Raw genomic sequence first — 57,671 nt, 5'->3', positions numbered from 1 at the left:
AGGTTGTCGGTTACCGGAACTGGTTGGGCCTCAATCGCGGTGATCTGTCCGAGGAGATCAAGAAGGGCGCCAAGTCCTTCACTCGTACGCTCAACGGCGACCGTAAGTACACCGCCGTCGACGGCAGCGAACTCAGCCTGCACGGTCGTTCGCTCCTGTTCGTCCGCAACGTCGGTCACCTCATGACCAACCCCGCGATCCTCGATGCCGACGGCAACGAGGTCCCCGAGGGCATTCTCGACGCTTTGATCACCAGCACCTGTGCAGTGCACGGCCTCTCGATCAGTGACGCCAACGGCCCGCTCGACAACAGCCGCACCGGCTCGATCTACATCGTCAAGCCCAAGCAGCACGGTCCCGAGGAAGTTGCCTTCACCACCGAACTGTTCGGCCGCGTCGAGCAGGTCCTCGGGCTTCCCGAGAACACGCTCAAGGTCGGCATCATGGACGAGGAGCGTCGCACGACAGTCAACCTCGCTGCCTGCATCAAGGAAGCAGTCGACCGCGTCGTGTTCATCAACACCGGCTTCCTCGACCGCACCGGCGACGAGATCCACACCTCCATGGAAGCCGGCGCGATGGTGCGCAAGGCCGAGATGAAGAAGCAGAAGTGGATCGGTGCGTACGAGGACTGGAACGTCGACACCGGACTGGCCTGCGGCCTGCAGGGCAAGGCGCAGATCGGCAAGGGCATGTGGGCCATGACCGAGCTGATGGCAGACATGCTCGAGCAGAAGATCGGCCACCCCAAGGCCGGCGCCAACACCGCGTGGGTTCCTTCGCCGACCGGCGCAACGCTGCACGCGACGCACTACCACCGCGTCGACGTGTTCGCTGTTCAGGACAGCCTGAAGGGCAAGCCGCGTGCGAGCGTCGACGACATCCTGACCATCCCGCTCGCTCCCAGCACCGACTGGACGGACGCGGAGAAGAAGGAAGAGCTCGACAACAACTGCCAGTCCATCCTCGGCTACGTCGTCCGCTGGATCGACGCGGGTGTCGGCTGCTCCAAGGTTCCCGACATCCACGATGTCGCGCTCATGGAGGACCGCGCCACCCTGCGCATCTCGAGCCAGCTGCTCGCCAACTGGCTGCGTCACGGCATCGTCAGCGAGAGCGACGTTGTCAGTGCACTCGAGCGCATGGCCCCGGTTGTCGACCGTCAGAACGAGGGCGACGCCGAGTACCGCAACATGGCACCTGATTTCGATTCCAACATCGCGTTCCAGGCTGCCAAGGAACTCATCCTCGAAGGCGCGAAGCAGCCCAGCGGATACACGGAGCCGATCCTGCATCGCCGCCGCCGCGAGTACAAGGCTGCCAACGCCTGATTTCACCTTCTTCGAACTCGAAGCTGAACCCGAACAGCCTCGGCACCGCTACCGGTGTCGAGGCTGTTCGCGTAGGCCCCGAAGATTCGTCACTAGACTGGCCGAGGACACAGTCCGTTCAGCAGACATTCTTCGAGTGACCAAGGTAGGGCAAGGTACGTGGGCGAACATCGCGGCGGGTCAGGCGCCAGAGGTATCAGCAAGGGGCCGATTCTCGTCGTCGTGCTGATCGTCTTGATCGTTGCAGGCCTCTTCGGGTGGAAGGCCCTCAGCAACCGGATCGACGATCAGGGCCAGCAGGCAGCAGGTACGTGCGTCGAAGGCAACAAGACACTCGACGTCACCGCGGATCCGTCCATCGCCCCACAGATCGAGGAACTGGCCAAGCGGTACACCCAGACCTCTCCGGTCGTGCGCGATCACTGCATCACCGTCGTGGTGCACGGTGCGCCGTCCGCGTCGGTCTCGACGGCACTCGAAGCCGGTCCGGCGGCATCCTGGGACGACGCAGCATTGGGACCGCGTCCCTCCCTGTGGATCCCGACGAGCTCGTTCGAACTCGCGCCGCTGGCGGGCAAGGCCGTGATCAACGGTGATCCTCGCTCGCTCGCGAGTTCCCCGATCGTTCTGGCAACCGGCCCCGAGACCGCGGCAGCATTGGCCGGCGCAGCATCGAGTTGGAAGTCATTGCCTTCCGATCTGACGGTCGCCCTGCCGGTCGGAAGTACCGAAACCTCGATGGCCGCACAGGCAATCGCTGCCGACGTCGCCGATGCGGGTGCCGGTCCGGTCACGACGGATCAGGCGAAGTCCGCGCAGGTCAACGCTGCGCTCAGTGCGCGGGCATTGCAGTTCCAATCCTTGCCGACTCCCCCGACGTCCACCGCCGAAGCCCTCGGAGCACTGAGCGCCGGAACACCGGATTCGGTGAAAGCCGTTCCGGCCACGGAACAGTCGATAGCGCAGAGCGCGAACGCGGCGATGACGACGTACTCCCCCGCCGGCGCAACGCCAGTCGCGGACTATCCGGCGGTCATCGTCTCGGGCAGCGGGATCGACGAAACCGCCTCGCGCGCAGCGGCGCAGTTTGCCGATTTCATGCGTGAGCCGAATCAGTCACAGTTGTTCGTCGGCGCCGGTTTCCGGGTCGAGGGTCAAGATCTTCCCGATCTCGGTGCGGTGTCTCCGGCCAAGATCTCGTCCACGTTGAAACCGGCTTCGGCCGAAACCGCAGCTGCGCTCGGTGACATCGTCGCCAATCCGGTCTCTCCGCGTAGTGCCACCATCCTGATGGACACGTCGGCGTCGATGGGTACCGACGACGGTGGCACTACCCGCTTGGCGAACGTTGCCGCGGCAGTGAACACGCAATTGGGTCGCAGCCCTGACGCTTCGGACATCGGCCTTCGCGAGTTCAGCACGGGCACCGACGGAAAACCGTCCGAGCGCATCCTGGTTCCGGGCGGTTCACTGTCCGAGCCGAATCGGCGTGCCACCATCACCGATTTCCTCAACGGGCTTCGAGCCGGCGGAAAGACCTCCAAGTATCCGGCGCTTGCCAGTTCGTACAAAGCCGCGGTTGACGGTTTCGACGCGGGACGAGTCAACTCGGTGCTGCTGATCACCTCGAGTACACCTGACGAATCCACCACGACGCGAGCCGAACTGCTCAGCGCGATCGCCGCTGCGGGCAATCCGTCGCGTCCGGTACAGGTCGACGTGATCGTCGTCGGTGCGGGCGACGACGTCTCCACACTCCAAGACGTCTCGGATCGGACCGGCGGAACCTTGGTTCGCGTCGATTCGACGTCCGACCCCGCTCTCGCGGCCACAGTGACCAAGATGCTGTCCTGATGGGGCGCGTCGCGGTTTTTGCAGTCCTTCTCGCCCTTCTGACCTGGTTCCTGCACCGCCGACTCGTTCGCGCCACCGGCATCCCGAGGCGATGGGCTCGTCTTGCCGACACTGCGCTTGTCGTCTTGGCGGTCTCGACGCTCATCGGGGTCGGCAGCGGCGAAATCTTTCCGACGTCCTGGGCGCGACCGATCGGATTTCTCGGATGGGTCTGGCTGGCTTCGTGGCTGTACCTGATTCCCGGACTGCTCGTGATCGGCCTGTTTGCCGGGATCAGTCGACTACGTGCACGCCGCACGGATACCACGACCGAAGTCGACCCGGCCAAGCGTCGTACGTTGCAGTTGGCTACAGCAGCAGTCACTCTCGCGGCGATCGGCACCGCCGGCTACGGCGTCTACGAGGCGTCGGGCCCCAAGATTTCACGCGTCCGCGTGCCGCTCGCTCGCCTGCCCGAGGGCTTCAACGGATACCGGATCGCCTTGATCACCGACCTGCACGTGGGACCGGCCCGCGGGGTCGACTTCACCCGCAAGGTGGTCGAAATCGTCAACGCGCAGAATGTCGATCTGATCGCGATCGGCGGCGATCTCGTGGACGGCACCGTCGCAAAAGTTGCTCCCGATCTTGCTCCGCTCGCCGATCTTCAGGCGCCGGACGGAATCTTCGGAGTCAGCGGAAACCACGAGTTCTACGCGGACGACGGTGGCAAATGGCTCGACGTGTGGGAAACATTGGGGATCACCACACTTCGCAACAGTCGCGCCTCGATCCAGCATGACGGCGACACCATCGACATCGTGGGCATCCACGACTACACGTCGCCGGCCCCGTACGAGCCGAACCTTACTGCCGCGCTCGCAAGTCGCGATCCGAATACTTTCGCCTTGCTTCTCGCGCACGAACCGCGTCAGGCGATCGAGGCGTCCGAGATGGGTATCGATCTGCAGCTGTCCGGGCACACTCACGGCGGTCAGATGTGGCCGCTGAGGTATCTCGTTCCGCTGCAGCAGCCTTCGGTGCAAGGCTTGGACAAGGTCGGAAACACAGTGCTGTACACGACGCGTGGCGCCGGGGCTTGGGGCCCGCCGGTACGCGTCGGCGCACCGCCGGAGATCACCGTTCTCGAACTCGTACGCGAGAGGTGATGATCTCCGGCGGGCACACGCCTTAGTTGCCTGCGAACGCTTCGATCGGCGGGCACGAGCAGACCAGGTTGCGGTCGCCATGTGCACCGTCGATACGACGCACGGACGGCCACACCTTCGGGCGAGCCTTGCCTCGCGGGAAGACGGCGATCTCACGCGAGTACGGGTGATCCCACTGCGCTGCAATGCTTCCGGCAGTGTGGGGAGCACCGCGTAGCGGGTTGTCCTCCACCGTCCACTCGCCGGCGCCGACGCGATCGATTTCGCCGCGAATAGCGATCATCGCCTCGCAGAACTCGTCGATCTCTTCGAGGTTTTCGCTCTCGGTGGGCTCGACCATCAGTGTGCCGACCACGGGGAAGCTCATGGTCGGCGCATGGAAACCGTAGTCGGCCAGACGCTTTGCCACGTCGTCGACGGTGACGCCAGTGTCCTTGGTCAACCCACGGAGGTCGAGGATGCACTCGTGCGCGACCATGCCGTTCTCGCCGGTGTAGAGAACCGGGAAGTACTCGTCGAGTCGACGCGCGATGTAGTTGGCCGACGCGATGGCAGTCAGGCTGGCGCGGCGCAGGCCCTGAGCACCCATCATCCGGATGTAGGTCCAGGTGATGGGCAGGATGGACGCACTGCCGTACGGTGCTGCCGAGATCGTGCCTCTACCACCGAGTTCGGGGGCCATCGGGTGTCCGGGCAAGAACGGCGTCAGGTGCGAGCGCACACCGATCGGGCCGACGCCGGGTCCGCCGCCGCCGTGCGGGATGCAGAAGGTCTTGTGCAGATTCAGGTGGCTGACGTCGCCGCCGAATCGGCCCGGACGAGCAAGGCCGACAAGCGCATTGAGGTTGGCGCCGTCGACGTACACCTGGCCACCGGCGTCGTGTACCGCTGCGCAGATGTCGGAGATCTCGTGCTCGTAGACACCGTGGGTGGACGGGTAGGTGATCATGATCGCGGCGAGACGCTCGGCATGATCGGCGATCTTCGCGCGCAGATCGTCCACGTCGACGTCACCGTTGGGGCGGCACGCAACAACCTCGACGCGCATCCCGGCCATGACGGCAGACGCCGCGTTGGTGCCGTGAGCGCTCGACGGGATGAGGCAGGTGTCGCGGTGGTCGTCGCCCCGGCTGAGGTGGTAGTTGCGGATTGCGAGCAGGCCTGCGTACTCCCCCTGGCTGCCGGCGTTGGGCTGGAGGCTGACGTTGTCATAGCCGGTGACCGCGACCAGCCAGTCTTCGAGATGCTTGATGATCTTCAGCAGACCGGGTGCATCCGACGTGGGCGCGAACGGATGGATCGCGTTGAACGCCGGCCAGGTGATGGATTCCATCTCGGCGGTCGCATTGAGCTTCATGGTGCACGAGCCCAGCGGGATCATGCTGCGATCGAGGGCGATGTCCTTGTCGGAGAGCGCGCGCAGGTAGCGAAGCATTGCCGTTTCCGTACGGTAACGGGTGAAGGCTTCGTGCTGCAGGTAGTCGGACGTGCGCTCCTGAGCAGCCGGAACCGAGTTGCCCTCGGCTTCGATGGCGACAACAGCATCCTCGATACCGAACGCGTCGAGCACGGCAAGGACGTGGTCGGCGGTGGTGGCCTCGTCGCAGGAGATACCGACATGATCGGCATCGACCAAACGCAGGTTGATCCCGGATTCCTTGGCCGCAGCGACGACGTCGGCTGCCTTGCCCGGAACCTGAGCCAGGACGGTGTCGAAGAACGAATCGTGGACTACGGTCACGCCGCCCTCGCGCAGGCCGTTTGCCAACGCGTGTGCGCGGGCAGCGACGCGCAACGCAATCGCCTTGAGCCCCTCGGCGCCGTGGTAACTCGCGTACATCGCAGCGAGGATCGCGAGGAGCACCTGCGCGGTACAGATGTTGGATGTCGCCTTCTCACGGCGAATGTGCTGCTCACGTGTCTGCAGCGCGAGGCGGTATGCCTTGTCTCCGTCGGCGTCGATGGAGACGCCGACCAAACGGCCGGGCAGCTGACGCGCGTGCTTGGAGTGCACGGCCAGGTAACCGGCGTGCGGTCCGCCGTACCCCATGGGAACACCGAAGCGCTGGGTGGTGCCGAAGCACGCGTCCGCACCGAGTTCACCCGGCGAGGTGATGAGCGTCATCGCAAGAAGGTCGGCGCCGACGGCAACTAGCGCGCCGCGCTCGTGAGCTTCCGCGATGATCGAGGTGTAGTCCACGACGCGTCCCGAAGCGCCCGGGATCTGGGCGATGACACCGAAGAAATCGCCCTCGGGCAGTCCGGCAGTGAGATCTGCGGAGACGATCTCGATGCCGAGCGGCTCGGCGCGTGTCTCGATGACGGCGAGGGTCTGCGGATACAGGTCCGCGTCGACGACAAAGCGTGGGGACTTGCTGCGGTTCGCGCGGCGCAGGAGCGTCATGGCTTCGGCAGCGGCGGTGGCCTCGTCGAGCATCGACGAGTTGGCCAGTTCCATGCCGGAGAGATCGGCGACCATGGTCTGGAAGTTGAGGAGGGCTTCGAGGCGGCCCTGGCTGATCTCCGGCTGATACGGGGTGTACGCGGTGTACCAGGCCGGGTTCTCGATGATGTTGCGCAACAACACCGGCGGCGTCAACGTGTCGAAGTAGCCGAGGCCGATCATCGACGTCGCGACAGTGTTCTGGGCTGCGAGTGCAGTCAGTTCGGCAAGTGCCTCGTGCTCTCCAACCGGAAGCGGCAGAGCGTCGAGTCCGGCCGCGATGCCGTTCGGGGCAGCGTCGAGGATGACGGAGGGAACGGCCTTGGTTGCCAGTTCGTCGAGTGAATCGACACCGACGAGTTCGAGGATGCGCGCGATTTCCGCGGCGTTCGGACCGACATGGCGGTCGGCAAATATACGGCTTGCAGCGTCGATCACGACAACTCCCAGACAGATCGGAGGATCAGGACACACACCGAACTGCGGTGCGTTCCTCCCCCTCTGTCGCATGCTCGATTCCCGAGCGCCTGAGAGATTCGGTAGTGATCCGCCGATAGACGGAAGCCACAGCCTTTCCCCGTCGGCGGGTGGGTTGTCCCACCGCTTTCCAGAGGCGTCGGAGCCCGTACGGTCCTTGGTGCCTGAGAGATTGACGGGGAGGTATTGCTCCTTCGGCGCCCTGATCCCGCTCACGACTGGCCTTTGAGACAAAGACTGAAACAAAGACAAGTTCGGTGAATCGGTATCCGAGGCTCTCCCGTACGCCGGCGACGCAGGCCCAGTCTAGTTGACCGAAACGCCTACCTGCACCGTGGCATCCTCCAAAGAGATGTGACGTGCGTTATCCGGTTTTGCGGCTGGCGCGATTCTTGCGTCGCGAAGCCAACTCGTCTTCCGGGTTGGGATCGCTTTCGCCGCCGTCAGCCCGCTCGGCTGGGAAGTCGGCGATCGTTCCGGTGAGTTCACGCATCGCTCCACTGACGGCGATGCCGAATACGCCCTGACCACCCTGGAGGAGGTCGACGACCTCTTCGGGAGACGTGCATTCGTACACGGTGGTGCCGTCGGAGAACAGGGTGATGTTGGCAAGATCGCGGACGCCGCGCTTACGGAGGTGATCGACGGCAACGCGAATGTTCTGCAGTGAGATGCCGGTGTCGAGCAGACGCTTCACGATCTTCAGAACGAGGATGTCCTTGAAGGAGTACAGACGTTGGCTACCGGATCCGGCAGCGCCGCGGATTGACGGAACAACCAACGACGTCCGTGCCCAGTAGTCGAGTTGGCGGTACGTGATCCCGGCGATCTGGCACGCACTGGGTACTCGATATCCGACGAGGTCGTCGGGGATGGAATCGTCCGGGAACAGGCCTGGCTGCAGCTCTTCGGAAGACATTTCTGCAGTCGGCTCGGCACTATCGGCTATGCCCGTTCCGCGCTCATTCGACTGTTCTTCCACTGCCGTCTCCCTCTCGCTTCGCCATCATGTAACCAACCTGTGCTATCAGCAGTCACGAGAATCCCGTGCCGACCGAACTTTCAGATGTGAATCCAAGGCAGGTAATTCCATGAGTGGACTTACCCAGAGTACGCCTCGATCGACAAGGCGAGAAGATCTCCACCGCACGCAACGGTAAGACCACGAGGGTGCTCGGTCAACGCAACACGCCGACCGAGACTCAACCTCTACTTGAGAGTTGAAGACTAAAGCCTGATTACGGACAAACAGGACTAACCGTCAGTGGCTTTGAAGTCGTCCGGCGAGATGGTGTCAAGGAATTCCTTGAACTTCTCGACCTCGTCTTCACGCTCGTCGGGAATGACCAGACCGGCCTCGGCGAGAACAGCCTCCGACGCGAAGATCGGAACGCCGATGCGCAGGGCCAATGCAATCGAGTCCGACGGACGTGCCGAGACGGTGGTCTGCTCGTCGAAGACGAGATCCGCGTAGAAGGTGCCCTCTTGCAGGTCCACGATCCGCACTTCCTTGAGGCTCCGACCGAATGATTCGATCAAGATCTTGATCAGGTCGTGAGTCAGCGGTCGCGCCGGCTCGACTCCCTGTTGTTCGAGAACAATCGCGGTAGCTTCGGTTTGCCCGATCCAGATCGGCAGGTACCGATCGCCGTCGGACTCTCGCAGCAACAGGACCGGCTGATTCTGAGGCTGCTCGACACGAACTCCGATCACACGCATTTCGCCCATCGAGCTTGCCTCCAACCTGACGTGATCCAGCCGACCGACTCCGATGCGGTCGTACTGAAATTCTATTCGAGTGTGCCCCGCTGATCGAGGAACTCAGCGATCGAGACTTCCCCGAACCGCCGACTTGACCAGACATGTGTGCAATGTCAGCGACAGCGCAGCCAGTTCCCGGACCATTTCCTCGGCACGATCACGTGCTCCGGCGTCACGACCCTTGGCAACCGGTCCGGCGATCTGGGTCACGAGTCCCGCTTCACGATCAGCAGCCAACTTGAACGCCCGCAGATGACGAACCTCCAAGCCGTACTCGGACATCGCCTTCGCGGTGCGCGCCAGCGTCACGGCGTCCTCGTCGAAGAAGCCCGCTGCGCCGGGAACGACCAAACCGGTACGGATCAGATCGGTCAGAAACCGATCGTCGATGTCGGCGCGAGCGAGAAGGTCCTGACGACCGACTCGAACTTCGCGATCGACCCGGAAAGCCTCGGGTGAGACATCGCCCGTAGCGATCGACAGGACGCGAGCACGACGAGGCGCAGGAACTTCTGCACTCACCGTCGCTGCGCCGCTGTCGATCGCTTCGAGTTGTTCTTTGATCACTTTGAGCGGCAGGTACTGATCGCGTTGAGCGGTCAGCACGAAGCGAAGACGCTCGCAGTCCTCGACAGAGAATCTGCGGTATCCCGACGGTGTCCGTTGTGGGCTGATCAAGCCCTCGGACTCGAGGAAACGGATCTTCGAAATCGTCACGTCGGGAAAATCTGGACGCAACCGATCCAGCACGGAACCAATCGACATTCCGGGCTGGCTCTGCTGCCGCACTGCCGTCATTAGCTACCCGCACCTGCTGACGACTCGCCGACCTGCGAACCGCCGGCGCGAGGGCCGGTGAGGAACACCAGACGGAACTTGCCGATCTGAACCTCGTCACCGTTCGCGAGAACTGCCGAATCGACAGGCTCACGGTTGACGTAGGTGCCGTTGAGGCTTCCGACGTCGACGACGTGGAAATCTGCATCTTCCTGACGGAACTCGGCGTGACGACGGCTGACGGTCACGTCGTCGAGGAAGATGTCGCTGTCCGGGTGCCGACCTGCCGACGTCGTCGGCTGATCGAGCAAAAAGCGGGATCCTGCATTCGGTCCCCGCTTGACCACCAGAAGGGCGGCTCCGGCGGGAAGGCCTTCCACGCCCGAAACCGGCTGCTCGGCGGCCGGTGCTGCAGAGGAGGTGTTGTCGAGCTCATTGAGGAAGTCCGCACGGAAAACCGAAGTGGTCTCCGCCGGCGACTCCCCATAGCCCGCGTCGTTACCGTTCTCGCTCACTGTTTCTCCTCCTGGGTCAATCATCCAGATCATGAATCACTGGACTACGCAGTGCACTTTCTTCACGAGCATCTTTCACAGTCACGTTCGATACGGCCCTGCGCCCCGACTCGGCACATGCGTACCTAACGACCGTACCCTGCGCAGACCGCCGCGTGCAGCGAGACAGGCCGCGACACAACACGAGTTGGCCGGTCCACGCGCAGGTTTTCTACTCGGACGTGAGTCCCTTGTATGCCTCCGCGTCCAGCGTTGCCGCGAGTGCGGCGTCGAGTGTGGCCTCGTCGGCGACCTCGAGCTCGACCAACCAACCCGTGTTGTACGGATCGGTGTTGACGAGGTCAGGCTGTCCGTCCAATTCACCGTTGGCTGCAAGAACTTTCGCAGTGAACGGAGCAAAGATGTCGGAGACGCTCTTGGTCGACTCGACCTCACCGAGCGATTCACCGGCGGTCACGTCTTCGTCGACAGCAGGAAGCTGGACGAACACGACGTCACCGAGCTGCGACTGAGCAAAGTCGGTGATACCGACTCGAACTGAGGTCGGGCCGGTCCGCTTCACCCACTCGTGCTCCGCGGTGTAGCGCAGATCGGTAGGTGTATCGAGCTCACTCACAGTGGCTTCCTTTCACAGGCCGTCCGAAAGTCGGACGCAAAAGATCAATTTCCGGGTTGAGCGTATTGGCGCGGATTCAATTGTCGCAAGACGGAGATCGTGACCTGCTGCGATTGGTCGACTGAGGAAGTTCCGCCGTTGCGTGCGACGTTGTCGAAAACGCCTCCGGGAATGTTCAACGCTGCTGCCAACGTCGGTGGATCCCCGATCGCGGTCACAGTGTACGGCTGCTCGATCCGGGTACCGTCCAATTCGATCTCGCCGCCGCGCCCGCTCACCCACGAGTTCACGCCGATACGAATGGGTTCGCCGTTCGCACCTGCGATCGAGATGGCTTCGGCACCGGCAGCGCGTAGTTCCTGGATGAGATCGAGAATCACTTCGGAGCCGACGCCCCCTGCTGGATCCGTCAGGGTCATCGTCACACCCGGTCCGGTAGCAGGAGCGGTCCCCACCTGAATGGAAAGCGAGGTCAGCCGCGCCCGCGCCTCGTCGAGCGCTGCTCCCGTGTTGCCGCCGGCTTCCAAAGTGGCAAGCGATTCCTGAAGATTCGCGACTTCCTGCCTCAGCGCGGCTTCACGCCGATTCAAGTTGTCGAGAACCACCAGGAGGTCGGCAGGGCGCGCGGCGTCGAGTGAATCTCCGGCCACGGTGCTGCGTACCTGTGTGGCAATCGCGACACCGAGCACACCCAGGAGCACGGCGGCGAGGATCGCGAACACGACGTTCGTGCGATGTTTCGACGGCGAACGCAACTCGTGACGACCTTCACCCGTAGTCGTCACCGGTGGTTCTTCGGGGTCAGTCGTGGCGTGGTCGGACATGGCTCACGCTCCGAACAGTCGTCGTCGCAATGCCGCTGCGTTGCCGAAGATCCGGATACCCAACACGACGACGATTGCCGTCGAGAGTTGAGTACCCACACCCAACTGATCGCCGAGCCAGACGATCAACGACGCGACGAGCACGTTGAAGACGAAGGAGACCACGAACACCTTTGCGTCGAAGATCTCGTCCAGATACGCGCGTAGTCCGCCGAAGACGGCGTCGAGTGCCGCAACGACAGCGATCGGAAGATAGGGCTGGATGACGTCGGGGACCTGCGGGCTGAAAACGACGCCCAAGACGATGCCGACGACCAGTGCTGCGAGTCCGTACAGGGCGGAACCGGCCTTCATCGAACTCCTTCTGTCACTTGGGTTCTGTGGGTTCTGTTGCCACCCGGACCGCACGAGGCGTCGCGGGCGGCAGTGTCAACGAGTCGTCCTCGGCCACTGCGAAACCGACTCCGTACAGTTGCGAGACGCTCGACATTCTCACGTAGGCGTCGCTCACGACGAACTCTCGCTGCAGCGCGCGCGTGTCGCCGATCGCCTCGACGCGGTACGGCGAGAAGACAGGTTGGTTGTCGACGAGCATCGCGCCGCCGGCCTGACGGATGGTCACCGTCGGCCCGATTCGCACGCCGCCGACGGCGATTGCCTCCGCTCCGCCAGCCCACAGGGCGTTGACGACGGTCTGCAGATCGCGATCGAGGACAACTGTCTTACCGCCGACGCTGCGCTGGGACGCATCCGAGAGGTTCGGGCGCCCGGCCGGGTCAGTCAACGTCACCACCAGCCCCTCCCCGTGAACAGCTTCGGCTCCTGCGCCGGATTCGACCGCTCGCAATTGATCGAGGACCGCGCTGCCTCTGGCATCGCCTTCGAGCGCCAAGCCACGGGCGGCGTCGACGTCGCCGCCGAGTGAATCGCGGGACGCGGCCAGCGAATCGATTCGATCCTCCGCGTCACGGACCTTGGCGACCAACTCGCTTCGAACCTCCTCGGTGCCGGTCACCTGCTTGGTGGCCTGAACTGCAGAGACCGTGACGATGAACCCGATCAACAGTGCACCGAGGGCCAGCCACGGCCCCGTCTTCGAGGATCTGTTCGTCGTGTGCTCGTGTTGGCGTTCGAATGCCGTCGCTTCGTAGCCCGGATCGAGATGTTCGGTCATGAGCGACCGAAGCAGCGACGGTACCGGGTTACGACGGACGTCCTCCCCGGTCGACTTCATCGGCGCACGACCTCGTGCGTTCGCGCAACGTCAACGGCCTTGAGCACGTAGATCGCGGCAGTCCACACGTACAGGACGGTTCCCCAGATCAGGAAAGCGAAACCGAAGGCATGGGTGAACGGTCCGATGGCCCAGTCTCCGTGTCCGGCAAGAATCAAGGGCAGAGCGAACATCAGCAGGAAGATCGCGGCCTTGCCGAGGTAGATGACCTCGGGCGGCGGCAGTCCACGCCGGCGGTAGATCGGCAACGTCAACGCGAGTAGAAGATCACGGCCGATCAAAATCGCCGCGACCCACCAGGGAATGAAATCGCGGGCAACGAAGGTGACCAGTGTCGTCACGACGTACAGGCGGTCGACCAACGGGTCGAGAAGCGCTCCCAGACGCGAGGTCTGCCCGAGCACCCTGGCCAACTTGCCGTCGAGCCAGTCGGTGAACCCGCTGAGCATCAGCAGCGCCAATGCCCAGCCGTCCGAGTGCGTGACGAGCAGCAGGTAGGCGAACAGCGGCAGAGCGAGTAGACGCACGATACTGAGCACGTTGGGAACAGTGAGAATCCGATCCGTGGGGACCAGTTCTTGTTCGCCAGAGTTCACTGCACACACCTCGCGTCTTTCGATTGCCGTGCGGCCAGCTTTCCACAGCACGACGGACTATTCGCCGAGGCGCCGTAGCCCGAACTGTCCCGAGCGTGTCGAGCTGACCTTATCGCCAGGCGAACACCGGCTGCTCGAGGTTGTCGATGCGCGTATTCCGTCCGTTCAGCACTTCGCGGAACTGATAGATGACGGCTCCGGTCGGCGCATGGATCAGGCTCGTTCGGAAAGGCCATTGGATAACCGGGTTCGGTGATTCCTCGATGGTGACGAATCGCGAGTCCACGTCGAGTTCCTCCGACGTCACGGCATACACCTGGGCCACCTCGTCGGGATTGGGTACCAGTCCACCGATGTCCTCACCGGACCAGACGACGAACGGTCGGATCACAAACCCCGAACGGGTGACGTAGTCGTCGAGCCGGCCGATGATGTTCGACTCAGGGACGTCGACGCCCAACTCTTCGGACAGCTCCCGAACCGCTGCTTGTTCGGAAGACTCACCCGGGTCGACGCTTCCGCCTGGCAACGCGAACTGACCGGGGTGAGCGCGCATCTTGCTCGGCCGCTTCGTCACCGGGAACACGGGTGTTCCGTCCGCAGTCCGCATGACCACGATGACCACCGACGCCGAGCGCCTTCCGTCCAATTCGACCGACCGAGGTTCGAAAGCGGCAAGTGAGGCGACCAGGTGGTCCCGATTCAGTAAATCTCCGTTCACCATGGCTCGACAGTAGCGCCACGAGACTGAGACCCCCAGCCAGTCTCGTCCATTTTGACCGCTTCGCCTGATTATCGGTCTGTATTCCTGTCATGCTGAACAGGCAGAATCCACCGTGCGGCATGGCGAGAAGAGAACCTCGATGGCTGAGCAGTCCCAGACCCCCACCCCGCAGACCGACCAGAGCGCGCCAGGCGCGCCGAATCGGGCCTCTCGCTTTGCCTCCGACGCGCTGAGCGTCCTGCGGCGCGTGCCGTTCACCTCGATCGTCGTGCTCACCATCACCGTCGTCGGGATCGCGACCGGCGCCTTGTGGAATCACGTCCGTACCTACTCGTGGTTCGACGACATCGCCTACGGAGTCCCTGCCTTGCAGGAAGGTAAGTGGTGGACTCTCGTCACGGGTTGGTTCTTCGGATTGACGCCGGGTCAGTATGTTTCGATCATCGTCGTTTTTGCCTTTGCGGTCGGCTGGTGCGAGTGGCGCCTGGGAACCAAGAACGCGGCCATCGTCACGATCAGCGGTCAGTTGGCGGGCGAACTGGGTGCATCGCTCCTCCTCTGGGCGGGCAGCCACACCGATTGGGATTGGGCTCGCAACCTCGCCACCCACCGCGACGTCGGCGTCACCACCGCAATCATCGCCGCACTCGCCGCGACCACCGCAACTCTGCGCTCGCCCTGGCGAATGCGAGTGCGCGCCATCCTGTGCGCGTACATCGCGATCGCCTTTCTCTTCGAAGGTCGCCTCGCCGACGTACAGCACCTCATCGCGGTCGCGATCTTCCTCCCGGTCGGCGAAAAGTTCTTCGGTGACGGAGAGCGCGGCTTCATCCCCCGAACCCGACGCGAGATCCGTCTGCTCGGATTCATCGGCCTGCTCCTGATCGGAGTGGTCGAGATCGCCGTGTGGTTGTTCCCCGGCAGTGGACCCTTCGGGCCGACGGAAGCCGAAACCGGTTCGGGCTGGACCGCGTTAGTCGACGTGATCATCGTTGCACTGATCGCGGATCAGTTGCGACGAGGTCGCCGCTGGGCCTGGTGGGTTGCCGTGGTGTTCGGCTCTCTGACGGTCTTGGCCACCGCCCTCGTCCTCGGTTCGGTCATCTTCTTCGACTACGAAAGCGCCGGAGCCGTCACGGTCGGTACCGCGCTGCTCTGGCTTCTCGAACTCATCTTGCTGATCAAGGGCCGTCACGCTTTTCACGTGCCGATGCGGCGCAAGATTCGAGGCGGACCGCTGTCCGGGAACGATCCTCGCGCCACTGCTCGGGAACTGCTCAAACAGCACGGCGGCGGAACCATGTCGTGGATGACGACGTGGGACGGCAACAGTTACTACTTCGGTGAGTCGGGAGAGAGCGTCGTTGCATTCCAACGGCATGTCGGTGTCGTCGTGGTGCTGGCCGATCCGATAGCGAGCCCCGAGCGACTTGCCGCGGCGGTCGACGAGTTCACGACGATGTCCGAAGCCAACGGCCTCACTCCCTGCTTGTTCTCCGTAGGAAAGGAAACAGCCGATGCCGCCACACGGCGGGGGTGGCGCACCGTTCAGGTCGCCGAGGACACGATCGTCGACCTGCCGGAATTGCAGTTCACCGGAAAGTCCTGGCAGGACATCCGTTCGGCACTCAACAAGGCCAAGAAGGACGACATCACCTTCCGGATGACAACACTGGCAGACGAGCCGTTCTCCGTGTTGGCTCAGGTGCGCGCTATATCCGAGGAATGGGTGGGCGACAAGGGACTACCCGAGATGGGGTTCACCCTCGGCAGCGTCGAGGAGGCGCTCGATCGCGACGTCCGGGTCGGCTTGGCCGTCGACCCGACGGGAAGTATTCACGGCGTCACCTCGTGGTTGCCGGTGTACGGCGAAGGCGGCGTGGTCCGGGGTTGGACGCTCGACGTCATGCGTCGACGCCCGGACGGCTTCCGGCCGGTGGTCGAGTTCCTCATCGCATCGTCGGCCCTCGAATTCAAAGAACAAGGTGCCCAATTCGTCTCACTGTCCGGCGCGCCACTGGCCCGCAGCGACGACGGCGCCGACGCCGCATCGATGGACCGCCTCCTCGACATGCTAGGAGCCGCGATGGAACCGCTCTACGGCTTCCGGTCTCTTCACGCATTCAAGAAGAAGTTCAAGCCGAGATACGAACCCGTTTTCCTGTGTTTCCGCGACGAGGCCGACCTGCCTCGAATCGGAATCGCGCTCACGCGTGCTTACCTTCCGGACGCGACAGCTCCTCAGCTGATCAAGCTCGCCACCAGCAAGAGCTGACGCCGTGCGGTCCTGGTTCGAGCACACGGTCGTCGACACCGGCAGACTCCCACTGTTCTTCCTTCTGCTCGCCTTTGTCCTGACGTTCCTGTTCATTCGGTTCAGCGTTCGAATGATCCGAGCTGAGGTCTCGTGGTGGCCAGGAAATGTCACGCCCGGTGGAATGCACATCCACCACATGGTTTTCGGTTTGATGATGATGCTCGTGTCCGGCTTTGCCTTCATCGCTCTGGCCGACTATCACACCCCGATCGCCAACTGTGTTCTCGCGTCGGTGTTCGGTATCGGCAGCGCGCTGGTCCTCGACGAGTACGCACTCGTGCTACATCTGCGCGATGTCTACTGGGCCGAGGAGGGTCGCTCGTCCATCGACGCGGTTTTCGTTGCCATCGCGATATCGTTCCTTTTCCTTCTCGGAGTCCACCCGATCGGGTTCGCGGGAGAGTTCGACCCGTATGAGCAGGACCGTAGCCTGGCGACGTTGATCGGCGTTGTCGTCGCGATCGTGATCCAACTCGGACTCGCCGTGATCACGTTGATGAAGGGCAAACTCTGGACCGGCTTGATCGGACTGTTCTTCACCCCGCTTCTGTTGGTCGGAGCAATTCGGTTGAGTCGCCCGGGTGCGCCGTGGGCGCGTTCGCGTTACCGCGACAAGCCCGCCAAGATGAGCCGGGCGGTCGCCCGTGAGCAGCGGTATCGCGAGCCGATGATCCACGCGAAGATCTACGTTCAGGAAACGGTGTCGGGAAGTTTCGGTTCCACTCCCCCGACCCCACCACCGCTCCCAGTCGTCGACACCACGACGCCTACGACGAAAGTCGGATTATCAGGGCGGCTTTCGGACAGAATTCGCTGGCGCCGAACTCGCCGACGATTACGAACAGTCCCGGTCTGGCGCCTCCCCGTGATCCTCGTCGTGCTGTCCGTCGTCACCGCGAACATCCTCGTCGGAATCGACGGAGACCTGGTGAGCGACGGCGACGTCGGTACCATTTCCGAGGGCGTGGACGCCGGGGCCACCGCAACGCTGCTCAGCGTCATCGCCGGCGGGATGATCACTCTCACCGGTCTGGTGTTCACCGCCATCACCCTCGCAATGCAGTTCGGCGCATCGCAGATTTCGGTGCGGGTGGTCCCGATGCTTGCGCAACAGCGAGTCATGCGGTGGTCGATCGGCATGTTTCTGGCCACGTTCGTCTTCTCCTTGATCATTGCGCTCGATCTGGCGCTCGATTCGGAGAATTCCTCACCGACCATCTCCACGGCGATCGCACTGCTTCTGGCATTGGCCAGTGCGATCCTGTTCATCGCGTTGGTGGCGAAGGTCGGGTCGATTCTCAATTCCAGTCGGTTGCTGCGTTGGATAGCGGCCCAGGGTCGCAGCGCGACGATTCGTGCCTATCCGCTGTACGAGGACTTACCTTCCGGCGCACCGAAACCCAGTCAGCCGCTCCCACTCCCCCAACCGCGCGAGTCCGAAACCTCCGAGAGCGCCGACGCACTGGTGATTCGCCTGCGCCACCTCTCACCCGACGGCCGGATTCTGCTGGCGATCGATCTCGCACGACTGCAGCGGTTGGCGAGCCGCTGGGACGTCTCGGTCGAGGTCGTCCCCAGCATCGGCGAGTTCGTCGCCCAGAACGCGCCCCTCTTCGAGGTACGCGGACCGTCGCTGAAGGTACGTCCGGACACCTTGATGTCGTGCTTGATCTTCGGTGACACGCACAGCCCGGTCGTCAGCCCCGGTGCAGCGCTTCAGTCGATCGTGGACATCGCGCTCAAGGCACTGTCACCCGCCATCAACGACCCGGGCCGAGCCGTGCAGGCTCTCGACCACATCGAAGATCTTCTGGTACTTCTCGCCCCGCGGGTCCGCTTCGACACGTCAACCTCGGATCTCACGCTGATCCGAGGGCAGCAACGCACCTGGACCGATTACGTGTCCGTCGCCACCGACGAGATCCGGCACTTCAGTACCAATTCCGCGCAGGTCCAGCGTCGTCTACGCGCGGTATTCGCGACCTTGCTCGAAGCCTGCCCGCCGGACCAGCACCCTCCGCTACTCGAGCGCGTCGACGCACTCGATGCGCAATTGACCCGAGAATGGACCGGCGCACTCGACCTTCGGCTCGCGAGTGTGGCAGATCCGCAGGGATTGGGCTCCGAAGCCGGGGCGACCGGAAGAATTCACCCGCTGATCATCGGGTCTTCGGAACTTCCAGACGATCGTTCATCCGGGCAGACCGAGTCGCGTTCCCAGCCAACCTAATTGACTCGCCAATCCAGCCGACCACACCTGGAAGCTGTGTCCTCCGTCGACCTCGGCGTACTGGACGTCCATCCCTGCGGCTTTTGCGGCTTCGTAGAGCGTTTGAAGACCTGGGCGGTAGTCGTTGTCCTGCTTGCCGACCACGAACACTCCGGCGCTGTCGGGGAACTTCTTCTCCCGGAGCAGATCCTGCGGATTCACTGCCACGAACGCGGCTTCGTTACCGCCGAACGCTGCATCGACCGTCTGCTTCCGATCACCGAGGGTGGGTTCGATCTGACCGGAAAGATCCAGGAACGTCGGATACACCGCGGGGAAGTTCGTTGCCATCTGGAACGCGCAGGTACCGCCGTAGGAAAGTCCCCCGATCGCCCACTTCCTCGGGTCGGGATCCACCTGGAGGTTCCCGCGCACCCAGTCGGGAACATCGCGCGAAAGGTACGTTGCGACGTTCCCGAGTTGGGAATCGACACAGAGCGGATTCGCCAGTTCCGACCCGGTCCCGTCAGCAACGACGACAACGGGAGCCAAGCCCGAATGCGCAGCGGCGTAGGTGTCCATGGTCTGGACGAGACGTCCGCCCTGTAGCCAGTCCTCGGGCGCGCCTGGTTGGCCGGCAAGCAGGACCAACACGGGCAACTCCGGTCGTGGGTTGGTGAAATACGCGGGCGGTAGGTAGATCTCGGCGTCGCGGGCGCTGAATCCGGAGACCGTCCCCGCAATCGTGACCGTGCTGACCTTGCCCGCCGACGGCATGTCCGCGGGAGCCTTCCATTGCGAAACCGGTACCGCCCCGTCCTTGCCGTCGTCCAGGTCGGCGAGTGAAACCTTCTCCGCGTCCGAGAGTCCCAGCGCTGTTCCCAACGTCGGATACGACTGGAACTGCAGATTCACGTGAGCCGCGCTCGACACGACCACCAGGAGCACGGAGACCACGGTGAGCACGCGACCGTCGATCCGCGTCGCCGCAAATACCCGCGAAACACCCAGCAGCACGCCGAGAATGCCCAACCCGATCCACACGTAGACCGGACGGGCAATCGGATCGGGGAACGGGTGCCACACCTTCTCGATCAGCCAGTACAGCACGAGAGTGATCGCGATTGCCGCGACGATGCAGACCGGAATCGAGATCAGCACGTGACGCCTCGATCTCGAGAAGATCAGCCAAAGAAGTGCCAGAATTCCGAGCACCGTCACCACGGGCGGAACCGGGCCCGTGACCAGCGACAGATCCGTGATCGTGTGCACGTCGTCTCCCGTCGCAGCCCTGTTTAGACAATATCCAAGAACAGGACATTTCGGAGCTGATGGCGTCAGATCACTGCGTTCGACGCCTGGGCACGTAGGTCTCGGGCCAGGTGATCCCGACGCTCGAGAACAAGCCTCCGCAGCGACGCGGGCGCCTCCGCATTGGCCTGGATCCAGGAATCGACAGCAGAGGTGTCTTCAGCTGCCGGGAAGAGCCCGTTCACCAACCGTCGCGCGATCTCGATGCTGCGTTCGGACCACCACTTCCCCAGGGACGAGAAGTACTCGACCGCATATCCCTCGATCAACGACGGGTCCGTGCCCGAACGGAATCCGGCGATCGTCGCATCCAGGCGGTCGTTCGAGAGTGAGGCATCGGTGGTCGCCGACGCCCAGGCAGCCGCCTTGGTCTCGCCATCGGGAATCGACGCCGCGGCGCGGACGTACGCCGTTCGACCCGCTGACGTGCTGTCCTTGCTCAGCTCACCGTCGAAGTCGCTTACACTCGCATGCCCGGTCGCGGACAGGGCGATCCACAATGCCCACCGCAGATCAGGATCGAGAGCCAGTCCGACCGGTCCCGGGCACGTGCCGTCGAGTATCGACCGCAGCTCGCCGGCGCGAGCATCGTTGACCGCTGCGGCGGCCGACAGAGCCCGTGCCCATGCCAGCTGTCTTCCGGACTCCGGTTCGGCTTCGAACACCGCCTTCCAGGTCGTTTCCAACCAGCCTGCACTTACATTGGGCCGCAAGCTTTTCGGAACGTAGTGAAGAACCGCGTATTGGGCATCGGTCAGGATCGCGCTGAGAATCGCAAGATCTGTCTCTGCGGGAGCGAATCGTTCCACCATGTCGAGGTATCGGAACACCGAGAGCTGCGCATCGCGCACCGAGTTCCACAGCGACGACCAGATCACACCGCGCGCAAGCGGATCGCTCACGCGGTCCAGGGATGCCTCGACCGTGGACAGAGATTCCGCGTCCAGTCGCACCTTCGCGTAGGTGAGGTCTTCGTCGTTGAGCAGTGTGAGCGCTCCGGGCGGAAGGTCGACCGGCGTGCGGGATTCGGTGATGTCGAGTTCGACGCGTTCGGTGCGAACAAGATCTCCGGACTCGTTGTAGTCGTAGATTCCGACTGCGAGCCGATGCGGCCTCGGGTCCGTCTGAACCAGGTCTGTTCCGTCGAGCGACAGCGTGGACACTCCGGTGGTCTGCAACCAGATTCGGGCCCATTCGCGCACATCACGTCCGGAAGTCTCCGCGAGCACGTCGAGCAGATCAACAAGCGTGGTGTTCCCGAAGGCGTGGGCCTTGAAGTACCGTCGTGCCGCTTCGAAGAACGCGTCACGGCCGACGAACGCCACGAGTTGCTTGAGGACACTGGCACCCTTGGCGTAGGTGATTCCGTCGAAGTTCAGCTTCGCAGCTTCGAGATCGACGATGTCGGCGACGATGGGATGCGTGGTCGGCAGCTGATCTTGGAGGTACGCCCACGCCTTCCGCTTGATGGCAAATGCTACCCAGGCATCGGTGAAGCGAGTGGCTTCGGCGCTGACCAGCGATCCCATGAAGTCGGCGAAGGATTCCTTGAGCCACAAGTCATCCCACCAGACCATGGTCACGAGATCGCCGAACCACATGTGCGCCATTTCGTGCAGGATCGTGTTGGCGCGACGCTGATGCTGCTCGTCGGTTGCGGTGCCGCGGAACACATACGCCTCGGTGAAGGTCACCAGTCCCGGGTTCTCCATGGCGCCGAGGTTGTACTCGGGGACGAAGATCTGGTCGTACTTGCCGAACGGATACGGATAGTCGAAGTGCTCGGCGTAGAAGTCCAACCCCTGACGGGTGATGTCGAAAACGTTGTCTGCATCGAGGTGTGGAGCCAACGACGCCCGGCACAAAGCGCCCAACTCGACAGTGAGTTCGCCGCGACTCCACGACGAGGCCACGCGGTGATACGGCCCGGCCGCGATCGCGGTGATGTAAGTCGAGATCGGCAGCGTCGGTGCGAAAGTGACGCGTTGCGCACCGTCGACGGAGAGCGTCTGTGTCGCGGGCTGATTCGACAGGACTTCCCAGCCGTCAGGTGCTGTCACCTCGAATGTGAAGGGCGCCTTGAGGTCCGGTTGCTCGAAGCAGGCGAAAACACGCCTGGCATCGGCGGGCTCGTATTGCGTGTACAGATACGTCTGATCGTCAGCGTCGTCGACAAATCGGTGCAGCCCTTCACCGGAACGGCTGTAGTTGCCGTGAGCTGCCACCCGAACGACGTTCGATCCGCCGAGTCCGCGCAGCACAATCCGGGACCCGTCGTACTCCACCGGAATCGACGCACCGTCGACCTCTACGGAATCGACTGCAGCACCGATGAAATCGAGCCACGTGGACTCCGCCGACGACGTCAGATCAATTGTCGTGACGGTCGAAAAGGTCTTCGAGGCAGAGTCCGCCGCCGATCGCAGATCCAACTCCACCCGGTACCCGGTGACGTCGATGGTTCGAGATCGTTCGGCGACTTCGCTTCGATTCAGGTTCGCAGTACTCACGCACTCGATCCTGCCAGGCCGCACGCGGCGATGTGAGCCGCAGTGTGCCTATCCCTTGAAAGCGCCCTGCCAGACGGTGTCGAACGGCGTGTGCGCCGAGACGCGGCCTTCGATGCCCGCCGTGACGAACTTCTTGGCCAGAGCGACGGCTTCTCCCACGTCGGCGCCCTTTGCCAGCTCGGCGGTCACTGCGGCGGCCAGCGTGCAACCGGCACCCGAGACGCGCTCTTCGCCGACCTTGGGGGCGGAGAGAACCGTCACGTCGGTCCCGTCGAACAACACGTCGACGGCGTCGCCACCGGCGAGTTCGACACCACCCTTTGCGAGCACGTACTTGGGTCCGAGGTCGTGGATACGACGTGCGGCCTCGATGAGGTCGTCCACGCTTTCGATGCTGCCCATTCCGGCGAGGGTGCGTGCCTCGAACAGGTTGGGTGTGATGACGGTGGCGAGCGGGAGGATCGAATCACGAAGTGCTGTATCGGTATCGAGAGCCGCGCCGGGCTCCTGGCCCTTGCAGATCAGGACCGGGTCGAGGACGACGTGGCGCCAGGACTGCCGACGCAGACCCTCTGCCACAACCTCGATCGTGGCGGGAGTGCCCAACATGCCGATCTTGACGACGTCCAGATCGTGAGCCGCAGTGGCAGCCTCGATCTGATCAGCGATCACGTCAGGAGCGATCGGAACGAAGCGATGACCCCAGTTGTTCTTGGGATCGAACGAGACGATGCATGTGGTGGTCGCTACGCCGTAGACGTCCAATGCCTGGAACGTCTTCAGGTCGACCTGCAGGCCGGCACCGCCAGTCGCTTCGGACCCAGCGATGACATAGGCGAGGTCAACCACAGCACAATCTCCTTCTTCGGACTTTCGAAACGTGCGTGGATGGCCACGAACGCGGGGCTCAGTTTATCAACCGTTCCGACGTCTGGTTTTCGGCTATGCGGGCACCGGACTTCCCCACGCGACGTCGTTGTCCTCGTAGCCGAAGGGTGGACCGACGAATTCGCCGCCGCAGGTGATCAGCGCGAGGGTTTCCGGTCCGTCGAGGCTGTTCAATCTCTCGACCGGCAGCTCGCCGTCCTTGCCGTAGTGATCGACCGCATCGATACGGTAGTTCCAGGTCTGTCCCCCGGCGCCCGCCACGGTCACGATCGAGCCGATTTCCAGTGTCGAGAACTTCTTTCCGAATCCGTCACCTTGATAGATGTCGTTGATGTGTCCGGTGATCACCACGGTGCCCGCGCCCGAGCCCGGGAATGCCGAATCTGCCCACCATCCGATCTCACTGACATCATCGGGCGGAATGAGCGAGCCGTCTGTCGTCGTCTTGATCGACAGAACTTCAGCGGTGCTGTCGACTATGCGAAGCGTGGTCGGGACATCCGGACCGTCGACCACAGCGCGAATCTCTGGCGGCAAATCTTGTTGGCCGGTCGCGAGGACGCGGGTCGGCGAGTCACCGTCGTCGGAACATCCGCCGATCAAGAGCATTGTCGCCACTACTGCAGCGGCCCATGTTCGACGGACCGTGGATCCAGGTGCCGCTGTCACGGGTGAGAAGTCGGGCCGGACGGAATCTGGGAAATTGGTACGCGGTTTCCGACGTCACGACCGGGAAGTGCGTCACCGGAATCCCCACCGTTCCCACCGGAACCGTCACCACCGACGTTCCCGCCACCGCTTCCATTCCCGCCGCCGCCGGAGCCCGGGCCGGGGCCGGGGCATTCACCTCCCGGATCGGTGGTGTCGCCTGCCAAGACAATCTTGACTGCCGAGAGGTTGACTGTCTGGTTCTGTGCCACTTGTCCAGGAGTTGTGACGTCGAATGCGAGCTTGGCACGAACCGGAATGACCGAGCCGTCGTCGGCATCGGTGACCGTCGATCCTGAGCGACCGAGGTCTTGGGTAAACGTCATTCTGGAGATCAAATCCTGATCTCCGGTCAAGCCGGCGCCGTCGATCCGAAGGGTCCCTCGGACGGGACTTCCGTGGGCTCTGATCGTCACCGATGCGCGAAACTCGAGGATGTCTCCCGGCACTGTCCGCCAAGCCTCGATCGAGTTGATCTTCGTTCCCGGTGAACCAGTCGAGATGTCGTACCAACCGTCTATCACTGCCGGATCGAGTGACATCGAATTGTCGTTGATCTCGGGAGTGCACGCGTGAGTGAGTGCGACCGGTGCTGCCGACCCCACCGCGGGAAGTGCCGTCGATACAACAGCTGCCAAGACGAAGGCCGTCGCGGAGATGCCCGCGGAACGCCTGCCGAAGATCGTCATTCTCTCGCTACTCTTTTCCGCGGACTGTAGCTTCCGGTCAATTCAGTCAAAATACCAGTACAGCTGGACAAATAGGTCGAATTCCGTGCCGAATTCTTCTTGTTTTCTGTGAACTTCGGTTACGAGCAATTCCTCCGCACACGCGTTCCGGCAACGGGTACATCGCATCAACAGGGGCCAGAAGTTACATTTCGTCCGCACATCGGAGCAGAACGCACTGATTTCTCACCGAACCGGACCGGCATTTCCGTTTCACGGCAGTCAGCAGGTGGAACAACGATCGGTACAACGTGCCGGGCACGTGTCCGGTCACCCCACCGAATCAAGGGAAACCGCCATGTCGGATACAACGTCAGTCAAGCAGGGTTTCGCGGTAGGAACATCAATCGGGGCAGCAGTCATCCTGGTGACGGTCGGTATCGTGCAGTTCTTTCAAGGACTCGCTGCCGTCGCCGAGAACGAAGTGTTCGTAGTCGGGATCGACTACGTCTATCAATTCGACCTGACGACGTGGGGTTGGATCCATCTCGTGCTGGGCGCGCTCGTCGCTCTCGTCGGTCTCGCACTGTTCACCGGAACGGCGTGGGCACGGGTATCGGCAGTCGTGATCTGTGCGATCTCGATCATCGCGAACTTCTTGTGGCTGCCGTATTACCCCTGGTGGTCGACTCTCATCATCGCCCTGAACATCGTCGTGATCTGGGCTGTGTCGACATGGAAGCCCGCCCAGACGACGCACGCCGCTGCGCATGCACCGACAACGCCGACTCAATCTGTTTGAGTTGAAAGCATGTGTAGGTGGATGGCGTATTCGGGAGAACCGATACTCGCCCATGACTTGTTGTTCCGACCACAGCACTCGCTGATCGACCAGAGCCTGCATTCTCAACTCGGGGCAACGACGACAAATGGCGACGGCTTCGGAATCGGTTGGTACGGGGAGGGGCCCCAACCAGCAGTGTTCAAGAGCATCGAACCCGCGTGGAACGACTCGAACCTGCGCGAGGTCACCTCTCAACTGCGCCCCCCTCTCATGTTCGCCCACGTGCGCGCTTCGACGGGAACTGCGGTGCAGCGCAGCAACTGCCACCCATTTAGGCACGGCAATTGGTTGTGGATGCACAACGGTTCACTACGCGGATTCCACGACATGAAAAGGGAATTGGTGACTGCCATTGATCCGTCGCTCTTTCCGGATCTCGAAGGATCGACGGACTCGGAAACCTTGTTCTTCCTCGCGCTGACGTTCGGCCTGACCGACGATCCGTTCGAAGGTGTCGCGAGGGCCGTCGGATTCGTCGAGCACACGGCTCGCTCGCAGGGAATCGACAAACCGGTGCAGATGACCGTTGCCACGTCGGATGGCATCTCCACCTGGATCTTTCGCTATTCGAGCGAGAACCGATCGAGGTCACTGTTCTTCTCCACCGAGATCTCCACGTTGCGCAAGCTCCATCCTGAGGTGGATGCCCTGCACCATCTGAGTGAGGAGACCCGAATCGTCGTATCCGAGCCTCTGCGCGACCTTCCTGGAGCATGGAACGAGGTTCCCGAGTCCGCCGCAGGCGTCATCCGGCCCGGACGGGACGAGATGCGGAACTTCGCGCCGATCCCACCCGCCTGAGTTTGTCACACAACCAGGCATAGCTGTGAAATAGCTTGCATTCGAAGCGCTTTCACGAAAACTGAGAAAACGAAAACTCGGCACACTAGTCACGCGAGAGGATGAGCCGGAACGCCAAGCGAGCCTTCTCCGTATCCGGAGTGCCACCAGTGAGCAAATCGTTGTAGATGAACGACTCACCCACGCGAACCAGCAGATATGCCATGTCCTCGACGGGCAGGTCTGGCCGAATCTGCTCTGGTATTTCAGCTTCGATCAGCCTTCGCACGGATTCGACCATCGTGCCCTGAATCGGCCCCAGTCCAGTTGTAAGTATGCACAACGCCTTTTGCGGTTCGCGAGTCAACTGACGGAAACACCCCAAAACCGCAGCCGACACGAACGCTGCCAACGCTGCACCGATCCAAAGACCCAGTACGACGTCGGCGTCGGACCCGGAGTCGCCATTGGATCAGCAATGTCCAACGCCCGCGAAGTGCGAAGCGTCAGCACTGGAAATAGAAAGAGCCCCAACGCTAATCCCAGGACGACGCCCCACCACACGCGGAATCTCCGGCGGCCAGGCGTCTCCTGGTTGCTCATGTTCTACCTGACTCCGGTTCCCGACTCGACAGTTCCGTCGGCGTAGACGAGGTACGGGCGGCCTGCCAGATGGCGTGGTCGACCTCCCACGCAGTAATTACCCGCCCTGTCTCCTCGCTCAGCACCTGAGCGATGTCACGGAGGAACAGGCGAGCGGAATCCGGTGTTGTTTCCGCTCCGTGGCGAGCGAGCCATCGCAACCCATCCGATTGGGTTTGACCGTGTCCTGGTGCCCGATCAGCATCCACAGATAGCCGCGGCGCACACCCGCACCGCCTTCACCGGGAACTTTCCGCAACGCGGATTCGGCCGCGTCGAGCCGGACTGTGTCGGTCAGTAGCCGGCGGGCATCGTCGAGGGTGAGCACGCCGTGTTCACGCAACACCTCCGCGTACCGACGAACCGCGTCAGCCTTACGTATGCCGCCACATGTCGAGGTGTTCTGCCGGTTCTTCGTCGTCTCCACCAGCGCTTCCACCGAGGTGTAGCGATCGAGAACCGCATCGAGCGGGACCGGATCTGCCGCCTCCGGCACCGACATCTCCATGGACGGCGATTCCATATCGAAGTCCGCCGCAACCCGACGGACCACGGGCACAACATGATTGTCGTAGTGCGCACCAATGCTGTAGACCGCATCGAGCACACAGAAGCTGACGCTCACCCACCTGCGTTCCCTGGGCTTGGGGTCCAGCTCACGAACAGCGGCCACCAGCCGCGCAATGCCTTCGTCGCTGTGCATGCGGCGTACGGTAACCGACCAGGCAGACACACCTACCCAAGAGATCTCATCATTCCACCCTTCGAACTGCGCAGAAGACACGTCCCACGCAAAACAGATGCACGACGTCGAGCGCCCGGCGGGAAACCCAACTCTGATTACCTGTACGAGAAAGAACCCCATACTTCAGGATCGTCACGAATTACGTTTGCGCACGGTCGATGAAATCTTGAGCGTCGACCGAAAGCCGGACCTCGGTATGAAACCCCTGATTCCGAGACTCGCGACCAGCAACCTCCAAGACCCTCGACAATGCAGATGCAACGGCCTTCTCCGACGAACCAGGGAAGACTGCCGAACGCGCCTCACTGTCGGTTGCGATGATGTCGACGGCAGGCTCAGTCCGGTACCCGTGGAACACCGCGAAGTTGGGGTAGAACTCAAACCCTGACTTCTCGCCTTCGGAGTTGAGATCGGCGATTACACACCACCACAAGTCGAACTGGCACAACGAATTCAGCAGCCGATCTTCGCTCGTTGTCTCGACTTCCACCGTGGCGAGGATGTCCCGCCGCAACGGCGGCCTCTCACGACCGTATGCGCGTGCGACCGCGAGAATGTTGCCGCCTTTTCCTTTGCCGTCATTGTCAGCTCGCAGGACCTCGGCGCGGGAAACTTGCACCAATGCGTGGCGAATCCAGCTGGAGTACCTGTAGCCGCCGAACAAGCGGATTTCGCGGCCGGCCATCCGAGGAAGAAGATGCCATTTCTGCCGGCGGGTGATGTAGCTGCCGAGTAGGAACATCTGCACCAGGATGTCGACAATGGCCAGGGCGGCTTCGCCCTTGGCATCGTCGACAATTTTGCCCTCATGCAGCGGGAGATGGGCACGATAAATCTCTAAGTATGCGTCGACGACAAGATCGAACAGGTCTGGGTTTCCACAGTCGACCGCGACCATCGCCACGAGGCTGAGCTGGTCCAATGCGTGGGCAAAGCCGTCGATCTCTTCTGACGGATCGTTGTCCACCACACGGCCGCGACTACCTGTCTCGACGAGAGTGCCCATGGCGGTGCGGATCCTCTCCACCCCTGCCACACCGGAGACCGCGAGGCTCAGGGCTGCGAGATAGAACGAGTCTTCGTCCAGGTGAGTGCTCAGTGGCGCAGGTGTGGAAGCCCCGGTTCCTGCGTCGGCCAACTGCCGAATCTCGTCCAGGACAACTTTGAGCAGTGCCTGGCTATCTTTCTCGACTCGTTTCCGCAGGTCCGCTTCGTAGTTGCTTAGGACCAGCTTCCAATGCTTGTGTTCGAGTTTGGAGTTGTTCGACGAGAATCGAGTCAGAATTTGCCCCTCGTAGAACACCGTCGACTTTGAACCGGACTCCTCTGTGTACATCCCGTTCTTCTTCATCACAACAGGAAGGTGGTCGGTCGAAGGCTGCACGTAAATTAGCCTCAGCGCACGACCTTCGATTGCGTGAGAAGCGCTTCTGATTTGCGCATTCCCGGACACATAACCGTCGAACATCTGCTGCAAGGCTGCCGAGTCGAAATTCCCGTTGATCGGATCTTTATCGACCGCTGGGCGTCCGTCCTCGTGGGCGCCGATGACGATGTACCCGCCCCTGGGAAGATTTGCCAAAGCAGCGCAGTCCTTCACTAAATCGACCTTAGCTTTTCCCTTGGTCAAATCGCATGTTGCTTTGAAATCGAGAGCGTCTATCTCTGCGCCACTGTTCAACAGTTCAGTCAGCTTCTCGCGATTAATGTTTCCGTCAATGCTGACGACACTGTCCACCTAAGTCTCCTAGCCTTCGCGTCCGCCTACTGTAGCCCTAGCGTCGCGCGTTCTTCGTCAAAGAAAGGGTGCTGCTTCTACTTCAACTCTGCCGGTTGAAGGACCCCGTCGACTGCGCGCGGAGCAGTAGAACGATCTTTCATAATCCGAAGATCCCACGGTCGTTCCTTCAACACTGACTCCGCCGTTACTGAGTTTGGTGACCTTGTCGACGTCGATGGTGACTAGTCTCGGCTCGATGTTGCGCCCAAAGAGGTTTCGGTCGTAGTGCTCTTTCGCCAATTGCTCGCGGTCAAGTTGTGCCTGATCGAGTTCGGCCTGCGATGGCGTGGGGGCTTCGGTGCATGCTGCGAGACCCGTAACCGCAATCAACAGCGCAACCGGGAGTACCCACGCCGCGGGTTCGGTGGATCCACAGAGGTCGAGATGCAACTGGTGAGCTGACAGTCTTAGATCTCAAGGACGACGCACCGCCATTGAGATCCCAACACGGTGGTAGCCAACGCTCCCAACGCCCCAAGGAACCGTCCGGGACACCGGTACACAAGCACGAGCATCGACATACGGAGCGTCTGGAGCCATCCGCAGCGAGCAGCGCGTTCCAGGACTTCAAGAAGCGGGGCCTCACCGCGAGGTTTCGCTCGTCGTCGCTTCATGACGTAGATACTTGCGAATTTTGTCCGCCGTATCACGAGACAAAAGGGCCATTGGGAACGGTGTACAGGGCTACCGGAAGCGGTATATAGCTGCCTAACTCTTCGGTGTTCGGTCCCTAGCCCTTTCCACCCCTGGCTGTATGTCCCTTTTCCGAGGAGTGTCATGCACGAGCAATCCTTTGGTATCAGTGGGCCAACACCTTCGAAGACCGCGAAAGCTGGCGAAAGAATGAAAGAACAAGAGGTCGCCGCCGAGCGGCAGCGTGAGCGCGAACGAAAGCGGAGGGCGGTTCTCGAACGTCGTCGGCCTGCTATCGAGCGGGCGTTGAAGGCGTACCAAAGGATCGACGATCGCGACGTTCTCGAGGTCCGTATCCGGACAGGCGTCATTCAGACCACCGATCCTCGACGCACCGCCGCGCGGCCGGCAGGAAAGACTACTCGTTCGCTGCCGAAATCGAATCCCGACCACCGATGACAAAAACAAAACTTGTCGAACGCAGACGCCATTCTCTACAACTGCTGATGACGATGTTCTACGTCGCCCGTATGGAAGCGAGCCCTGGACAGTAGTTCGTCAACGATCACCCCAACATCAACCCGAAAAGGAACCAAAGCGTCGTGGTTGACCCTGGCGGGCCTCAACGAGTTCGTCCCGCCGACGCAGCGCAGGAACCTACGGCGCTCGTTCAACACTGCCGTCGATGCGCTTGTCGCCCACGATCTGGTCGCGCTCCATGGGAACGCCCGGATTCTCGCGCCGCTACCGGGATTTTGGTTTGCAGACTGAGGACGGGACCAACACGCCGTACACCGTCCCTGGGGACAACCTGCCCAATAGAGGCCATTTTCCTCTCCAGCAACTTCTTCCGCGAGGGCTGGCACCCGGTCCTCACCGACCACGAACTGGTCACACTCCTGGCCATCATCGACCGCACCGGTGCACTACGACGCTCCGCTCGTTCCGGAACTGTCCGAGATGAAGGCGTTGATCTGAATGAACGGTTCGATGCGGAACCTACGGACTCAGCGGCAAGGCGTACGACACCGTGCACATGCTCAACCGCCTCGGCCTGATCACCTGGAAGGACCCGATGCCGAACCGCCGAAGTCAGATCAAGCTCTTGGGGTTTCCTATCGACGGGAGTGGCATCGTCGACCCGGCAAAGCCCGCCGACCCTGAGAAGGTCGACTTCAACGAACGTGTGCCCTACCGACTGATCTATCCGATACGCGGTCGAGAGTTCAGCTCTGCTCTCGATAGAGCCTTCGACACTCTGGCCACCTGAGAACACCACGGCTGTCAGGCTCGGGTGCCGTTGCTCGCCGTCCCCTTGCCGAATGCCTCTCGATGATCAACACGGTCGGTGGATTTAATGTGCAAGCTACGGTCGTGACACTGTCGAACCATTGTTGAGCTCGATGCCAGAGCACGGCCGACTTCTATCCTCAACCCTTGGCGGGCGACAAGCCGTGCCCGGCGAGTATCTACACACCGGCAACGCTGATACCCCACCCGAGGGCAGTCCGCTCACAGCAGCGACAACCCCACTGGTGACAGCTTTTCGCGAATTCACCTCCATCGCAAAGGCTCCGACAGACGTATCCGGTCTACGGGACCTCTCAAGCGCCGTCCAAGACGCAGCCCGAACCACTCACCTCGCCCTCACCTCCGACGACAGCTCGCAGTCCAAACGGTCGACGAAGTCATCACCGACTTCGCTCAGGAGTACCGGATTTCGCTGATTCTCGCACTCACCGCCAACTAAGGCCTCTCGCAGAATGTGAGTCAGTGGCAGGAATCGAAGTCAGCCGGCCGAACCACAGGCGATCATCTGGACCCGAATTCGATGACGTTCGTCCCGGAAGCCAACGATCGCACCATCCCGATGTCCGCTGTCACGGCCGCGAGCATCGCCGAACCACTCGTCCGCCCAAAATTTCGGGGCCTCCATGCAAAACCTGATGTCCGGAGACTTTCGCCCCGCTCTACCGGATGGCATACACACAGTGGTTCACCAACATCCACGCTGCATGGGGAAGACACATACCGTCCCCGTCTCGCCGCCTCACACGGCACCGACGACGCCGGAACATCGTGGGCGAAGAACGACATCCGATCCGAATTCTTCAACGAGCCCGCCAGATCCGGCACGACATCTCCCACAAGCGCGGCATGTGCGTAGAAAGCGCCGGCAACACGATCATCGACTGGCTCGAAGCCGGAAACCCGATCGCTCCCACACCACGACAGATGATCGGGCTGCTCGACCAGTTCCCCCACGATGAACTACATCGGACTCCCACCAGAGTCACGCACACCAACAGCCCTCTGCCGTACCAATTCCCGAACGATTGGATCGAGACAGTCAAAACGCACATCGAAGCCAACGAACCGGTCAAAAAAAGCGCACCGCTGTGCTCCAAGAAGTAATCGACCAATGGCTAAACCAGAAACCCCGGAATGAACCTTGAACTGGCAAGACGACCCGTCCCGCCTTGCATTTCTATGCCACCGGAGACATCGTTCGTTTTGCTTGGACTAGTGGTGTCGTCAGGTTGCCGACACGAGCGAGGCCAGCTTCGCTGGGAACGGGTACTTGCCGGGTGCGTCCGCGGTGGATTCGATGATTGTGGATTGAGCGTCCCCGTCGACGCTAACGATCCTGAATACCGAGACGCCTTCGGTCCGGATTCACAATCGGTCGCTCTGTTGCACGGGATTCTCCTCTATCGAGATGCCGGCGACTGGCTATTCTCTCAGCTGCCCGTCGGCGACGTTTCGCCTGTCTCGTTCGACGATGTCGAGGTGAAGGGGTTCGCGAGATTCGCCGGTTTCGCGGCGATCGGCGTCGACAGATAGCCCGAGGATTGGGCGTTATGCATCGTCACGATGTCGCTGCCATACATCCACCCTGTCAGGTCGACGCGGTTGGTGCCGCCACCGCCCGCGTTCAACTTCCCCTACACCCGGCAAAGAATCACGGGCGCGTGCCTCTTTCTCCTTCCCCAGCGAGAGACCGGAGTTACCACCGACACAGTCTCCAGTGATCGCCAACACCGACACGGGCGTCACCCAACCCTCCACAAGGGTCGTGGGCCAGAAGTCATCGATGGCCGCATATAGAGCGGAAAGGATCTCGGAAGATAGGCGCCGGTCTTGAGGGCCGCCGATTCACCGGCTCGACGCCGGCCACCCACCCCCACGTGCTCGCGAAAAGACTTGAAGCGACCCCGCATCTAGTCGCGGTAGCGTCTCCAGCCGGAACCTTCGGACCAAACGGTATGCCAATCTTGAGCAACCTGATAGTAATTACGACATGAAACAGACATTTGCCGTCGCGACGGCCCCCCCTGTCGTACTGCCCATCGACGGATTCTGCCCCACTACCGAATCCCTGGCCATCATCGAAGAAGCAGCAGCGTGCCTAGATCAGGCCACCAAACTCGCTGCAACATTTAACCAAGACCACCGTCACCGCACCCAATGTCGAAGCAGCCAACGACTGATACCGCATCACAGCCGGGGTCGAGAGTCACACTTCAGATGCCACAGCGGCCCATCGGCCTTCATCCGCCTTGACTACATTGGTAGTAACAGCATCGGCACCCGAGGTGTTGACTGAACACCGGCAATCCGGCCAAACAATGACAGTTTGCCGAACAATTTGCAGAGGGCATGACGCGCGTAGAAAAAGCGCAGATCCACAGTCACATAGAGACTTCGATGATCGACGACACAATATATGCCCTTTAAAGAATTCTTTCGAACAGCACCATCCACCAGGTACTGGGCCAAGTAATATTCTTCAGTTTTCAAGCTAGATTCACTCAGAGAAAATAGAGGAAATACAGAAATGTCAATTGACGAGCTCGGAGATAGCAGAATTGAAAAACTCGCTAGCGAATCCCTAAACCGCTCTTCGCTAGGTAATTACAACTTAGTTGCTGCACGCAAGACTCTTGGCGAACTCTTGAATTCCATCGGCAGAACTCCCGAGTTCGCCACCTACACTCGACATGATTTAAGTCACATTGATGCCTTGCTGATGGCAGCAGACTGGATCATCCCTGAGGAAACATTCAAGAAACTTACTATCGCCGATGCGCTCATCATCACACTCTCAATTTATGTACACGATATTGGCATGCTGGTCACAAAAAATGAATACGCTAGCCGTCACGAGTCAGATTTTCCGACATTCAAATCTGAAATGTTGAATGACGAAAGTGATCACGGAATAGACTTTAAAGATCGACTAAACGCACTCGAACCCGATGATCACGAGCACTTTTTATACGAGGAATTTGTTCGCAAGTACCATTCACAAAGAGTGCAATCATGGGTATCCAAAGTCAGTCATACCCAGTATGGCAAATCCGATGAAGCGGCTGATCTAATAGATTCTGTATTCCAATCCCTTGACCCAGTAATCAGAACAGATATCGCTTTGATTGCGCGCAGCCATCACCTTGACGACATCCATGACACCAAAAAATACAACATAAATCGCGCCTATGGTGGCGACAAAAATGACACCGCAAATCTGCAGTACGCAGCAATAGTACTGCGCACTGTGGACTTGTTGCATATGACTCGCGACCGCACCCCTGTTGTGCAATTCAGGCTGGCAAGTCCGTCAGATCCAATGGGGCAACGCGAGTGGAGAAAGCAGCAGGCAGTGCGTGCGGTTCGACCGACAATCAAGTCCGATTCACAATCGGAGTCCATTGAAATACATGCAACATTCAGTAACGCCGAGGGATATTTTGCCCTCATGGAATATCTCGACTATTGCGAAGGACAAATAAAGGCCAGTCAATCTTGGGCTACAGAAACCAATACCAGGCATCCTCACCTATCTCATTATGTATTTCCCTGGAACGAAATCGATCGCGAACAAGTCGAGGCTCAAGGATTTGAGCGACGCCAGTTCACCTTCACATTCGATCAGCAAAAAGTACTCGACCTATTGACCGGGCACACCTTGTACAATGACACCGGTGTTGCCGTGCGCGAGATCGTTCAGAATTCAATCGACTCGGTCCGTCTGAGAAATCATATCCATTCGGAATCCGGCGAACACGAAAACACATCAGGGCCTGATATCACAATCAATTTTGACCCCGACTCACGATTTCTCCGCATTCTTGATCGAGGTGTCGGTATGTCGCAAGAGGTCATCGAACGACATTTTCTCAAAGTGGGTTCATCAAGTTACCAAACCAAAGAATTCCGGGAGAGCAATCCATCCTTTACATCCATATCCAGATTTGGAATCGGGGTATTGTCAGCGTTCATGATCGCCGACGAAGTACACGTGGCGAGCATCAGCACGAACGACACTATCGGAAGACAACTGGTCCTAAAATCGGTTCACGGCCGATACCTGATTAAGAATTTCGATCCAGGTTCGGAAATTTTCTCTCGAATTGGAAAGCACGGGACAGAAATTAGCATGAAACTTCGCGCTAGTTCCGAGGTCAACAAAGATATGAAGTCACTTCTCCAAAAGTGGATACTAATACCCGAATGCACTATAGAGTATATCGAAACTGGCCACCCCCCCGAGCCAGTAGGCACCCAAGATGTAGAAGAAGCCTTGACTTCCTTGATGTCAAAGATAAACTTCCCGTCACATAAAACACGAGTATTCACACAGAAGGAAGAAGGAATATCTATAGCAATAGCCCAGTCCTGGAACAAAACGTACAAGGAATGGGAAGTTATAAGCAGCGGTTCATCAATCCCAGACTTCGACCAACAACCGCTCAGCCCGTTTGAGAATGACCTAAGGTTCGCGATATCTGGGGTTAGCGTGCAAGGGATACGAGTAACCGAGAATGTTCCGGGCCTTCGCGAAGGCGGACCGATCGTCCTGGTAAATGTCACGGGACAAAACTCGCCCCGAACAAATGTTGCACGGACCGACCTCGAAGCAGGGCCGAGCCTTGACCATCTTATAAAGAAGATCTATTTTTACCTAATGCAAACCATAGAAGAGCAAATACCCGAAATCTCGCAAAATGTTTCAAAGCGACTGGCTCTAAAAGAAGCTGGACATCTATATTCTGAAATACTCTCCCAAGAGGGGAGATCCATGTACACCAAGCCAAAGATAATGTCAGATGTACTTAAGCATGCTCCATTACACCCTGCCGAAATTGATGGTGTCTTCCAATCAAAATCCAGCGAAAATCTTGAGCGTAGCGGATTCACGGTGTTGATCGGCCCTGCGGCCGATGACGCCGCAAGGTTCCTCGATTGGTTACCCGAACCAAAAGGCCTTCTTACAGTACTCAAAGATGGAGGTCTGCTCAAAGATATACAAGGCACACGGCTCCCGCTACTCGGCAACCAAAGCGCGCTTTTTTCATATGACGAACATTTATGGAAAAAATTCGAGCCCGCATCCATCCAAACATTAGAGGGCGGAAAAAGCCTTTTCATCAGATTTGAAAAATCTAAAAACAGTTGGTCGAGAGAATTTCCATTAGGACCTAGAATCCTTGCAAGCTTCCGACAGGTTACTGATTTCTTTGATAAACCACGGGAGGGTCGATACTTCCAGTCACACACCAGCCTATACTGCACATCCGATGTTATAGAACTTGATGAGGACAGCAAGTTGGATGTTGTATTCATCGGACATTATAGACTATTTCTGAATCATACACGGTTCGCTCAACTTTATACTAGAATAAGCAAGCGATATCTTGCAGGCGACGAATATGCAGCGGGTGAACACGCAACACTTCTATATATCACAACCTGGGTTAGACCGTGGGGATTCCAAGAAGAAGCACATGCTCGAAATCTAGAAACCTTGAGAGGGTGGCTGGATCTCCAGGAAAACAAGGATTGGCCGGAGAACAGTGAGCTCAGAATCGCAGCTGAAGGCGTCTCCGACCTCATTTCGTGGTCTGCGGCCTCGGCGTGGCGGAGACGAGGCGACAGTGAACGAAATTAGCAGCCACCTTATCCTCGGGGAGGTCAGTGCACGATTTCCAGACCATAATCTGTGCGTTGATTCCCGATCTAGTTATAAACCGCCCTTAGTTCGGCAGCAGTTAATCATGCCCGTGGCTGAATCGAGCCTGCGCCAACTCGATTCACACCGTTACTTGCAGGCAAGCTTGTACACTGCTCAGGGTGACTGTCCGCGCAGCAACCTCCCTTCCCAGCCACGGACGGGCCGTTAAATTGACGGCCCGTCCGCGCGAGACAACCAGCCGACCGGACAGAGTCTCGAACTGCTTTCGGTAGTTCTGCGCCGGAGCTTCGAGGGCGCGATGCGCTCTCCGGAGACGAAGAGTGGTTCCAACGTCATCCGCCAGACCGAATGGACGCCGGCGTCGAGAAAGGCGTCGACAGCGTCGATTTCGACCATCGGTGCATCTCCCGGTCCGTCGGTGATGACGACAATGGTGCGAGCCATCATCGCCGGGCCTGCAGCGGCGGCGAGGTCGAGGAGCATGCGGTGCGCGGCCCCGGCGGCGTCGCGGCGGAGCGGTACCGGTACGAGGAGGACGTCCGCGTGGGTGGTTGCCCAGTGCCAGCTGGCAGCGAGGCGGTTGTTGCCGGTGTCGGCGATGAGGATCTCGCGGTGCTGGGACAAGATCTGCGCCGCCGCGTGGGCGTCGTCGTAGCCGAGACTGGATCCGTGAGCGCCGTTGTTGCCGGCGACGATGTCGTCCCCGCCTGGTTGGCGGGTGAGGTACTGCGAGAGCGCCGAGGGCCGGATGCTGCCGGGCTCGGCTGTCTCAGCGGCGATCAGTGACAGAACGTCGTGTCCGTCGCGGGGTGGGATGCTGACGCGGTCGGCGAGGCTGCCGCCGACGTCGGCGACGTCGACGCAGACCGTGGTTGCGGCGCCGCGGTGTTCGGCAATGATCGCATTCAGCCCTACCGCGAGTGGAGTTTTGCCGACGCCTCCTTTCGGGTTGGCGATGGTCACGATCGAGAACCCCGGGAGTGGGCCGGTGATGGACGCGATGCCGGCGCAGTGGCGCATTTCGGCGGACTCGGGTTTCGGAGCAATTCGGAGGTTGAGGACGGTGTTAAGTCGAGTCTGTAAATGATCTAGTCAGAAGTTGTCTACCGCCAATGCGGCAGTTGGTCCTGGCAGTTAGACCGCCGCGTTGTCACGACCATCGCCGACAACACATTCAACCGCCGCCGCGCTAGAGCAAGGGACGGGTTGGGTGTGACGTTTCTATTCGAATCGTTTCCAGGCTTAGGAGGTCTGCGATACGCAGACAACTTGGGAGGCTCAACTGGGCGGCGAGGTAGAGCGCCCACAACAGGCGGTCGTATCGCCTCTGCCGCCACAGGTTTCCGCTCACCCGACCCGACTCAGATGGTTCCGGTCCGGACCCGCGATGCGCGACAACCGATCTGGGGTTCCGAACGCAGTGAGATCACCACTAATGACAGCGAGGACTTCCACTCCGAGCACCGGACTCAAGCCGGCCATTGACTCGACCACTGCCGTATCGCCTCCAGCGTCTGATGACCGGACAGCAAGATCAATGTCGCCTTGACATTGGTGAGGTCCAACGTCCGCTCCATTGCCAGGAAATCGGAGCAAAATCGTCGAACGGTGAATAAGCGCCGTAGAAATACTCGGTTTATCGGCCGGTCGACACCACGAACTTTGCAAGCTCTTGTGCTCGTGCTGCTAACCTTCCGCCCATGCCGGTTTCTGCGGATGTTCGCGAGCGCCTTCGGTCTCATTTGGATCCAGATGACGAGATCCGGTACGTATTTCCAGCGGACGTTCTGATGAGCGCGAAACCGAGTGTGATTGTCGTGGTGAGCCGAAAGGCGATCACCGTATTCTCGACGAGCTTTCGGTCCAGAAAAGTGCCGAGGTCGATCCTCACCCAGTTCCCGAGAATGACCGTTCTCGGCCCGGTCGATACTGCGTCCACGCCGCACTTCACTGCGGCGGGCATAACGTACGAGATCGACGAAGAATATGTTGCAGTCGTGAACGCTGCCGACGCGGAGATCACGTCACCGCAGGACTTTCCACGAGATCCGTTGCCGAACCTCTGAATGCACAAACAAAAAAGGCAGTTTCTCATTTCTGAGAAACTGCCTTTTTGATCTAACTTCGGTCGGGCTGACAGGATTTGAACCTGCGACCACTTGACCCCCAGTCAAGTGCGCTACCAAGCTGCGCCACAGCCCGTCCCACGCCCTTGTTTCGGGCGCTTGGAAAGATTACATCAGGGACGGGCCGAAGTACCAATCGGCTGGTCAGAGCCGTTTCAGTACCAAATTGGACGCAGAATCAGCGGCCCTTACGGTCACGCTTCTCGCGCACTCGCACGGATACGCGGATCGGGCTGCCATCGAAGTTGAACTCTTCACGCAGACGCCGCTCGATGAAGCGGCGGTAGCCGGCCTCGAGGAAGCCCGTGGTGAAGAGAACGAATGTCGGCGGGCGCGTGCTTGCCTGCGTCGCGAACATGATGCGAGGAAGGCGACCACCACGCATCGGAGGCGGCGTTGCTGCCACAACTTCCTTGAGCCAGGTGTTCAGGCGACCCGTGGGGATGCGCTTGTCCCAGGACTCCAGAGCCGTGTCGAGAGCCGGCACGAGCTTCGCCACGGCGCGACCGGTGTGGGCGGAGATGTTGACTCGCTGAGCCCACGGAACGCGGACCAGATCGCGGTCCACTTCCTTGTCCAGCATGAGTCGACGGTCCTCGTCCACGAGGTCCCACTTGTTGAATGCGATCACCAATGCACGACCCGTGTCGGCCACCATGCTCAGAACACGCAGGTCCTGCTCGGTGATCGGCTCGTGCGCGTCGATCAGCAGGATCGCAACCTCAGCGGCCTCGATCGCGCTCTTCGTACGCAGCGACGCATAGAACTCGGCACCGCTGGCATGGCTGACACGCTTGCGCAGACCAGCCGTGTCGACGAAACGCCAAGGGCGCCCGCCGAGTTCGACAATGGAGTCGACGGGGTCGACGGTGGTGCCGGCAACATTGTGCACGACGGACCGCTCGTCACCGGACAGCTTGTTGAGCAAGCTGGACTTTCCGACATTCGGCTTTCCCACGAGAGCAACACGACGCGGACCGCCGCCGGGGATACCTTCACGCGGGGTTTCCGGCAGCTTCTCGAGAACCTCGTCGAGCAGGTCGCCGGTGCCGCGGCCGTGGGTCGCACTCACGGAGTACGGCTGACCGAGGCCCAAGGACCACAGCGCTGCAACCTCGGACTCGGTGCGTCCGTCGTCTACCTTGTTGGCAACGAGGATGACCGGAGTCTTCGAGCGGCGAAGCACGCGAGCCACAGCTTCGTCCGTCGCCGTAGCGCCGACAACAGCGTCGACGACCAGGAGAATGGCGTCAGCCGTTCCCATGGCCAACTCGGCCTGACGGGCAACGGCCTGCTGAAGGCCCTTTGCGTCGGGTTCCCATCCGCCGGTGTCCTGGACGAGGAAGCGTCGTCCGGCCCAGTTCGCCTCGTACGAGACGCGGTCACGGGTAACGCCGGGGATGTCCTCGACTACCGCTTCACGACGGCCGATGATGCGGTTGACGAGCGTCGACTTGCCGACGTTCGGTCGACCGACAACAGCCAAGGTCGGGACGGCAATGTGCGCTTCGCCTTCGCCGTCCGCTTCGAGATCGGCGTAATCCCACTCCGATTCCTCGGACCAAGTTCCGTCACCGGCATATTCGGTTACCAGATCGTCGCTCACTGCACTGCTCCAGTTCTGTCGCTGACCACCAACAGCAACTTGGCGATCACATCTTCAATTCCCAATTCGCTCGTATCCACCAGAATGGAGTCGTCGGCAGGGCGCAACGGCGACACTGCCCGAGTCGAATCGAGATGGTCACGGCGCTGCACATCAGCCAGCACCGCTTCGTAATTGTCTTCACGGCCTTGGCCGACATTCTGCGTATTGCGCCGTGCCGCACGGGTTTCCGCCGATGCGGTCAAGAAGATCTTGACGTCTGCATCGGGGAGTACGACGGTTCCGATGTCGCGACCTTCCACGACGATCCGCTCCGCACCGGCCGCCAACTCACGCTGAGTGGCGACCAGCAGGTCGCGAACCTCGGGCACAGCCGAGACCGCGGAGACAGCCTTGGTGACCGCGTCGCCGCGGATCTCCTCACTGACGTCCGCGCCGTCGAGATGCACCTGCTCACTGCTTGGATCGGTACCGATGGACCACGGCAATGCCGCAACGGCAGCGGTGATCGCGGCGGAATCAGCCAGATCGATTCCCTGACGAAGCACGTGCAGGGTCGCGATCCGGTAGATGGCTCCAGTGTCGAGGTAGCGAGCACCCAAACGCTGCGCCAACGCGCGAGAGACGCTGGACTTGCCGGTTCCGGACGGTCCGTCCATAGCGACTACCAGCGGCATGGACGAATCGGTCACAGGCCGACCGCCTCGTACAGTCCACCGACCTCGCTACGTCCGAGGACGCGCTGCGTTCCCGGACGCTGATCGCCGAGAGCGACAACTCCGACGTTGGTGCGAACCAGACGGACAACGGGGTGACCGACGGCATCGAGGAGGCGACGCACGATGTGCTTACGGCCCTCGTGCAGTACGAGCTTGACGAGCGTCTTGCCCTCGTTGATCTCGAGCACGGTGAAGGCGTCCACCTTGGCCGGACCGTCATCGAGAGTGACACCGTCACGCAGCTGCTTGCCGGTGCTGCGCTCGACAACGCCGTGAACCGTGGCGAGGTACGTCTTCGGAACCTCGAACGACGGGTGCATCAGGCGGTGAGCCAAGTCGCCGTCGTTGGTGAAGAGGAGCAAGCCTTCGGTGTCGGCGTCGAGACGGCCGACGTGGAAGAGCCGCTGACCCGACTGAACGCGCTCGGAGACGATGTCACCGACGCACGGACGACCGAGATCGTCGGACATGGTGCACTGCCAGCCACGCGGCTTATTCATCGCGAGGTAGACGAGGTCCTTCTGCACGACGACGCGGACGCCGTCGACACGAACCACTGCGTTCTCGGGGTCGACACGCAGACCCTGCTCGACCACGATGCGGCCGTCGACCTCGACGCGACCCTGGTCGATCAGCTCTTCAGCTGCACGGCGTGATGCGACGCCGGCCTGAGCCAGTACCTTCTGCAAGCGGACGCCGTCGCCCTTCGGCGGGCCGTCGTGCTTGGTGATCTCGGCGTGCTGATGACGTGCCGGCTTGGCGTTGGACACCAACGGGTTCTGAGAGACCACGCGCTGCGGCTTCTCGGTCTTCGGCTTGCCACGCTTGTTGGTCGCCGGCGGTGTGGGAGCTGCCGGGCGCTTGCGCGGAGGTCCGTCGAACTTGGATCCACGAGGTGCGTTCGACCATGCGCCGCCACGAGGAGCGTCGGGGCGTGCGCCGCGCTGATCGTCACTACGACGGTCGGCGCCACCGCGCGGTGCGCGACGGGCGTCGACGTGGGGGGTACGGCGGTCATCGCTGCGGGGTCCGCGGCGGTCGTCAGTGCGCGGTCCGCGACGGTCGTCGTTGTAGCCACCACGACGGTCGTCGGTACGTGCGGGGCGACGGTCATCGCTGCGCGGCGGGCGACGGTCATCGCTGCGCGGCGGGCGACGGTCATCGCTGCGCGGCGGGCGACGGTCATCATTGAATCCACCGCGACGGTCGTCCGTGCGGGGACGGTCGGATCCGGCGTTGCGGTCGTATCCGGAGGTACTGCGGGAAGTGTTGCTGCGTCCACCACGGGGCGCTTCGCTACGTGCGCCGCGGGGGGCGTCGCTGCGACCACCACGGGGGGCATCGCTGCGTGCGCCGCGGTTGTCGCGGGAGTTGTTACGGTCCGGTGTGCCATCTCGGCGAGCGGGATTGTTCACTTTTTTCCTGTCAGTTTTCTACTGTTTCCCGAGCGTGGTCGGGTCTTTCTCGGTGCTGACGACGGCCGGTATTCCGGTCAGTCGTCGACTTCGGTGTCCACTACCTCAGTGGGCACGTCTGCCTTGTTCATTCTCGCAAATCGCGGATCGGATTCCAGGCTTTCGCTGATGTCGTCGATGAGATCGACATCAGGCAAGAGCGGGGCCAACTCCGGGAGCTCGCTGAGCGAGGCCAGCCCGAGCCGTTCGAGGAACAGTTCGGTCGTGGAGTACCGTGTCGCGTTGGTGTCCGGGTCAGGCCCGGCTTCCGCGATCAGTCCGCGGGCAAGGAGGGTGCGTACCACCCCGTCCACGTTGACGCCTCGTACCGCACTGATCCGCGCACGAGTCAACGGTTGACGGTATGCGACTACGGCCAAAGTTTCCAATGCCGCCCTGGTCAATTTGGTGCGTGCGCCGTCCAATAGCAGCTTTTCCACGTACGGGGCAAACTCTTGTCGCGTGTACAGACGCCATCCGTCGCCCGCGTAGCGAAGGTCCATTCCGCTGCCGCGAGCGGTCAATGCGGCCGACATCGACGTCAGGCGTTCTTCGACGCGCGCCGGCGCGGTTCCGGTGACAGATGCGAGTTGGTTCACTTCCGCCGGCGAATCCACGACAAGCAGAAGCGACTCCAGCACTGCGTCGAGTTGATCGTCGTCGAGGTCGAAATCGGGTGCAGACTCTTCGGACTCCAAGGCGGGGCCGGTAGGCTCGATAATCTCGTCTAGCTGCGAAGACTCTGATTCCGTCGGCTCGGCATTCATCCGTAGTCCTCCTCTGTGACCGGCGCGGCCGGGTCGTCTCCGGTCCAACTCACCATCAGCGGTCCGAGGGCCTCGGGTTGCTCGAACACGATGACCCGCCGGCGATACAGCTCGAGCAATGCGAGAAACCTTGCCACTATCTCGACGGTGATTTCGCACTCGGCGACGAGGTCCCCGAAGGGTGTCCACTCCCCGATGCCTCGCTCGCGCAGCAACTCGAGAATTCGCTCCGCTTGTTCGGGTATCGAGATATTGGACACATGGAGGTGATCGAGGCCCACTGTCGGCACCGGACGCGGTGTGAACACCGTCGCCGCGATCTCCGCAAAACGCTGAGGGTCGACGCCCAACAACACCTCGGGCAGGAGTTCGGTGAACTGATCCTCGACGGCAACAGAGCGCGGATAGCGCCGCAGCGCTGCTTCCTCCAACTCACCGAACAGCGCCGCAACCTGTTTGTACGCCCGGTACTGCAGCAGTCTCGCGAAGAGAAGATCACGTGCTTCGAGAAGCGCCAGATCCTCCGCGTCCTCGACCTGCCCGGCGGGCAACAACCTGGCCGCTTTCAGATCCAGAAGCGTAGCTGCGACGACCAGGAATTCCGTCGTCTGATCAAGGCCCATCGCACTGCCGAGTTCCTTGGTGTACGCGATGAAATCGTCCGTGACGGTGTGAAGGGCGACTTCGGTGACGTCGAGCTGCCGTTGATTGATCAGGTTCAACAGCAGATCGAACGGGCCTTCGAAGTTCCGGAGAGTGACTCGAAAACCGGCAGCCTTGGCTGCGGTCTGAGCGTCGGTCGGCACGTTCGGATCGATCGAATCCGGCTCGACTTCGACCGGATCTTCTTGCGATGCAATCAGTTCCACTAACGACCAGACCGGTGAATGACCTCGCGGGCCAAGGCTCGATATGCCTCGGCGCCAGCCGATTTCGGCGCCCACGTCGTGATCGGCTCACCGGCAACGCTGGTTTCGGGGAATCGAACGGTGCGGTTGATCACCGTGTCGTAGACGACGTCGCCGAACACCTCGACCACTCGCGCCATCACCTCACGAGCGTGCAGGGTCCGGGCGTCGAACATCGTGACGACGATGCCGGCCAACTCGAGCTTCGGATTGAGACGGTCGTGCACCTTTTCGACGGTGTCGTTGAGAAGTGCCAGGCCGCGGAGGCTGAAGTACTCGCATTCCATCGGAATGATGACCGAATCGGCGCACGCCAGCGCATTCACCGTGAGCAGGCCAAGCGACGGCTGGCAGTCAATGAGCACGTAGTCGTACCGATCGAGAACCGGGTGCAGCACGCGCCCCAAAGTCTGCTCACGCCCGACCTCGGTGACCAATTGAATCTCGGCGGCCGAAAGGTCGATGTTGCTGGGGAGCAGGTCCAGACCGTCCACCCGAGTGCGCATCAACACGTCGTCGATGGACACACGCGGTTCGACCAGGAGATTATGGACGGTCAGTTCCAGGTCGTGATGCTGAACGCCCAGACCAGCAGACAACGCTCCTTGGGGATCGAGATCCACCAAGAGCACTCGGCGACCGTATTCGGCCAACGACGCGCCCAGGTTGATGGTCGACGTCGTCTTGCCGACGCCGCCCTTCTGGTTGCACATCGCGATGATCATCGCGGGTCCGTGGTGCGCCAACGGTGTCGGTTGGGGTACCTCGCGGACCGGCCGGCCCGTCGGACCGAGTTCTTCCGTGGAAACAGCAGGGGTTTCCGCAGGTGGAGAGGCTACTGGCGTCGTATCTATTTCGAACATCGCCTCTGGTTCGGAGGGTACAGCTGGTGCTGATTCGTTCACGCGCTCGAAGAGTTGGGCATTGACATGCGGCGGCGCGGACTCCGCCGCTGGTGGCTGCGATGTCGACACGGTCCGATGCTCCCCTACTCTTTCGGCGGTTGCTCTCGGCGCCGGCAAACCCCCGAAACTGCGGTGGAGGCCGCTCGCGCTCCTTGAACGCTACCGCTTACATCACCGAATGGTCTCGCAGACACGCATGAGCCAACCAACGCCTAACGGGCGCGTGGGTGTGCCTGAGCCCACACTTCGCGCAGCGCTGTGACGGTGACCAGTGTGTAGATCTGCGTCGTGGTTACCGAAGCGTGACCGAGAAGTTCCTGCACGACGCGTACGTCCGCGCCGCCGTCGAGCAGGTGTGTGGCAAACGAGTGCCTGAGCGTATGGGGTGAGACGTCCGCCTTGATCCCGGCCGACGCGGCCGCGTCCTGAAGAATCTGCCATGCACTCTGACGCGAGAGGCGTCCCCCGCGAGCGTTGAGAAAGAGGGCAGGAACACCACGCGTCGCGAGGCTGGGGCGCCCGCGGACGAGATACGCGTCTACGGCGGCGATCGCCGGCCTGCCGACGGGGACGATCCGCTGCTTGCCGCCCTTGCCCTTGAGCAGCACGGAACGGGTTTCGGTGTCGATGTCGTCGACGTCCAGATCGATCGCCTCGGTGATGCGTGCTCCGGTCGAGTACAGAAGCTCGAGCAGAGCGCGATCCCTCAGGTCGCGGGGCCCGTCACCGGCCGCCCCGCCACCCGAAGCGTCGAGTAGGGCGATCACGTCGTCGAGCGGCAGAGCCTTGGGCAGCTTGCGTCCGGGCGTCGGCGGCTTGACCGTACGAGCCACATCGACACCGACCAGGCCCTCGGCGGCGGAGAACTTGTGGAATCCGCGGACCGCGATCAGGGTCCTCGCAGCCGAACTGGCCGCCAACGGTACGACTCCGGCATCTTTGTCACCCAGGCGCAAATGTGTCACGAATTCGGTGACGTCGTTCTCCGTCACGCCCGTGACGTCGTCGATGCCGCGCCCGTCCAGGTACTCCGCGTACCGATTCAGGTCGCGGCGATACGAAAGCAGAGTGTTGCGCGCAGATCCTCGCTCGACCGCTAGATGGTCGAGATACGAGTCCACCTGTCGGGCAAGCACTTCAGGCTCGCGACTTGCGTTCTCCGAATGCGCGAGGACGATCGGGCCACGGTGCGTCGGCGGGGCGTAGCGGCTTTCCCGTCGAGCGTGCGGTAGCGATCGCGAGAATGCCCGATACCGCGGTGGCATTGACGATGTCGCCGCGCAGCGCCATGTCGACGGCGTCGGCGAGCGGAACTCGCGAAATCTCGAGATCGGCTTCTTCGTGTTCGGGATCGTCGCGCTCCACCTCGTGCAGCCCCTCGGCGAGGAAGACGCGAACCGCCTCGTCCGTGAACCCGGGTGAGAGAGCTACATCGACCAGCACCGACCATCGATCGGCGCCGAGTCCGGTTTCTTCGCCCAGCTCGCGCGCTGCCGCCTCGACCGGGCTCTCCCCCGCAGCGTCGAGCAGACCGGCAGGGATTTCCCACAACCGGTGCCCGAGCGGGTGACGGTACTGGTGAATCAGCACCAGGTTGTCGTGCTCGTCCAGTGCCACGACGGCAACGGCGCCGTGGTGTTCGACGACTTCCCGATCGGCACGCTGACCACCAGGCATCGCAACGGTGTCGACGCGCAACGCGATGATCGCGCCGGTGTAGACCGTCTTGGAGCCGAGGGTGTCGAATTCGTGCCGACCGGGATCGCTCATCTGTGGCTAGACCTTTTCCACGTTCTCGACTGCAGCGTCGAGCGCTGTCTCGGTGGCAGCGGTGTCGATTTTCTCGTCACCGTGGACGTCGACGGGCAGGCGCTCTTCGAGCTTGTACGTCAACGCTGCTTCGACGAAGGCGGCGAACAGCGGGTGCGGGCGCGTCGGGCGGCTCTTGAGCTCCGGGTGTGCCTGGGTGGCAACGAAGAACGGATGCTGCTCACGCGGGTACTCGACGAACTCGACCAGGTGACCGTCCGGCGAGGTTCCGCTGAACTGCAAGCCGGACTTGGCAATCCGGTCGCGGTACGTGTTGTTGACCTCGTAGCGGTGACGGTGACGCTCGGAGACGTCCTCGGTTCCGTAGGCCTGAGCGACGACGGAACCCTTGGTCAGCACGGCCGGGTAAGCACCCAGACGCATTGTGCCACCGAGGTCGGCGTCACCGGCGATGACGTCTTCCTGATCAGCCATCGTGGAGATGACCGGGTGCTTGGTGTCCGGCTCGAACTCGGCCGAGTTGGCATCGTCGAGGCCGACGCTGCGAGCAGCTTCGATGACGACGCACTGCAGACCCAGACACAGACCCAGCAGCGGCAGCTTGCGTGCACGTGCGAAACGGATCGCGCCGAGCTTGCCCTCGATGCCGCGGATGCCGAAGCCGCCCGGGATCAGAACACCGTCGACGTCACCGAGAGCGGCCTGCGCTCCGGCTTCGGTCTCACAGGCGTCCGACGGGACCCAGGAGATCTCGACCTTGGACCGGTTCGCGAATCCACCGGCGCGCAGAGCCTCGGTGACGGAGAGGTATGCGTCGGGCAGGTCGACGTACTTGCCGACCAACGCGACCCGCACGGTCTCACGCGGCTGGTGAACACGATCGAGGAGGTTGCCCCACACGGTCCAGTCGACGTCGCGGAACGGGAGACCGAGCTGGCGAACGACGTAGGCGTCGAGGCCCTCACGGTGCAGAACCTTCGGGATGTCGTAGATCGAGGGAGCGTCGGGCGTCGAGATGCAGGCGTCGACGTCCACGTCGCACATCAGCGCGATCTTGTTCTTGAGGCCCTGCGGAACGTCACGATCGCAACGAAGGATCAGCGCGTCGGGCTGAATGCCGATGCTGCGCAACGACGCAACCGAGTGCTGCGTGGGCTTGGTCTTGAGTTCTCCGGAGGGGCCGAGGTACGGCACGAGGGAGACGTGCAGGAAGAAGACGTTGTCGCGGCCGACGTCGTGGCGGACCTGGCGAGCGGCTTCGAGGAAGGGCTGCGATTCGATGTCGCCGACGGTTCCACCGATTTCGGTGATCACGACATCCGGGCGGTGTCCCTGCAGATCCGGGCCGCTCATCTCGAGGATGCGACGCTTGATCTCGTCGGTGATGTGCGGGATGACCTGAACGGTGTCACCGAGGTACTCGCCACGACGTTCCTTGGCGATGACCGTCGAGTACACCTGGCCGGTGGTGACGTTCGCCTGACCGGATAGGTCACGGTCGAGGAACCGCTCGTAGTGCCCGACGTCGAGGTCGGTCTCGGCACCGTCTTCGGTGACGAAAACCTCGCCGTGCTGGAAGGGGTTCATGGTGCCCGGATCCACATTGAGATAGGGATCGAGCTTCTGCATGGTCACGCGCATTCCCCGCGCGGTCAACAACTGTCCCAGGCTCGAGGCGGTCAAACCTTTGCCGAGCGAGGAAGCTACACCTCCGCTGACGAAGATGTGCTTGGTGGCGGTACGCGTGTTAGTGCGTGACTGTGGCAAAGGGGCTCCCGTGACGACTGTGCAGGGCTTGGTCTGATGAAGCATGCTGGGGCCTGCCGACCCACGGGATTTCACGGTAACACCTATCGGGGGTCGGTGCCTACAACGCGCCGACTTTCCGCCCCCGATGTGACCGGCGTATCAATACCGGGGTGTTCAGTTGGTGGGTGCGCCGACGGTAACCGCCGCCGCTCCCGGTCCCGTGCCGTAGCGGCCGGCGCCGCCGTTCAACTGTTCCTGAAGTGCCAACGGCGTCGTGATCTTGCCCGATTCCCGGTCGATGTTGTCGATGGTCGTCAAGCCCGCTGAGAGCGCCGCGTCCGCACGTGCAACGGCAACCGGACCACTGCCCTCGGCCGAGCCAGGCCGGCCCGCGAGAATCGTTCCTGCGCCGCGTCCGTCGAGAGCACCGGCAAACCGGGCGATGACGGCGCCGCGGTTACCCGTGGCTGCGTCGGATTCACTCTTGTTGTCGCCGGTGAGAACCACGGCGAGCTGAGCCGGCTTGACCGCTCCGTCGTCGTAGCTGATGAAACCGGCGCTACGCAGCGAGTCGAGCGCGAGATTCATCTCGTCCGGAGTGCTCTGCGGTTCGCTGTTCTGCCCGTTGAGAAGCAGAACCGAACCGAGCAGATCACCCGCGAGACTGCCCTGATCGACCGCACCGGTCTTGAGGGTGATCCCCGCAGGGATGACATTGGTGACGACGGTCCGCAAGCGGTCACCGCCGGTGGCGTCGACAAACGAATCGGTGAGCGAGACGCGTCCGGTCACGGCGCCGCCGGCGGCAGTGACGAGTCGGTTGACACCGTCGAGATCACTGGGATCCGCGTCCGGTGCCGTGATGACGACGACGGTGCGACCAGCGAGACTGTCACGCACGACGCGACCGCCGACAGCGGCATCGAAGCCGTCCGCGGAATTGAGTTGCTGCTGAAGCTGATTGGACTGTTGATTGAGGTCTTCGATCTCGTTCTGCAGGTCCGCTTTGTCGTCACGCAGACCGGACAGCAATCCACTCGACAGCATTCCGGAACCGAGCACCACGCCGATCGCGAGTGCCAGAAAGATTGCCGCTATGGAAATTGCATGTTGACGCATCGAAATCACTTGAAGAGCCCCTGAACCCACAGCGCGAAGCTGTTCCACGTTGCGATTGCCCAGTCGAGAACTTCACTACCGGCATTGGACACGACCAGGGCGACGATCACTGCCACCAGGGCGGCGAGCACCAGGAGCGCGATCGCGCCGCCGGACACTCGACTTCGATACAGCGTTGCCACAGCCTTGGCATCGACCAGTTTCGGTCCAACCTTGAGCCGTGTCATGAACGCCGACGGATTGCTTTCACGACGCCCACGGTCGAAGAACTCGTCCAAGGACACCACGTTGCCGACCGTCACGATCAGTGAAGCTCCGTGGTGATCGGCAAGCAGCAGGGCAAGGTCGGTCGGTGAGCAGGTCGCCGGGAACGTCATCGCCCCGATACCGAGATCCTGGATTCGGGAAAGCCCCGCCGCATGACCGTCCTGGTCTGCAGGCAGAACAACTTCCGCGCCGGACTTGAGCGTGGAACTGGTGATTTCCTCCGGGTCGCCCACGATCAGATCGGGGCGGTATCCGGCCTTGCTCAACACGTCCGCACCTGCGCCGACACCGATCAAGATCGGCGAATACTCCTTGATGAAGGGCTTGAGGTTCTTCAGATCGGTCTCGCGTTCGGGGCCGTCGGAGACGACCACGACATGGCGGTCCTTCAAGTCGATATCGATGTCCGGAACACCGATTCCGTCGATGAGCAACGGGCTTTCGGTGCGGATGAACTCGATGGTGTTACCCGAGAACGCTTCCAAGTGATCGACCAGGCCGGTCTTGGCCTCGATCATCCGGTCGGAGATTTCGGCCTCGGTCTGCTCTTCGCCCTTGACGAGGCTCTTCTCGCCGTTGAAGATCTCGCCCTCGTGCAGGCGGATCTTGCTTCCGTCCTTGATGTTCTTGAAGACATCACCGTCGACGGCATCGATCAGAACGATGTCGTTGGCGACGATCACTTCCGGTCCGAGGTTGGGGTACCGCCCCGAAATCGACGGCGACGCGTTGACCACGGCCATGACTCCGGCTTTCACCAGAGCATCGGCGGTCCGGCGATCGATGTCGATTTCGTCGAGGATCACGATGTCTCCAGGACCGACACGGCGCAGAAGCTTCGCCGTGTTCCGATCGGCCCTGGCGATGCCACTGATCCCAGGCAAGGATTCGGTGTTACGTGAGAGCAATCCGGGCATCTTCATGGCTTCGATGATGAACCTGAAACCGCGTTGACCGGTGGAGGCGCGCCGACAACTACCACATCAGTCACACCAACACCACAGAACCTTCAATCTGTGACGCGGGCCGCATTCGCGATCTCGAGCAGTTCTTCGGCGTGCGCACGACCGGTTTCGGTGTCGTCCAGCCCTGCCAACATACGGGCCAATTCGACCACCCGATCCGAATCCGACAAGGTCCGCACGCCACTGCTCACCACTCCGCCTTTGTCGTCGACCTTGTCCACCACGAGGTGGGTGTCGGCAAACGCAGCAACCTGCGGAAGGTGGGTGACAACGATAACCTGATGCGTGCGAGCAAGTTTCGCCAATCGGCGGCCGATCTCGACAGCAGCGCGGCCACCGACCCCCGCGTCCACCTCGTCGAAAACCATCGTCGCACCGGTGTCGCTACCAGCGAGAACAACCTCCAGCGCCAGCATGACGCGTGACAGCTCACCACCCGAAGCGCTCTTGCTGATCGGAAGTGAAGGTGCCCCACTGTGCGCTGACAGGCGAAATTCCACGTCGTCGACGCCGGCCGACCCGGCATGCAGGTCTACTCCCCCGACACTGAGCGGCGCCGAGTCCTGCGGGCCGGCAGGCTGCGAACGCACAGTCACCTCAAGGCCCGCACGTCCCATCGCCAGACCGGCGAGTTCCGCGCTGACGGCTTTGGCGAGCTTTGCCGCCGCCTTGACTCGCGCGGCGCTCAGCTTGGTAGCTGCCTCCGCGGTCAGACCAGCCGTCTCCTCGACCTGCTTGGCCAACAGTGACAACGCATCCGAGGACACGTCGAGTTTGGATAGACGAGCGCGAGCAGTATCTGCCCATTCGAGAACACCGTCGACATCGGCGGCGTACTTGCGAGTCAGAGTCTTCAGTTCCGATTGCCGCGACAACAAAGAGTCCAGAGCACCCGGGTCTGCGGGCAGCCCGGACAGGTAGGTGTTCAGGTCACCGGCAACGTCGGTGACGACGGCAATAGCGTCGGCCAACAGGGAACCGAGGCCATCCAGATCGGCGTCGGTGACCGACTCGATGCGCGCCCTCGCTTCGGACATCAGGTCTAGCGCCGGCATGACACCGACGTCGCCGCTTGCCATGTCGTCATTACCGGCGAGCGCAGCGTGCGCCTCTTCGGCAGCGGAGCGGAGCGAATCGAGTTCACTGAGTCGACGAACTTCGGCAACGATCGCCGTGTCCTCGCCGGGCTCGGGTGCCACGCCGTCGATTTCGTTGAGCGCGAAGGTCAACTGATCTGCTTCTTGCGCCAGTTCACGAGCCTTCGACGTGCGCTCGATCAATTCCGAACGAGCATCGAGCCACTCACGACGGTGTTTGCGGTACCTCGTCAGCAGCGTTCCGATTGCCTTGTCCCCGAAGCGGTCCAGCGCGTTGCGTTGCTGGTCGGGACGAAGCAATCGCAGCTGATCGTTCTGTCCGTGGACAGTCAGAAGTGGGTCCGTGAATTCGGAGAGAACTCCCGCCGGCACGCTTCGTCCGCCGAGATGAGCCCGTGACCGCCCATCGCTGCCGACTGTCCGAACAGCGATGATGGTCCCGTCCTCGTCGCGCTCGGCGCCGGACGATTCCAGGATTCGGACGATCTCACGCTCGGTGGCCGGCGAGACGTCGTCGGCGATGAATCGTCCTTCGACAACGGCCCGCGACGCGCCCAACCGCACTCGACCGGCATCCGCTCGCGCTCCGCTGAGGAGGTGCAAGCTGGTGACGACCATCGTTTTACCTGCGCCGGTTTCACCGGTCAGGACGGTCAGGCCCTCGTGAAACTGGGCGCTGGCCTCGGAGATCACACCAAGACTGTCGATACGGATCTCTGCGAGCACGATTAAGGCTTCCTTCCTCGCCATCCGGTAACCGGAAGCTCGAACTTGCGAACCATCCGATCAGCGAAAGGCGCAGAGTCCAACCGGACCCACTTGACGGGAGTGGCGCCGCGAACGATCTCGACGCGAGCGCCGGCAGGCAGTTCCAACGTACGACGGCCGTCGCAGAAGACCAGGCCGTCGTGGCTACCGGCGACGGTCTCCACCGCGATGATCGAATTCGGGCTGGTGACCAACGGCCGCGCGAACAGCGCGTGCGCGTTGCTGGGTACGACGAGCAATGCTTCGAGTTCGGGCCACACGACGGGGCCGCCTGCGGAAAATGCATAAGCGGTCGAGCCTGTGGGAGTGGACACGAGAACACCGTCGCAACCGAACGCAGACACCGGTCTGCCATCGACTTCGAGGACAACTTCGAGAACTCCCAGACGCGAACGGTTCTCGATACTGGCCTCGTTGAGCGCCCACCCGCGGTCGATGATCTCGTCGTCCACCCGAATCACGACGTCGAGTGTCATACGGGACTCGACGCGATATTCCTTGCGAACTACCTGTGCGAGAGCCTCGTCGAGATGCTCGGCCTCGGTCTCTGCCAGAAATCCGATCCGTCCGAGGTTGATGCCCAGTACAGGAATGGACGCTTCTTGAGCGAGTTCGGCGGCGCGCAGAAACGTGCCGTCGCCACCGAGAACAAGTACCAACTCGCATCCAACGGCAGCATCAGGGCCGGGATGAACAACCGTGACGTCGAGACCCGGCGCAGAGAAACCCTCTGGTTCCGTCATTGCTTCGATGCGCGAGCTGTCTGCTTCGTCGACGAGGACTCGCAGTCCAATTCCCGCGCGCTCGAAGATCTTCCCGACCCGCTTGGCAGTTTCCGTGATGTCACGTCGACCAGGGTGTGCGACAAGAAGGATCTCGCGCGACTCGCCGTTCGTGACCGCGTTCACTGGGGCCCTTCCTCTACAGCCTTGCGAATCATGTCCTCCACCGTAGGAATTCCCTCGGTGTTCGTCTCGGCGTCGGTATCCGTCTCTTCGTCGCCGGATGTACCCGTCTTTCGAAGCCACAGGAAATACTCGACATTTCCCGACGGACCGGGCAATGGGCTGGCCACGACACCTAACGTCCGCAGACCTACCTTTGCAGCAGCCTCCGACACGTCGAGCACAGCGGAGATTCGCAATTCCGGATCTCGTACGACGCCACCGGCACCGACGCGGTCCTTGCCCACCTCGAACTGAGGCTTGACCATCGGAACCAGGTCCGCGCCGTCAGCGGTACAGGCGACAAACGCCCCGAGTACCAGTTTGAGAGAGATGAACGACAGGTCCGCGACAACGAGATCGACAGTTCCGCCGATCGTCTCGGCATCGATAGCGCGAACATTGGTTCGGTCGATGACATGCACTCGGTCGTCGGACTGCAGGCGCCACACCAATTGGCCGTAACCGACGTCGACGGCGACAACTTCCTTCGCACCGCGTGTCAGCAGAACGTCCGTGAACCCGCCGGTGGAAGCGCCGGCGTCGAGGCACCGGCGACCTTCGACCGTCAATCCTTCGGTACCGAAGGCGTCAAGGGCACCGATCAGTTTGTGAGCACCGCGCGACGCCCACGAGACTTCCTGCTCCACCTCGACGACCCGAAGCGGCGTTCCGGCTTCGATCGCCGTCGCAGGCTTGGTCGCAACGGCTCCGGAAATGAGAACTCGGCCCGCGGAGATCAGTTCTTGCGCATGATCTCTCGATCGTGCCAGACCGCGACGGACCAATTCGGCGTCCACCCGTGCTCTACGTGCCACGTCAAGCCCTGTCCACAGAGGCGAGTGCCTGGACGAGCACCTCGTGTGCCTGTTCCAAAATATGTGCCTTCTGCGGAATCACACCTGCTCCGTGATGATCGTTCGGATCGTGTTCGATGCCGCCGAGGCGTGCCAGCAAACCGTCGACGTCAGAACGTATTCGTTCCGGATCGACGGTAGGGCGTGACCCGGGCAGCGGTGATCCGTTGCTCGAGTTTCCGGGGTGCGGTGTCGGCGTGCTCATCGGGCACAACGTTAGTGCATGACTCTCGGTTGCGCATACACCCGCACCCCCGCGAGTCGAACACATATGCGAGAAATCAGACCAGCCAGGAAGCAAACAGATCCGCCACGCCGGCATCCGACGCTTCCAGCGTCTGGAACGACGGATTAGCCCATGCGACAGGCGCAACCGCACGTAGAAGTGACATTTCGTCCCCGACAACCGGGCCATCGACGACCAGTGCCGACCCGTTCACGGAGACAGACCACTTGGAGTCCGCACCGACCAGCGATTCGACGGCCGGCTGATTGAGCGAATCCAGAGTTGCTGCAATGTAGGTGGGGCGCTGCTCAATCGGAGCCCGCAGTACGTCGCCCGGCGTGCTCACACCGGTCAGTACCAACAGTGAGTCGATCGAAACAGCATGTGCGCCTTCGATATCAGTGTCCAAGCGATCACCGACGACCAGTGGACGCGAGCACCCACTGCGTGCAAGCGCATCCTCCATCAGCGGAGCAGCAGGCTTGCCTGCCACCAAGGGTTCCTGCCTCGTGGCGGCGCGCAGAGCCGCCACCATCGAGCCGTTGCCGAGCACCAAACCTCGTTCCGACGGCAGTGTGGTGTCCAGGTTCGCAGCCACCCACAGCGCCCCGGCCCTGATCGCCAAGCATGCCTCGGCGAGGATCGACCAGTTGGTCTCCGTCGAATGTCCTTGGACGACTGCAACCGGGGAATCCGCGAATTCGCGCACCGGAAACAACCCGACGCGTGTCACCTCGTCGGCCAATGCGTCGGTACCGACGACAAGTACGGCGGCACCGGGTTCGAGACGCTCAGCCAACAGGCGCACCGCCGTTTGAGAACTGGTGACCACGCGATCGTCTTCGGAATCGAAACCGAGTTCGGTCAGATGCGCGGACACTGCCGAAGGCGAGCGACTCGCATTGTTGGTCACGTAGTACAGAGCCTGCGTACCCTGACCCAACGCAGCCTGGGTGCCGGGAATCGCATGAGCTCCGGCGTACAGCGTGCCGTCGAGATCGAGCAAAAGTACGTCGTACTGAGTACGAAGCACGGTCACTGATCTTCTCCGGTCAACTCGGCCACCCGTTCTTCAGCATCCGTGTCACCCTCGAGGTCTGCAGCTGCAGCATTGAGGAACCACTTCAATCCGTCTTCGACACGACCTGCTGCAACGAGGGCATCAGCGTACGCATAGAAAAGCCGAGCCGCCGCTTCACCGGTACGCGCTGCGTCAAGATCCTTGGTCTGCAGTGTGACAACTGCCTGATCGAACTGACCGAGATCCATGCGGGCGCCGGCGACCACGATCCTCAACTCCGAAGCCTCGTCGCCGGAAAGCAGGGCAGCCTCGTCGCTACGGCCGAGCTCGATGGCGCGTTCGGGTCGACCCAAACCGCGTTCGCAGTCGGCCATGACAGCGATCAGACCCGGTCCACCAGCCATTCGTCGGGCAGCGCGAAGCTCGGAGAGAGCTTCAGCCCATTCACCGGCGTGGTACGCGGTGATTCCAGCAGCTTCACGAACGACCGCAATTCGGCCGGCGCGCTGACGAGCAGCGCGCGCGTGGAGCAGTGCAAGTTCCGGGTCTTCGTCGACAAGCTTGCCTGCCATGACGAGGTGACGCGCAACTGTGTTGGCGTTGTCCTTGTCGAGGCTGAGCAGATCCCGACGCACGGCCGGGTCCAACTCGGTGGGCTCTACGTTGTCGGGCAAATCCGGTTCGTCAGGTCGTGCTTGCTGACGGTTGCGGTCGCCGTCGCGTCCACGAGGGGTGAACCCACCCTCGCCGCCGCGACGCTGTCCGCCGTTGAATCCGCCGCCACGGTTACTGTTTCCAGCACCGCCACGGTTGTTGTCTCCGGCACCACCGCGGCGGTCTCCGCCTGCAGCGCCGCGTGATCCACGCCCGTCGTTGTCACGACGGGGGCCACCTGATCGAGGCGCTCCTCCCCCACGGAAGGACCGACGCTCGTCGCCATTCTCCGACACAGTCATTCCTCTCATACAACGCACGAAAGGGGACCCAATATGTTGGGTCCCCTTTCGGTTAACGGGTGTTCGGCGGTGTCCTACTCTCCCACACCCTGTCGAGTGCAGTACCATCGGCGCTGAAGGGCTTAGCTTCCGGGTT

The 57,671-nt window shown here is 61.6% G+C and carries 50 protein-coding genes, 1 tRNA gene, 1 rRNA gene and 1 riboswitch (1 of these 53 running past the window's edge); of the genes, 12 read left to right on the top strand and 40 right to left on the bottom strand.

All coding sequences use genetic code 11. The annotated features are described in order from the left end of the window. The 3 genes from B0E55_RS28670 to B0E55_RS28660 form a co-directional block, all read left to right on the top strand. Positions 1 to 1,331, top strand: partial view of a malate synthase G gene (locus tag B0E55_RS28670; RefSeq protein ID WP_019748551.1) — the 3' portion only. The gene continues 853 nt to the left of window position 1, outside the view; only the last 1,331 of its 2,184 coding nucleotides appear in the window; its start codon lies off the left edge, out of view; it ends in the stop codon at positions 1,329 to 1,331. 159 nt (positions 1,332 to 1,490) lie between these two features. Beyond that, positions 1,491 to 3,185 carry a VWA domain-containing protein gene (locus B0E55_RS28665; protein ID WP_080910954.1) on the top strand — a complete coding sequence of 565 codons (1,695 nt, stop codon included), beginning with the start codon at positions 1,491 to 1,493 and terminating at the stop codon, positions 3,183 to 3,185. Next, positions 3,185 to 4,333 (top strand): metallophosphoesterase, encoded by a 1,149-nt coding sequence (locus tag B0E55_RS28660; protein ID WP_080910953.1) that lies wholly within the window; start codon positions 3,185 to 3,187, stop codon positions 4,331 to 4,333. The genes B0E55_RS28665 and B0E55_RS28660 overlap by 1 nt, the downstream gene beginning before the upstream one ends. Before the next feature lie 22 nt (positions 4,334 to 4,355). Here the strand turns inward: B0E55_RS28660 and gcvP are convergent, their stop codons facing one another. From gcvP to B0E55_RS28605, 11 genes are all read right to left on the bottom strand, one after another. Beyond that, complete coding sequence (gene gcvP, locus B0E55_RS28655) at positions 4,356 to 7,214, bottom strand: aminomethyl-transferring glycine dehydrogenase (RefSeq protein WP_080910952.1); 2,859 nt, start codon at positions 7,212 to 7,214, stop codon at positions 4,356 to 4,358. A 53-nt stretch (positions 7,215 to 7,267) separates the two neighbouring features. After that, a riboswitch (glycine riboswitch) is annotated at positions 7,268 to 7,397 on the bottom strand. 220 nt (positions 7,398 to 7,617) lie between these two features. Continuing rightward, positions 7,618 to 8,172: a MerR family transcriptional regulator gene (locus B0E55_RS28650; RefSeq protein ID WP_021344354.1), complete on the bottom strand. Its 555-nt coding sequence runs from the start codon at positions 8,170 to 8,172 to the stop codon at positions 7,618 to 7,620. A 335-nt stretch (positions 8,173 to 8,507) separates the two neighbouring features. Then, complete coding sequence (locus tag B0E55_RS28645) at positions 8,508 to 8,981, bottom strand: bifunctional nuclease family protein (RefSeq protein WP_003946194.1); 474 nt, start codon at positions 8,979 to 8,981, stop codon at positions 8,508 to 8,510. Between the two features lie 93 nt (positions 8,982 to 9,074). After that, the gene (gene ftsR, locus B0E55_RS28640; protein WP_003946161.1) at positions 9,075 to 9,812 is read right to left on the bottom strand and encodes a transcriptional regulator FtsR; all 738 of its coding nucleotides are present in this window, start codon (positions 9,810 to 9,812) and stop codon (positions 9,075 to 9,077) included. Continuing rightward, entirely contained in the window at positions 9,812 to 10,306 is a 495-nt protein-coding gene (gene garA / locus B0E55_RS28635; RefSeq protein ID WP_003946166.1) for a glycogen accumulation regulator GarA, read from the bottom strand. Before garA ends, ftsR begins: the two co-directional genes overlap by 1 nt. 211 nt (positions 10,307 to 10,517) lie before the next feature. Further along, the gene (gene gcvH / locus B0E55_RS28630; protein ID WP_019748557.1) at positions 10,518 to 10,922 is read right to left on the bottom strand and encodes a glycine cleavage system protein GcvH; all 405 of its coding nucleotides are present in this window, start codon (positions 10,920 to 10,922) and stop codon (positions 10,518 to 10,520) included. 44 nt (positions 10,923 to 10,966) lie between these two features. Continuing rightward, positions 10,967 to 11,746 carry a DUF881 domain-containing protein gene (locus B0E55_RS28625; protein ID WP_021344355.1) on the bottom strand — a complete coding sequence of 260 codons (780 nt, stop codon included), beginning with the start codon at positions 11,744 to 11,746 and terminating at the stop codon, positions 10,967 to 10,969. Between the two features lie 3 nt (positions 11,747 to 11,749). Next, on the bottom strand, positions 11,750 to 12,100 hold the full coding sequence (locus B0E55_RS28620) for a small basic family protein (RefSeq protein WP_003946178.1): 351 nt from the start codon (positions 12,098 to 12,100) through the stop codon (positions 11,750 to 11,752). 13 nt (positions 12,101 to 12,113) lie between these two features. After that, the gene (locus B0E55_RS28615) at positions 12,114 to 12,980 is read right to left on the bottom strand and encodes a DUF881 domain-containing protein (protein WP_019748559.1); all 867 of its coding nucleotides are present in this window, start codon (positions 12,978 to 12,980) and stop codon (positions 12,114 to 12,116) included. Continuing rightward, a complete protein-coding gene (locus B0E55_RS28610) occupies positions 12,977 to 13,576 on the bottom strand; it encodes a CDP-alcohol phosphatidyltransferase family protein (protein WP_198538464.1) in 600 nt (199 codons plus the stop codon). The genes B0E55_RS28615 and B0E55_RS28610 overlap by 4 nt, the downstream gene beginning before the upstream one ends. A gap of 109 nt (positions 13,577 to 13,685) precedes the next feature. Then, complete coding sequence (locus B0E55_RS28605) at positions 13,686 to 14,300, bottom strand: NUDIX hydrolase (RefSeq protein WP_020969692.1); 615 nt, start codon at positions 14,298 to 14,300, stop codon at positions 13,686 to 13,688. A gap of 139 nt (positions 14,301 to 14,439) precedes the next feature. On the opposite strand from B0E55_RS28605, the gene B0E55_RS28600 reads away from it, so the two are divergent. Together B0E55_RS28600 and B0E55_RS28595 are read left to right on the top strand one after the other, a co-directional pair. Continuing rightward, positions 14,440 to 16,575 carry a bifunctional lysylphosphatidylglycerol flippase/synthetase MprF gene (locus B0E55_RS28600; RefSeq protein WP_029538163.1) on the top strand — a complete coding sequence of 712 codons (2,136 nt, stop codon included), beginning with the start codon at positions 14,440 to 14,442 and terminating at the stop codon, positions 16,573 to 16,575. A gap of 4 nt (positions 16,576 to 16,579) precedes the next feature. Further along, positions 16,580 to 18,847 carry a DUF2254 family protein gene (locus B0E55_RS28595; RefSeq protein WP_080910950.1) on the top strand — a complete coding sequence of 756 codons (2,268 nt, stop codon included), beginning with the start codon at positions 16,580 to 16,582 and terminating at the stop codon, positions 18,845 to 18,847. Here B0E55_RS28595 and B0E55_RS28590 read toward each other — a convergent pair. The 5 genes from B0E55_RS28590 to B0E55_RS28570 all read right to left on the bottom strand — a co-directional run bounded on the left by B0E55_RS28590 (position 18,809) and on the right by B0E55_RS28570 (position 24,932). Beyond that, on the bottom strand, positions 18,809 to 20,098 hold the full coding sequence (locus B0E55_RS28590; RefSeq protein WP_021333504.1) for an alpha/beta hydrolase: 1,290 nt from the start codon (positions 20,096 to 20,098) through the stop codon (positions 18,809 to 18,811). The genes B0E55_RS28595 and B0E55_RS28590 overlap by 39 nt on opposite strands. A gap of 65 nt (positions 20,099 to 20,163) precedes the next feature. Beyond that, positions 20,164 to 22,647 carry an aminopeptidase N gene (gene pepN, locus B0E55_RS28585; protein WP_080910949.1) on the bottom strand — a complete coding sequence of 828 codons (2,484 nt, stop codon included), beginning with the start codon at positions 22,645 to 22,647 and terminating at the stop codon, positions 20,164 to 20,166. A 48-nt stretch (positions 22,648 to 22,695) separates the two neighbouring features. Continuing rightward, positions 22,696 to 23,496: a bifunctional hydroxymethylpyrimidine kinase/phosphomethylpyrimidine kinase gene (gene thiD / locus B0E55_RS28580; RefSeq protein WP_080910948.1), complete on the bottom strand. Its 801-nt coding sequence runs from the start codon at positions 23,494 to 23,496 to the stop codon at positions 22,696 to 22,698. Between the two features lie 93 nt (positions 23,497 to 23,589). After that, positions 23,590 to 24,204, bottom strand: a complete 615-nt coding sequence (locus B0E55_RS28575) for a class F sortase (protein ID WP_241896160.1) — start codon at positions 24,202 to 24,204, stop codon at positions 23,590 to 23,592. Then, on the bottom strand, positions 24,201 to 24,932 hold the full coding sequence (locus tag B0E55_RS28570) for a hypothetical protein (RefSeq protein ID WP_080910946.1): 732 nt from the start codon (positions 24,930 to 24,932) through the stop codon (positions 24,201 to 24,203). Before B0E55_RS28570 ends, B0E55_RS28575 begins: the two co-directional genes overlap by 4 nt. A gap of 337 nt (positions 24,933 to 25,269) precedes the next feature. On the opposite strand from B0E55_RS28570, the gene B0E55_RS28565 reads away from it, so the two are divergent. After that, positions 25,270 to 25,713, top strand: coding sequence for a DUF7144 family membrane protein (locus B0E55_RS28565; protein WP_080910945.1), 444 nt, complete (start codon positions 25,270 to 25,272; stop codon positions 25,711 to 25,713). A 21-nt stretch (positions 25,714 to 25,734) separates the two neighbouring features. Further along, on the top strand, positions 25,735 to 26,556 hold the full coding sequence (locus tag B0E55_RS28560; RefSeq protein ID WP_080910944.1) for a class II glutamine amidotransferase: 822 nt from the start codon (positions 25,735 to 25,737) through the stop codon (positions 26,554 to 26,556). Between the two features lie 85 nt (positions 26,557 to 26,641). On the opposite strand, the gene B0E55_RS28555 is transcribed toward B0E55_RS28560, so the two are convergent. From B0E55_RS28555 to B0E55_RS28545, 3 genes are all read right to left on the bottom strand, one after another. After that, positions 26,642 to 26,935, bottom strand: a complete 294-nt coding sequence (locus B0E55_RS28555) for a QsdR family transcriptional regulator (protein WP_241896161.1) — start codon at positions 26,933 to 26,935, stop codon at positions 26,642 to 26,644. A 321-nt stretch (positions 26,936 to 27,256) separates the two neighbouring features. After that, positions 27,257 to 27,880: a hypothetical protein gene (locus B0E55_RS28550; protein WP_241896159.1), complete on the bottom strand. Its 624-nt coding sequence runs from the start codon at positions 27,878 to 27,880 to the stop codon at positions 27,257 to 27,259. Positions 27,881 to 28,061: 181 nt separating this feature from the next. Beyond that, positions 28,062 to 29,660 carry an AlbA family DNA-binding domain-containing protein gene (locus B0E55_RS28545; protein ID WP_080910942.1) on the bottom strand — a complete coding sequence of 533 codons (1,599 nt, stop codon included), beginning with the start codon at positions 29,658 to 29,660 and terminating at the stop codon, positions 28,062 to 28,064. A gap of 885 nt (positions 29,661 to 30,545) precedes the next feature. On the opposite strand from B0E55_RS28545, the gene B0E55_RS28535 reads away from it, so the two are divergent. The 3 genes from B0E55_RS28535 to B0E55_RS28525 all read left to right on the top strand — a co-directional run bounded on the left by B0E55_RS28535 (position 30,546) and on the right by B0E55_RS28525 (position 32,750). Next, positions 30,546 to 30,794 carry a hypothetical protein gene (locus B0E55_RS28535; RefSeq protein ID WP_080910940.1) on the top strand — a complete coding sequence of 83 codons (249 nt, stop codon included), beginning with the start codon at positions 30,546 to 30,548 and terminating at the stop codon, positions 30,792 to 30,794. 571 nt (positions 30,795 to 31,365) lie between these two features. Further along, the gene (locus tag B0E55_RS28530) at positions 31,366 to 31,605 is read left to right on the top strand and encodes a hypothetical protein (protein ID WP_198538463.1); all 240 of its coding nucleotides are present in this window, start codon (positions 31,366 to 31,368) and stop codon (positions 31,603 to 31,605) included. An 809-nt stretch (positions 31,606 to 32,414) separates the two neighbouring features. Beyond that, a complete protein-coding gene (locus B0E55_RS28525; protein WP_080910938.1) occupies positions 32,415 to 32,750 on the top strand; it encodes a hypothetical protein in 336 nt (111 codons plus the stop codon). A 326-nt stretch (positions 32,751 to 33,076) separates the two neighbouring features. Here B0E55_RS28525 and B0E55_RS31565 read toward each other — a convergent pair whose 3' ends face one another. Beyond that, positions 33,077 to 33,274 carry a hypothetical protein gene (locus B0E55_RS31565; RefSeq protein ID WP_133053453.1) on the bottom strand — a complete coding sequence of 66 codons (198 nt, stop codon included), beginning with the start codon at positions 33,272 to 33,274 and terminating at the stop codon, positions 33,077 to 33,079. Positions 33,275 to 34,173: 899 nt separating this feature from the next. On the opposite strand from B0E55_RS31565, the gene B0E55_RS28515 reads away from it, so the two are divergent. After that, the gene (locus B0E55_RS28515) at positions 34,174 to 37,287 is read left to right on the top strand and encodes an HD domain-containing protein (RefSeq protein ID WP_080910936.1); all 3,114 of its coding nucleotides are present in this window, start codon (positions 34,174 to 34,176) and stop codon (positions 37,285 to 37,287) included. 228 nt (positions 37,288 to 37,515) lie between these two features. Here B0E55_RS28515 and B0E55_RS28510 read toward each other — a convergent pair whose 3' ends face one another. Continuing rightward, complete coding sequence (locus B0E55_RS28510) at positions 37,516 to 38,274, bottom strand: ParA family protein (RefSeq protein ID WP_241896158.1); 759 nt, start codon at positions 38,272 to 38,274, stop codon at positions 37,516 to 37,518. 827 nt (positions 38,275 to 39,101) lie between these two features. Here B0E55_RS28510 and B0E55_RS28505 point away from each other — a divergent pair. Then, a complete protein-coding gene (locus B0E55_RS28505) occupies positions 39,102 to 39,377 on the top strand; it encodes a hypothetical protein (protein ID WP_198538467.1) in 276 nt (91 codons plus the stop codon). Between the two features lie 62 nt (positions 39,378 to 39,439). Here the strand turns inward: B0E55_RS28505 and B0E55_RS28500 are convergent. The 19 genes from B0E55_RS28500 to rrf form a co-directional block, all read right to left on the bottom strand. Next, positions 39,440 to 39,513, bottom strand: a tRNA-Pro gene (locus B0E55_RS28500). Positions 39,514 to 39,615: 102 nt separating this feature from the next. Next, positions 39,616 to 41,043 carry a ribosome biogenesis GTPase Der gene (gene der / locus B0E55_RS28495; protein WP_003946199.1) on the bottom strand — a complete coding sequence of 476 codons (1,428 nt, stop codon included), beginning with the start codon at positions 41,041 to 41,043 and terminating at the stop codon, positions 39,616 to 39,618. Beyond that, positions 41,040 to 41,720, bottom strand: coding sequence for a (d)CMP kinase (gene cmk, locus B0E55_RS28490; protein WP_198538465.1), 681 nt, complete (start codon positions 41,718 to 41,720; stop codon positions 41,040 to 41,042). The genes der and cmk overlap by 4 nt, the downstream gene beginning before the upstream one ends. Positions 41,721 to 41,731: 11 nt before the next feature. Then, positions 41,732 to 43,177 (bottom strand): pseudouridine synthase, encoded by a 1,446-nt coding sequence (locus B0E55_RS28485; RefSeq protein WP_080910933.1) that lies wholly within the window; start codon positions 43,175 to 43,177, stop codon positions 41,732 to 41,734. Between the two features lie 77 nt (positions 43,178 to 43,254). After that, complete coding sequence (scpB, locus tag B0E55_RS28480; protein ID WP_080910932.1) at positions 43,255 to 43,983, bottom strand: SMC-Scp complex subunit ScpB; 729 nt, start codon at positions 43,981 to 43,983, stop codon at positions 43,255 to 43,257. After that, positions 43,980 to 44,852, bottom strand: a complete 873-nt coding sequence (locus B0E55_RS28475; protein ID WP_108912748.1) for a segregation and condensation protein A — start codon at positions 44,850 to 44,852, stop codon at positions 43,980 to 43,982. Before B0E55_RS28475 ends, scpB begins: the two co-directional genes overlap by 4 nt. Beyond that, a complete protein-coding gene (locus B0E55_RS28470) occupies positions 44,852 to 45,865 on the bottom strand; it encodes a ParA family protein (RefSeq protein ID WP_020969711.1) in 1,014 nt (337 codons plus the stop codon). Before B0E55_RS28470 ends, B0E55_RS28475 begins: the two co-directional genes overlap by 1 nt. Positions 45,866 to 46,008: 143 nt before the next feature. After that, entirely contained in the window at positions 46,009 to 46,932 is a 924-nt protein-coding gene (xerD, locus tag B0E55_RS28465) for a site-specific tyrosine recombinase XerD (protein ID WP_080910931.1), read from the bottom strand. Between the two features lies 1 nt (position 46,933). Beyond that, on the bottom strand, positions 46,934 to 47,566 hold the full coding sequence (locus B0E55_RS28460; protein WP_020907867.1) for an NUDIX domain-containing protein: 633 nt from the start codon (positions 47,564 to 47,566) through the stop codon (positions 46,934 to 46,936). 6 nt (positions 47,567 to 47,572) lie between these two features. Next, on the bottom strand, positions 47,573 to 49,333 hold the full coding sequence (locus B0E55_RS28455; RefSeq protein ID WP_029255445.1) for a CTP synthase: 1,761 nt from the start codon (positions 49,331 to 49,333) through the stop codon (positions 47,573 to 47,575). Positions 49,334 to 49,489: 156 nt separating this feature from the next. Further along, positions 49,490 to 50,443, bottom strand: coding sequence for a copper transporter (locus tag B0E55_RS28450; RefSeq protein WP_019748590.1), 954 nt, complete (start codon positions 50,441 to 50,443; stop codon positions 49,490 to 49,492). Then, positions 50,440 to 51,624, bottom strand: a complete 1,185-nt coding sequence (gene steA, locus B0E55_RS28445; protein ID WP_020907868.1) for a putative cytokinetic ring protein SteA — start codon at positions 51,622 to 51,624, stop codon at positions 50,440 to 50,442. Before steA ends, B0E55_RS28450 begins: the two co-directional genes overlap by 4 nt. Before the next feature lie 86 nt (positions 51,625 to 51,710). After that, entirely contained in the window at positions 51,711 to 53,489 is a 1,779-nt protein-coding gene (gene recN, locus B0E55_RS28440; RefSeq protein ID WP_080910930.1) for a DNA repair protein RecN, read from the bottom strand. A gap of 2 nt (positions 53,490 to 53,491) precedes the next feature. After that, on the bottom strand, positions 53,492 to 54,439 hold the full coding sequence (locus B0E55_RS28435) for an NAD kinase (protein WP_019748593.1): 948 nt from the start codon (positions 54,437 to 54,439) through the stop codon (positions 53,492 to 53,494). Further along, positions 54,436 to 55,293, bottom strand: a complete 858-nt coding sequence (locus B0E55_RS28430) for a TlyA family RNA methyltransferase (protein ID WP_020907870.1) — start codon at positions 55,291 to 55,293, stop codon at positions 54,436 to 54,438. Before B0E55_RS28430 ends, B0E55_RS28435 begins: the two co-directional genes overlap by 4 nt. Position 55,294: 1 nt before the next feature. Next, positions 55,295 to 55,537, bottom strand: coding sequence for a hypothetical protein (locus tag B0E55_RS28425; RefSeq protein ID WP_019748595.1), 243 nt, complete (start codon positions 55,535 to 55,537; stop codon positions 55,295 to 55,297). Between the two features lie 76 nt (positions 55,538 to 55,613). Then, the gene (locus B0E55_RS28420) at positions 55,614 to 56,597 is read right to left on the bottom strand and encodes an HAD-IIA family hydrolase (protein ID WP_080910929.1); all 984 of its coding nucleotides are present in this window, start codon (positions 56,595 to 56,597) and stop codon (positions 55,614 to 55,616) included. Then, positions 56,594 to 57,535, bottom strand: coding sequence for a hypothetical protein (locus tag B0E55_RS28415; RefSeq protein WP_073513327.1), 942 nt, complete (start codon positions 57,533 to 57,535; stop codon positions 56,594 to 56,596). Before B0E55_RS28415 ends, B0E55_RS28420 begins: the two co-directional genes overlap by 4 nt. Before the next feature lie 61 nt (positions 57,536 to 57,596). Then, positions 57,597 to 57,671 (bottom strand): 5S ribosomal RNA (gene rrf, locus B0E55_RS32685); the annotation flags it as partial.

The sequence above is a fragment of the Rhodococcus sp. 66b genome (assembly GCF_002076325.1).
GTDB lineage: Bacteria > Actinomycetota > Actinomycetes > Mycobacteriales > Mycobacteriaceae > Rhodococcus_F > Rhodococcus_F erythropolis.
This window is presented reverse-complemented; position numbering and strand designations above follow the sequence as displayed.

What these genes read in the sequence shown, in the direction of transcription:
- B0E55_RS28660 (WP_080910953.1), top strand. Translation starts at nt 3,185, where the DNA reads ATGGGGCGCGTCGCGGTTTTTGCAGTCCTTCTCGCCCTTCTGACCTGG.
- B0E55_RS28650 (WP_021344354.1), bottom strand. Translation starts at nt 8,172, where the DNA reads ATGTCTTCCGAAGAGCTGCAGCCAGGCCTGTTCCCGGACGATTCCATC.
- B0E55_RS28645 (WP_003946194.1), bottom strand. Translation starts at nt 8,981, where the DNA reads ATGGGCGAAATGCGTGTGATCGGAGTTCGTGTCGAGCAGCCTCAGAAT.
- ftsR (WP_003946161.1), bottom strand. Translation starts at nt 9,812, where the DNA reads ATGACGGCAGTGCGGCAGCAGAGCCAGCCCGGAATGTCGATTGGTTCC.
- B0E55_RS28625 (WP_021344355.1), bottom strand. Translation starts at nt 11,746, where the DNA reads ATGTCCGACCACGCCACGACTGACCCCGAAGAACCACCGGTGACGACT.
- B0E55_RS28620 (WP_003946178.1), bottom strand. Translation starts at nt 12,100, where the DNA reads ATGAAGGCCGGTTCCGCCCTGTACGGACTCGCAGCACTGGTCGTCGGC.
- B0E55_RS28615 (WP_019748559.1), bottom strand. Translation starts at nt 12,980, where the DNA reads ATGAAGTCGACCGGGGAGGACGTCCGTCGTAACCCGGTACCGTCGCTG.
- B0E55_RS28605 (WP_020969692.1), bottom strand. Translation starts at nt 14,300, where the DNA reads ATGGTGAACGGAGATTTACTGAATCGGGACCACCTGGTCGCCTCACTT.
- B0E55_RS28600 (WP_029538163.1), top strand. Translation starts at nt 14,440, where the DNA reads ATGGCTGAGCAGTCCCAGACCCCCACCCCGCAGACCGACCAGAGCGCG.
- B0E55_RS28570 (WP_080910946.1), bottom strand. Translation starts at nt 24,932, where the DNA reads ATGACGATCTTCGGCAGGCGTTCCGCGGGCATCTCCGCGACGGCCTTC.
- B0E55_RS28565 (WP_080910945.1), top strand. Translation starts at nt 25,270, where the DNA reads ATGTCGGATACAACGTCAGTCAAGCAGGGTTTCGCGGTAGGAACATCA.
- B0E55_RS28560 (WP_080910944.1), top strand. Translation starts at nt 25,735, where the DNA reads ATGGCGTATTCGGGAGAACCGATACTCGCCCATGACTTGTTGTTCCGA.
- B0E55_RS28550 (WP_241896159.1), bottom strand. Translation starts at nt 27,880, where the DNA reads ATGCACAGCGACGAAGGCATTGCGCGGCTGGTGGCCGCTGTTCGTGAG.
- B0E55_RS28535 (WP_080910940.1), top strand. Translation starts at nt 30,546, where the DNA reads ATGAAAGAACAAGAGGTCGCCGCCGAGCGGCAGCGTGAGCGCGAACGA.
- B0E55_RS28515 (WP_080910936.1), top strand. Translation starts at nt 34,174, where the DNA reads ATGTCAATTGACGAGCTCGGAGATAGCAGAATTGAAAAACTCGCTAGC.
- B0E55_RS28505 (WP_198538467.1), top strand. Translation starts at nt 39,102, where the DNA reads ATGAGCGCGAAACCGAGTGTGATTGTCGTGGTGAGCCGAAAGGCGATC.
- cmk (WP_198538465.1), bottom strand. Translation starts at nt 41,720, where the DNA reads ATGCCGCTGGTAGTCGCTATGGACGGACCGTCCGGAACCGGCAAGTCC.
- scpB (WP_080910932.1), bottom strand. Translation starts at nt 43,983, where the DNA reads ATGAATGCCGAGCCGACGGAATCAGAGTCTTCGCAGCTAGACGAGATT.
- B0E55_RS28460 (WP_020907867.1), bottom strand. Translation starts at nt 47,566, where the DNA reads ATGAGCGATCCCGGTCGGCACGAATTCGACACCCTCGGCTCCAAGACG.
- steA (WP_020907868.1), bottom strand. Translation starts at nt 51,624, where the DNA reads ATGAAGATGCCCGGATTGCTCTCACGTAACACCGAATCCTTGCCTGGG.
- B0E55_RS28425 (WP_019748595.1), bottom strand. Translation starts at nt 55,537, where the DNA reads ATGAGCACGCCGACACCGCACCCCGGAAACTCGAGCAACGGATCACCG.
- B0E55_RS28415 (WP_073513327.1), bottom strand. Translation starts at nt 57,535, where the DNA reads ATGACTGTGTCGGAGAATGGCGACGAGCGTCGGTCCTTCCGTGGGGGA.